Here is a 56,689-nt window from a genome sequence, read left to right on the forward strand (position 1 = left end):
CTCCAGCTGGTGGAAGTCTTTTCTCCAGCTTGATTTGTTGCGCTTTTTTGATCTCGCAAACTTTGCGGGATTTTTTTCATTTTAGGACTTGACTTTTATTTGCAGGACTCCTCATTTCATCTTTGCAGCTTCTTAACAAAGATAATTATACTCTTAATGCAAGTATAATGCAATGCTTCTCGCTATTCTTCGTCACATTGACTAATTTTTTGTCTAGCGAATTAATATTTTAAAGTAAAAAATTATTATTCTATTTCCTGGCAATTTAAATAAAAAAGATGGAAAAACCGCATTAAATTACGATTTTCCCATCTTTATTGTCAGGCACTTATATCTTTTTTCTTGCCTCTTCGTCAATTTTTTTGACAGTTCAGTCTTCTTTGTCTTTCATCAGCAGGTACATAACCGCCTTTTGGGCATGGAGACGGTTCTCTGCCTCGTCAAAAATTTCCTGGGCATGAGCTTCAAACACCTCGGCAGTGATCTCCTCCCCCCGGTGGGCGGGCAGACAGTGCTGTACCATGCAGCCCTCGTTGGTCAAAGCCATGAGCTCGTCATTGATCTGGTAACCAGCAAAGGCCTTGGCCCGGACGGCACGTTCCTCCTCCTGGCCCATGGAGGCCCACACATCCGTGATGACCACATCAGCTCCCACCGCCGCCTCCTTCGGCGTGCGGTAGAGGGAGAACTTGTGGCCAGGGTCGCTCTTGGCAAAGTCCAGCACCTTCTGGTCGGGATCATAGCCCTCGGGGCAGGCGATAGACACCTCCATTCCCATCTTCAGGCCGCCTACAATAAGAGAGTTGGCCATGTTGTTGCCGTCGCCGATGTAGCACAGCTTCAGCCCCTCCAGCACCGCCTTATACTCCCGGATGGTGAGCAGGTCGGCCAGCACCTGACAGGGGTGGCAGAAGTCGGTCAGGCCGTTGATGACGGGGATCTTGGTGTTTCGGGCCAGGTTCTCTACTTCCTCCTGGGCAAAGGTACGGATCATAATGCCATCGCAGTACCGGTCCAGAACCCGCGCAGTGTCCTCCACCGGCTCCCCCCGGCCAATCTGGCTCTCCTTGCCGGAGAGGAACAGGGCGTGGCCCCCCAGCTGAAACATTCCGGTCTCAAAGGACACCCGCGTGCGGGTGGAGTTTTTCTCAAAAATCATGGCCAGGGTCTTTCCCCGGAGGTAGTCGTGAGGAATGCGGTGCTTTTGGTCATATTTCAGCTGGTCGGCAGTATTCAGAATCTGGACAATGTCCTCCTTGGACAGGTCCAGCAGCTTCAAAAGATCTTTTGTCATTGGGTATTACACTCCTTTGAACGGACTGAGAGTACGCTGGAAGATGGCCAGAGCCTCATCCATCTCTTCTCTGGTGATCACCAGGGGGGGCAGGAACCGCAGCCCCGCTCCGGCAGTGAGGCACAAAAGGCCGTTGTCAATGAGAGCGGCAGCCAGCTCACGGTTGGTTTTTTCGCCCTTGACCTCCACGCCGATCATCAGGCCCAGCCCCAGGGTCTTGCCCAGGCAGGGCAGGTTCATTTCCTCCACCTTTTGACGGATGTAGGCCCCTTTCTCCTTCACCTGCTCCAGCAAATTGTCGTCGATCCGGTCCAGCACATAGCAGGCAGCGGCGGCAGAGACGGGGTTGCCGCCGAAGGTGGTGCCGTGGGTGCCGGGGCTAAAGACATTGCGGCACGTTTCATTGGCCATTACGCCGCCGAAAGGCAAACCACCGGCGATGCCCTTGGCAAAGGACACCACATCCGGGGAAATGTCATACTGCTGGAAGGCAAACAAGGTGCCTGTGCGGCCCACGCCGGTCTGCACCTCGTCAATGAGCAGCAGCCAGTCCCGCTTTTGGCACAGGTCAGCTACCCCTTGGACAAACTTTTTGTCCAGAGGCAGTACGCCTCCCTCTCCCTGGACCAGCTCCATCATCACAGCGCAGACATCGTGGCCCGCCACTTCCTCTACGCTGTCCAGATCGTTGGCATTGGCGTAGCGGAACCCCTCGGTAAAGGGGAAGAAATAGTCATGGAACTTGTCCTGGCCCGTAGCGGCCAGGGTGGTGATGGTGCGGCCGTGGAAGGAATTACGCAGGGTAATGACGGTCCCGCGCCCCTTGCCGTATTTGTCATAAGAATACTTCCGGGCCAGTTTGATCATGGCCTCGTTGCTCTCCGCGCCGGAGTTGGCAAACATCACATTGCTCATCCCGGTGCGGGTGCACAGCTTCTGGGCCACTTTTGCATAGGGTTCGGTGTAAAAAAGGTTGGAGATGTGGCCCAGCTTAGCCGTCTGGGCGGCAATGGCCTGCTGCCAGCCTTCATCCGCGTAACCCAGCGAGCACACGCCGATGCCGGAAGTAAAATCGATGTACTTCTTGCCATTCACATCCCATACGGTGGCCCCCTTGCCGTGGTCCATAGCCACCTGGAACCGCCCGTAGGCGTGCATCACATACTGTTCATCCAGGGCTTTGATTTCTTCAAAGGTCATGTTGCGGACCCCTTTCTATGTATTCAGGCAAGCCTGCTTCAAAAGGCAGGCTCTCTTACTGGATCAGCATAGTGCCGATGCCCGCATCGGAGAGCAGCTCGATGAGGATGGAGTGCTCCACCCGGCCGTCCAGAATGACGGCGGACTTTACGCCCGAGCGCACCGCCTCCACACAGCAGTCCACCTTGGGGATCATGCCCCCGGTGATGACTCCCTCCCGCACCAGAGCGGGGACGGAGGAGAGCTGGAGCTCGGAAATGAGGGTATTCTCGTCCTTGGGGTCCCGGAGCAGCCCCCGCACATCGGTGAGGAGCACGAGCTTTTCCGCCCCCAGGGCCACAGCCAGTTTGGCCGCGGCGGTGTCGGCATTCACGTTGTAAGACACCTCTGCATCCATTCCCTGGGCCACCGTGGACACCACGGGGATGTAGCCGTTGGAGAGGGCATCGGTCACCGGGCGGGGGTCCACATGGCGGATCTCCCCCACCAAGCCGTACTTCTCATCCAGCTTCTTGGCCTGGAACAGCCCGCCGTCCATGCCGCACAGGCCCAGAGCCCGGCCGCCGGTGCGGTTCAGAGTGGCCACCAGGTCCTTGTTCACCTGTCCGCACAGCACCTGCTGGACGATCTCCATGGTCTCCTCGTCGGTGTAGCGCAGGCCGTCCACAAATTTGGACTCCTTACCCACCTTTTTCAGCATACCACTGATCTCAGGGCCGCCTCCATGTACCACCACTACCCGGATGCCCACCAGGGACAGCAGGACGATGTCGGAAATGACGGCGTGGCGCAGCTCCTGGGAGATCATGGCGTTGCCGCCATACTTCACTACGATGGTTTTGCCGTAGAATTTTTGGATATAGGGCAGCGCCTCGGCCAGTACCTGAGCGCGATCCACTTCGTTAAAAGACATTGATCTTCTCTCCCTCATATTGGTGCTTTTCTAATTCGCCGCAGGCGAATTTTTAAATCAGTTCAAAGGCGAATGCATTTCGCCGCAGACCCCCCCGACCCGTGGCAGGGCGGCCACGACCGCCTTTGCGGGCAAAGGCGAGGGGGCATCAAAAACGGTTTAGGCAAAACCGTTTTTATATTCAGGGGAACGGGTCCCCCCTGGACTTTAAGTGCGGTAATCCCCGTTGATCTTCACGTAATCATAGGTGAGGTCACAGCCCCAGCACTCGGCGCTCTCCTCTCCCTCATGGAGGACCACTGCGATGATGACCTCCTTCTGGGACAGGATCTCCTTAGCCTTATCCTCATCAAAGGTAAGTCCGTCCCCCTGCTTGCAAACCAGGATCTCCCCGGCGCAGGACTGGAAGGACACGTCCACATGCTCGGGCCGGAAGGGCGCCTTGGAATAACCCATGGCACACAGCACCCGTCCCCAGTTGGCGTCGGCGCCGAACATAGCTGCTTTCACCAGGGAAGAGCCCACCACCGCCTTAGCAAGGCGCTCGGCGCTCTCCTCGCTGCGGGCGCCAATCATCTTGCAGGTGACCAGCTTGCTGGCTCCCTCGCCGTCTCCGGCGATGGCACGGGACAGGTAGCGGCACACATATTCCAGCGCCTGCTGGAAGGTCCCATAGTTTTCGTCCTTCCACTCGATAAGGGCATTGCCCGCCATGCCATTGGCCAGCACCACACAGGTGTCGTTGGTGGAAGTGTCCCCATCCACGGTGACCCGGTTGAAGGTCCGACCCACCACATCGTGGAGGGCTTCAGAGAGCATCTCGTGAGTGATGGCGCAGTCAGTAGTGATAAAGGCCAGCATAGTGCCCATGTTGGGGTGGATCATGCCGGAGCCCTTGGCGATGGCGCCGATTTTGACCTCCTTGTCCCCCAGAGTAAAGGAGACGGCGATCTCCTTTTTCACCGTGTCGGTGGTCATGATGGCGTTGGCCGCGGCGTCGGAGCCGTCAGCACTGAGGGCAGCGGCAGCCTTGGGCATGCCAGCCTGAATGGCGGAGATGTTGATGGTCTGGCCAATGACGCCGGTAGAGGCCACTACAAAGTCCTCAGGCTCATGGCCGGTGGCCTGGGCGGCAGAAACACACATAGCCTCAGCATTCTCGTGGCTCATGGGGCAGCAGGCGTTGGCGTTGCCGCTGTTGGCCACCACGCCCCAGGCCACGCCGTTTTCCAGGTGGTCCATGGTCACATAGATGGGGGCGGCCTTCACCCGGTTGAGGGTGTAGGTGGCAGCGGCGGTACACTCTTTCTCCGAAAGAATGAGGGCCAGATCGTTTTTATCCGGGCTGCTGCTGGCCTTGACGCCGCAGTGGACGCCGCCGGCCCGGAAGCCCTGGGCGGCACACACGCCGCCGGAAATCTCTTTCAACATGATACTCACCTTTTCATTCCAAATTATTGGGCACGGCCCACGTTAGTCCACGTTCAGTCCCGCAGTCTCCTCAAAGCCCAGCATCAGGTTCATGTTTTGAACGGCGGCTCCGCTGGCTCCCTTGCCCAGGTTGTCAAACTGGGCGCTGAGCAGGGTCTGGTCCCCATGACCGGAGACGGTGATCTCCAAATAGTCCTTCCCTGCCAGCTCGTTGGTATAGAGCCGGGGACCGTTACCGCCAAACTCCGCCACCCGCACCAGCTTTTGATCCTGGTAGTAATTGCACAGCAGGTCCCGGATATCCAAGGCGCTGGGGTTTCCCTTCAAAAGGCTGTTCTGGAGCATAACACAGGTGGTCATTCCCTTGTAGATATCTCCCAGCACCGGCAGGAAATTCGGCGGGAAAGCCAGGCCAGCCACTGTCTGCATTTCCGGCAGGTGCTTATGCTGAAGGCCCAGTGCGTAAGGGGCCGGGGAAGCCAGCCGGGGGTCCCGGTCAGGGGCCTCATACTCGGCAATAAGCTTCTTTCCTCCTCCGGAATATCCCGTCAGGGAATAGCAGGCCAGGGGGTAGTCTTTGGGCAGGATATCCAGATTCACTAGGGGGGCCACAGTGGACAAAAATCCTGTGGCATGGCAGCCGGGATTGGCCACCCGCCCGGCAAATTTGATCCGCTGGCGCTGTCCGGGCAGCAGCTCGGCAAAACCGTAGACCCAGCCTGGGGCGGTACGGTGGGCGGTAGAAGCGTCAATGACCTTGGTTTTGGGGTTCTCAATGAGGGACACCGCCTCCACAGCGGCAGCATCGGGCAGACACAGGAACACCAGGTCGGCGGCATTGAGGAACTTCTTCCGCTCCTGGGTGTCCTTCCGCTTGTCCTCGTCAATGAGCAGCAGCTCAATATCCTCCCGGCCTCCCAGCCGCTCATAGATCTGCAGGCCGGTGGTGCCCTCCTTACCGTCGATATATACCTTGGGTTTATTCATGCGTTCCACTCTTTTCTTTGAGATTGCGTTCGGGGTTTGGAACTATTTTATCATCAAGCTCTGGAATTGACAAACTCCTCTATGAGAGCAATCTGTTTTTCCACAGACTCCTTGCTGGGACCACCATAGACCTTGCGCTCATTGACGCAGGTTTTCAGGGCCAGGGCCTCGTACACATCCTCATCAAAGAGGGAGGAAATGGCCCGGAAGTCCTTCAGAGCCAGGGTGTCCAGGGTATCCCCGGTCTTAATGCACATATTGACCAGCCGGCCTACGATCATATAGGCCTCCCGGAAGGGCAGCCCCTTCTTGGTCAGGTAATCGGCGCAGTCGGTGGCGTTGATAAATCCGCCGGAAGCAGCCTTGGCCATATTCTTGGGCCGGACCGTGAGGGTGTCCAGCATAGCCCCGAACACAGGCAGGCACAGCTCCACCGTGTCGATGGCATCAAAGAGGGCCTCCTTATCCTCCTGCATGTCCTTGTTATAGGCCAGGGGCAGGGACTTCATCACCGTCAGCAGGGTGACCAGGGAGCCGTACACCCGGCCAGTCTTGCCCCGGACCAGCTCGGCCACATCGGGATTCTTCTTCTGGGGCATGATGGAGGAGCCGGTGGAGTAGGCATCGTCCAGGTCCACATACTTAAATTCCCAGGAGCACCACAGCACGATCTCCTCAGAGAACCGGGACAAGTGCATCATGAGAATGGACAGGCAGCTGAGCAGCTCGATGGCATAGTCCCGGTCAGAGACGGAGTCCATGGAGTTGTCGGTGGGCTTTTTGAAGCCCAGAGCCTGGGCGGTGGCAAACCGGTCCAGAGGATAGGTAGAGGCGGCCAGGGCGCCGGCACCCAGAGGGCACTCGTCCAGCCGCTCCAGGCAGTCCTCCAGCCGGGTCACATCCCGCTTGAACATATTGGCGTAAGCCATCATGTAGTGGGCAAAGGTAGTGGGCTGGGCCCGCTGGAGGTGGGTGTAGCCGGGCATGACGGTGTCCAGGTTGGCCTTGGCCTTCTTGATGAGCACCTGCTCCAGATCCAGCACCTGCTTGATGATGACAGGGATCTCCTCCTTCACATAGAGGCGGGTATCCACAGCCACCTGGTCATTCCGGCTACGGCCGGTGTGCAGACGCTTGCCCGCATCCCCAATGCGCTGGGTGAGCAGGGCCTCAATATTCATGTGGATGTCCTCGTTATCCAGGGAGAACTCCACCTTGTCGTCCTCAATGTCAGCCAGGATGGCTTTCAGGCCCTCGATGATCTTTTCGGCCTCGTGCTCCTCAATGATGCCCTGCTTGCCCAGCATGGCGGCGTGGGCAATGGAACCGGCAATGTCCTGCTTATAAAGCCGGGCGTCAAAGCCGATGGAGGAGTTAAAGTCATTTACCAGGGTATCGGTCTCCTTTTGAAACCGTCCAGCCCAGAGTTTCATATTGCATTACCTCACTATAACAAAAGATAGAAGTGATGAGATAGGAGATAGGAGATGTTGCGGCATAACGCACAACTCCTATCTCCTATCTTCTATCTCCTATCTGATGACTTCCTGATTTCTTACAGTTTCCCCTGCTCTCTCAAGGCCTGAACCTTGTCGGGCAGGCCCCAGAGGTTAATGAAGCCCTGGGAATCCTTCTGGTCATAGTCGCTCTCCTCAAAGGTCACCAGGTTCTCAGAGTACAGGGTGCAGGGAGAGGTGACGGAGGAGGTGATGATGTTGCCCTTGTAGAGCTTGAGCTTCACGGTGCCGGTGACATACTTCTGGGTATCCACGGCGAAGGCCTGGAGGGCCTCCCGCAGGGGGGTAAACCACTTGCCGTTGTAAACCAGATCGGCAAAATCCACAGCCAGCTTCTGCTTCATGTGCTTGGTGTCCTTGTCGATGGTGATCATCTCCAGCACCTCGTGGGCCCGGTAGAGGATGGTGCCGCCGGGAGTCTCATAGACGCCCCGGTCCTTCATGCCAACCAGCCGGTTCTCCACGATGTCCAGCAGGCCAATGCCGTTCTGACCACCCAGCTCGTTGAGCTTACGGATGATGTCGCTGGCCTTCATCTTCTCGCCGTCGATGGCCACGGGCCAGCCCTTCTCAAAGTCCAGGGTCACATAGGTGGCCTTGTCAGGGGCCATGGCGGGGGACACGCCCATCTCCAGGAAGCCGGGCTTGTCATACTGGGGCTCGTTGGCGGGGTCCTCCAGATCCAGACCCTCGTGGCTCAGGTGCCACAGGTTCTTATCCTTGGAGTAGTTGGTCTCACGGGAGATCTTCAAAGGCACGTTGTGAGCCTCAGCGTAGTCGATCTCCTCGTCCCGGCCCTTGATATCCCACTCACGCCAGGGGGCAATGATCTTCATCTCAGGGGCAAAGCGCTTGATGGCCAGCTCGAACCGGACCTGGTCGTTGCCCTTGCCAGTGCAGCCGTGGCAGATGGCGTCGGCACCCTCGGCCTTGGCGATCTCCACCAGGCGCTTGGCAATGATGGGCCGGGCAAAGGCAGTGCCCAGCAGGTAGTCCTCATACTTGGCACCCATCATCATCGAGGGGATGATGACCTCGTCCACCATCTCATCGGTGAGGTCCTCCACATAGAGCTTGGAAGCGCCGGTCTTGATGGCCTTTTCTTCCAGGCCATCCAGCTCGGTGCCCTGGCCCACATCGCCGGAGACGGCGATGATCTCGGGATCGTCATAGTTTTCCTTCAGCCAGGGGATGATGATGGAAGTATCCAAACCGCCGGAATAGGCCAGCACAACTTTTTTTACCTGAGACATAGTACATTCCCTCCAAAATTCAGCACAGCGGTTCTCTCTTCTCCCGCAGGTCCGTGTCCTGGGCGCCGTGCTTTGTTCGATGGGAACAGTCTACCACGCCCAGGTTGGAAATGCAAGAGGTTTATTTGCATGATTATTCAAATTACCCCAATTTATTTCCGTGTATATTCAACAAAAATGAATATTCTATGGTATATTCCGGTTGAATATTCATTTTTATGCATACAGGCAAAAGAAGCCGCCCCGGTATTATCCGGGGCGGCGAAGAACCTTTCCAGTATTTATAGCTGTGAGAAACCGTAGCTGTTGGCCAGGGCGTCAATTCTCTGGCCTTTTTGGCACATGGGGCACTGCTTTGGCTGGTAGCTGGCATAGCCGGGAATATCCGCAGGAGTGAAGAGACTGTACACCGGGATATCTCCCACCTGTTCCAGCATGGTAAAGATGGCGGCAATCCCCTGGACCTGGCCGCCGTAATATTGTACGCACTCCAGGCTGCGGGCCACCGTTTTGCCGGAATTGACCGTAGAGATGAGGATCAGTACGTTTTTCCCCGAGACCATTGGGGCCAGGTTGTCCCGGAAAATCAATTGGCCGTTGGAGTCATACTCCGGGGTAATCACGTTGATGTTCTTGTCCTGGTTAACGCTGAACCGGTCTCCCTTAGCCAGGTGGCGGGCCAAAAACGCCCCGATGACTTCACTTCCGTCCAAACAGACAATGGTATCCACACCCTTCTCATAGGCATACCGCTGGGACAGCCACATGGCCGCTTCCCGCGCCATGGTGTGCTCGTGCTTCATGCGGGTAATGTCAATGTAGTGGGTGTTGTGGGAATGACGGGTGGCGAAGTGCCCATCATAGACGGTCACCTCCATTTTGGGGTTATTGGGATGGCGGATGTGCAGTGCGTTCATGGTCAGACCTCCTGTCATTTAAAATATTGCTTTTGGATATTATAGCATACTTAGTAATAAATAACAATCATTGGTGAAAATTCTTTTCTTTCTTTGTTTATTTTTTCACATTCTTTCCAAAAAACACCCCGGCTTTCTCTCTGTGAGAAGCCGGGGTGTCTGTATCAGCGGTCTGTCTCAGTCAGCCAGGATGGCGGCAGAGATGGCGTCAAAGACCGTGTCCTGGTCCTCACACATAACCATCAGGATGGTGCCATCCTCTAAAGTCTCCAGCTTGGCACTGTTGGCCACCTCATACTGGTCAGCCAGGTACTGCTCGAAGCTGGCCTTCTGGGCATCAATATAGCTCTGGAGGGCATTGGTCACCGTCTCAGACTTCCCCTCGGCGGGCATAACTGCGGCAATGCCGTAGGCCTGCACGTTCATCACAGAGGAACTCACCGCAAAGGCCTTCATGTCCTCCACCAGCAGCCCCAGGTTATCCAGAATAATGGCGGACATATCATCCTCCTTTACCTCAGTAAATACAGGGTTATACTCCACCATCTCTCCGCCGTTGTCGGTGATAGCGGAGGAATAGAGCTCCGTGAGCTCCTCAGGGGTCTTGTCGGAATTGGCAGAACCGGACTTGCCGGAGCAGCCGGCCAGAGCGGTTACCGTGAGGGCCAGAGCAAGGGCAAGAGTCAAAATCTTTTTCATAGGTTAAATTCTCCTTTTCTCGTGGGGGAAACTCCCCCTGGTTTTTTGCTTCCGAGTGGTTGGACGGCAGTTTCTCAAAAAAGTTCCCACCGGATCAAAAATTTATGGTTCCCTCTTTTTCCACGGTTCAAACCGCCACCGCAGCAAAAGAGGCCGGTCACAGGACCGGCCTCATGGGTACAGGATCTTATTTCGGAAAGCGCAGGCGCACTGTGGTCCCCCGCCCTGGGGTACTGTCCAGCTCCACCTGGGCATTGTGCAGGGCAGCGGCATGTTTGACAATGGACAGTCCCAGCCCGGTACCGCCGATCTCTTTGGAGTGGCTCTTATCCACCCGGTAAAAGCGTTCAAACACCCGGTTCAGGTCTTCCTCAGGGATCCCGATCCCGGTGTCCTGTACACTCACCACAGCCCAGTCTTTCTCCCCGGATACAGTCACAGCAGCCTTTCCTCCGGGGTGGTTATATTTGATAGCGTTGTCCAGCAGATTGTAGAGCATCTCCTCCACCACAGAGGAAATCCCTAAAATTTTCTGCTCCTCTCCGGTGACCTCCACTGTGACCTTTCTCTGCTCGGCCATGGGACGCAGCCGCTCTCCCACGGTCCGGGACAGCTCCAGCAGGGCTACTTCTCCCTTCTGCAGGTTGTCTCCTCCCTCGTCCAGACGGGAAAGGTGGATAATGTCCTCTACCAGATGGATCAGCCGCTGGCTCTCCTTGTAGATGTCCGCAGCAAAGCCGGTGACGTCCTCCGGCCGTACCAGACCATCTTTCATAATCTCGGCCATGCCGGAAATGGAGGTAAGCGGAGTTTTCAGCTCGTGGGAGACATTGGCGGTAAACTCCCGGCGCATCTGTTCTCCCTGTTCTTTCTCCGTCACATCCAGCAGCACCAGCACCGCGCCGGCACAGTCCTCCTCCCGCAATACCGGGTCGGCCAGGAGCTGAAGGCTCCGTCCTCCCCGCTCCAGATGTCCCTGGCAGCGGTTGCCCTCCAACACCTGGTTGACCACTTGGCGGAAGGGCTCGGAGCGGTCCAGAGTAAAGACGTTGGCCTCCTCGGCCGGGGCCTGGGCCCCCAGAAGCTTCAAGGCTCCGGTGTTATAGGACAGCACCCGCCCCTTGTGGTCCAGCAGCAGGAAGCCCTCGGACATATTCTCGGTAAGGGCAGTAAACTCCTGGCGGCGCTGGCGCAGCAGCTCGATCTGGTTCTGAATGGTATCATTCTGTCGGCGGATGCGGGTGAGCAGCGGAGAGAGCTCGTCATAGACCGCATTGTGCTCCTCGGGGTGCTCCAGGTCCAGCTCCAGAACGGGCCGGATAATGCCCCGGCTCAGCCGGGCGGACAGCACCGCTGCCAAAGCCATGGTTACCACCAGGATAAGCAAAATGGGCTGCACCATGGACAGCAGCAGCCGGACTACTGTGTGCTGCTGCCCGGCCAGACGGATCACTGTGCCGTCCTCCAGGCGCTGGGCCACATAGATGGTGCGCTGGGAAAGGGTGGCCGATTCCCGCCGTGCGGTTCCCTGGCTTCCCAATATGGCCTCCCGGATTTCCTCCCGGTCAGCGTGATTCTCCATGGTGGAGGCATCGGCGGTGTTGTCATAAAGCACCGTTCCATCCTGATCCACCCAGGTAATGCGGTTGGATGCCCGCAGCCCTTCCAGGTAATCCATTCCCATGGTCTCCACTCCACGGGCCACCAAAATGACTTCATTCTCCAGCTCGGTGGTCAGCCGTCCGCTAAAATACTGATACAGCATCCCCATAAACAGGGCCACTGACAGCAGGAATACCCAAATTCCCACCGCAAGACAATTGCGGAAGATTTTTTTCGTCATATTCTTCTCCTCACAGTTCCGGCGCTGCCCCGTAGGGCAGGGGCGCCGGGGGCTCAGTCCCCGGAGATTTTGTACCCCACGCCCCGCACCGTCTCAATATAGCTGCCGCATTCTCCCAGCTTTTGGCGCAGGGTCCGGATATGCACGTCCACCGTGCGGCTGGCCCCATCAAATTCATAGCCCCAAATGGTATTGAGAAGCTGATCCCGTGTAAACACGGTCCCCTGGCGTTCCATAAGCAGGACCAAAAGCTGGAATTCCTTCAGGGTCAGGGTTACCTCCCGGTCCCCTACTTGGACAATGTGCCGCTTGGGGTCTACCGAAAGCTGTCCGATCCGACATATGCCCCGCTCCTCCTCCGGGGCACTGTGGCGCAGGGCGGCCCGGATGCGGGCCATCAGCTCCATCATACCAAAAGGCTTTGCAATGTAGTCGTCCGCTCCCTGGTCCAGGCCCAGCACCTTGTCATATTCGGTACTCTTGGCTGTGAGCATGAGAACGGGGAGCTTCCGGGTAGCAGAGTCATCCCGCAGGCGCTTCAGCACCTGCAGTCCATCCTCCTCCGGGAGCATAATGTCCAGCAAAAGCAGATCAGGCTTTCTCTCTCCAAGGGCGCGCCAAAACTGGGAGGGCCGTTCAAAGCCCTCCGCCTCCATTCCCTGGCTGTTCAGGGTGTATACCACCAGCTTACGGATGCTGGCGTCGTCCTCTAAGATATAAATCAATGGATTTCCCCGCTTTCTCTGCTTGTTCAGTCCTCTTCATATTCCCCGGTGATGGCATATTCCACCCACTGGGCAATGTTGCAGGCGTGGTCACCGATGCGTTCAAAATATTTGGCCACCATGAGCAGATCCAGGCAAAGCCCGCCATCCCGCCCTTGGGCGATCAGGTCCGTGAGCTTCTCCCGAACCGTTAAAAAGAGCCCATCCAGTTGGTCGTCCCGTGCAATGACCGCATGGGCCAGCTTCAGGTCGCTGCGTACAAAGGCGTCCACGCTGTCGGTGACCATGCCGATGGCCGCCCGTGCCATGTCACCCACAGGGACCTCCCCAATGACGCTGCTGCGCTTCATATCCCGTGCAATCTCTGCAATGTCGCTGGCCTGGTCGCCAATGCGCTCCATGTCAGAGATCATCCGCATGGCAGCGGAAACGGCGCGCAGGTCGCTGGCCACAGGCTGCTGGCGCAGAAGGAGCTTCATACACTGGCCTTCAATGTCCCGCTCTTTGTGGTCAATCTCCTGTTCCAGATAGGCTGCCCGTGCCCCCAGCTGCCGGTCTCCCTCCAGATAGGCCTTTGTGGCTGCGGAGATGGCCTCCTCGCACAGAGCTCCCATCTCAATCAGCTCCACATTGAGCCGCTCCAGCTGTTCGTGAAAATGGTTTCTCATATCAGCCAAACCTCCCGGTGATGTAATCCTCCGTGCGCTTGTCTTTGGGCATGGAGAAGATCTGTTCCGTCTCGCCAAACTCCACCAGTTCACCCAGCAGGAAGAAGGCGGTATTGTCGGAGATACGGGCGGCCTGCTGCATGTTATGGGTCACCATGATGATAGTATAATCTTTTTTCAGCTCGGCGGCAAGGTCCTCGATCTTTGCGGTAGAAATGGGGTCCAGGGCGGAGGTGGCCTCGTCCATCAGGAGCACGTCCGGCTTTACAGCCAGGGCCCGTGCGATGCAAAGGCGCTGCTGCTGTCCGCCGGACAGGCCCAGAGCGGACTTTTTCAGCCGGTCCTTTACCTCGTCCCAAATGGCCGCGCCCTGAAGGGACTGCTCCACGATCTCATCCAGCTTTACCTTGTTTCGGATGCCGTGGGTACGGGGGCCGTAGGCCACGTTGTCATAGATGGACATAGGGAAGGGATTGGGCTTTTGAAAGACCATCCCGATGCGCCGGCGCAGGTCCGTCACATCCCGTCCGGGGGCGTAGATGTCCTCATCCCGGTAGTAGAGGGAACCCTCAATACGCACACTGGGAATAAGGTCGTTCATACGGTTGATGGAACGCAGAAAGGTGGACTTGCCGCAGCCGGAGGGCCCGATGAGGGCGGTGATCTCATGCTCGGGAATGTCCATGTTGATGGATTTCAGGGCGTGGTTTTCCCCATAGTACAGGTTCAGATCCTGAGCCCTGAGGACAATCTGTTCACTCATCGATACAATACCTACCTTTAATTCTTTCTCAGTCCTCTGCCCACCAGCTTGGCGGCCAGATTGATCATCAGGGTGATGACCAGCAGCACCACCGCTACCGAGAAGGCCAGATCAAAGTCCGCCCGCTCTTTGGCGTAGACATAGAGGGCCACGGTCAGGGTGGAGCCGGAGCTCTGCAGCAGGCTGGACAGTCCGTCCCGGAAGTATTCCTGCATGGACATGCTCATGCCCACGGTATAAAGCAGTACCGCGGACTCGCCTACAATGCGCCCGATGGCCAGAATGCACCCGGTGACAATTCCATCCACCGAGGAGGGAAGCACCACCGTGCGGATCATGTGCCACTTGCCGGCTCCCAGGCCCAGAGATCCCTCCCGGTAGCTCTGGGGCACCGTCTTCAGCGATTCCTGCGTAGTGCGGATGATGGTGGGCAGCGTCATAATGACCAGGGTCATGGATCCAGCGATCAGTGTTTTGCCCAGGCCCAGGGTCTGGCAGAAGATCAGCGATCCCACCAGGGCGTAGAGGATGGAGGGGATACCGGCCAGGGTCTCGGTGGCGTACTCAATGGCCGTCACCAGACGGTGGTTGGAGGCGTACTCCGTCAGATAGATGGCCGCGCCCACCCCCAGGGGGAGCACTACCACCAGGGTGGCAACAATGACATAAATCGTGTTCTGGATGGCGGGCAGAATACCCTCCACACCTTTGAGCACACTCTCCGCGGAAGTCAGAAACTCCCAGGTCAAATTGGGGATTCCTTTGTAAAAAATATAGCTCAGCAGGAAGATCAGCAGCGCCACTACCAATCCGGCCGCCAGATAGATCAAGGTGCGCATGCCGATCTCATAGGCCCGGCGGCAGGGCGAAAGCCCGCTAGCCTTTGCCACCGAAACGGGCGGATTTCCCACCATGGTTTTTGTCATATCCTTAGTCCTCCTTGTCCCGCTTCAAAAAGACATTCAGCAGGACGTTAATACACATAATGAACAGGAACAGCACAAGGCCGATGGAAAACAGCGCCTGGCGCTGCAGGCCGCTGGAGTAGGACAGCTCGCTGGCAATGCCGGTGGTCAGGAACTTGACGCTGGAGAGCAGCGTAGGCATATTCGCCACATTACCGGCCACCATCAAAATGGCCATGGCCTCACCGATGGCCCGGCCCACACCCAGCACCACCGCGGCGGCAATGCCGCTCTTAGCTGCCGGGGCACTCACCCGGAAGTAGGTCTCCAGCTCCGTGGCACCCAGGGCCAGACTAGCCTCCTCATACTCCCGAGGCACTGCCTTCAATGCGGTCTCCGACACGGAGATGATGGAGGGCAGAATCATAATGGCCAGCACCACAATGGCTGCCAGCAGGCTTTCCCCGGCGGGGGTGTGGAAGGTCTCCCGAATCCAGGGGACCAGCACCATCATGCCCACCAAGCCGTACACCACCGAAGGGATACCGGCCAGCAGGTCTACCACCGGACGGATCACGCCCGCCACCTTGGGAGAGGCTACCTTTGCCAGGTAGACCGCCGTGAGAAACCCAATGGGAACGCCAATGAGAATCGCACCCGCTGTGCCGTAGATAGAGGTGAGAATCATGGGCAGAATCCCAAAGGCGGGATCCGTCTTGTTGGTGGACTCCCAGCGAGTGCCAAAGAGGAACTCCACCAGCCCGATCTCCCGGATCGCGGGCAATCCTGAGACGATAAGGTATATGGTTATGAGCAATACAAAGACGATGGCAATGAATCCGCACACAAAGAAAAGCCCCTGCATGCCCCGCTCCATCGCCTTTTTTCCCTTTACCGCCCCCTTTGGTGGGACAGTGAGCGTGTGATCTTTCATTGTTATCAACCTTTTCCTATAAAATCCAGCTCCTCAGCTGAAACAAGCCCCGGATTCTCTGCGGAGCTTGTTTCAACGGGGGAGGCACATTTCAAAGCAAGCCCCCCGCGGGGGGCTTGCTTTGAAGCCTTTGGGCATGTTAGGCCTGGGGAGACACCGCGCCGGCAGCGGCGATGTACTCAGCCACCTCAGCGCTCATGGCGTAATCCAGGAAAGCCTGGGCAGCCTCGGAGAGCTCGGTGCCCTCCTTGGTGAACATAACGAAGGGACGCTGGATCTCATAGGTGCCGTCCTTCACCGTGGCCTCAGAAGGAGCCACATTGTTGACCTTCACCGCAATCACACTCTCGTCCACAGCGGACAGGGAGGCATAGCCGATGGCATTGGGGTTGCCGGCCACGGCGCCCACCATATCACCGGTGGAAGAATACTCATTGGTGTAGGCACAGGCATCCACCACGCCTACGATCTCCTCAAAGGCACCGCGGGTGCCGGAGCCGGACTCACGGCCGAATACGGCGATCTCAGCATCAGCACCGCCCACCTCGGACCAGTTGGTGATCTCGCCGGAGAAGATCTTAGCGATCTGCTCCACAGTCAGGTCGGCCACGGTGTTCTCGGGGTTGACCACAACCGCCACGCCGTCCAGAGCCACAATGTGGCCCACAGCGCCCTGCTCCTCTTCCTCAGCCTTCAGGGCACGGGAAGAAAGGCCGATGTCCACAGTACCGCTCAGCACGTTGGTAATACCGGAGCCGGAACCGGAACCGGTGTAGTTTACATTGATGCCGGGCTGTACCTCTTTAAAGGTCTCCTGGAGAACGGCCATCACGTCGGCCATGGAGGTGGAACCATCGGTGTTCACAGTACCGGTGATTTCCTGGGTGGCGCCGTTGTTCTCAGCGCTCTGAGCGGCACTGCTGGTGGGGGTGCTGCCAGTCTCAGAGCCGGCAGTGGAAGTCTCGCCGCCGCCGCAAGCGGTGAGCAGGGACAGGGCCATAACAATGGACAGGCCCAGGCAAGTCAGTTTTTTCATTGTTAAGTACTCCTTTTTTGTTTTACATTTTGGTCTTGCTTGGCTTACGGTGCTCAGTATAAAAAAGGAATGTAAAATGCGAAACCGCAGTTATGTTAAATCCACGTAAAATCAAAACAGAGGCCTGGAGCAAACCGCTCCAAGCCTCTGTTTTCTCACTGGAGTTTTTCAATTCCAGGTCAGCTCCGGTCTTCCACCGGGTCCTTGTCCCGAAACAGCAGGGTCACACACCAGACGGCGGACAGACCCACCAGGGTGTAGATGACGCGGCTGATCATGCTTGCGGAGCCTCCGCAGGCAAAGGCAACCAGATCGAACCGGAACAGACCCACGCTGCCCCAGTTCAGGCCGCCGATGATCAGCAGCGTCAGGGCAATTTTGTCCATTACCATGTCAGACCACCTCCTTCAATGGGGTTGCGCAGGTAGTTTGACCAGGGGACAAATTTTTTATACAAACTTTGTACAATCAATTCAATGCCTGGGGCCCAAAGCCGTTGGGAAGCAGCTTGGAAAGCTCCATCTCCACAAACTTCCCGTCCCCCCTTGCGGCCAGAACCCGGAGGTTTGGAGCAAATTCATAGAGCATTTGACGGCAGGAGCCGCAGGGCCAGCAGTAATCGCTCCCCTTCCCTGCAATGGCGATCGCTGTCCATCCCGACCGGCACCCCTCGCTGACCGCCTTCAGCAGGGCGGTACGCTCGGCACAGATGGTGGAACCGTAAGCGGCATTTTCCACATTGCATCCGGTAAACACCCGCCCATCTTCACACAAAAGCGCCGCGCCCACAGGGAAATGAGAATAGGGCACATAGGAAAAACGTTGCATTTCAATTGCCTTTTGCACCAGTTCCTGGTCTGTCATAGTCTCTCCTCCTTTTTCTCTATCATACCCAAGGAAAAATCATCTTGCAATCCCATTTTTTTCGTACTATAATAATGCCCAAAGCCGTGGGACAATGGCTGGACAATAAGGGAGCTCGCAAACGGGCTGAGAGGAAGCTGTGCGCTTCGACCTGTGACCTGATTTGGGTAATGCCAACGTAGGGAGATCGTTTTTCCGGTAAATACCGTGGGACTGTCTTTCTAAGGAAGGATCATCCCACGGTTTATTTTTATTCTGGAGGAATAATCTATGCTCGGAACCTGTCTGGACCAGGTGCGCCAGGCCTCCCCTCTGGTGCACAACATTACAAATTACGTCACCGTCAACGATGTGGCCAACATTCTGTTGGCCTGCGGAGGCAGCCCTATCATGTCCGATGACATCCAGGACGTGGAGGACATCACATCCATCTGCGGGGGGCTGAACATCAACATCGGCACCCTGAATCAACATACCATCCCCTCCATGTTTGCCGCCGGAAAAAAGTCCAACGCTCTGGGCCACCCCGTCCTGTTGGACCCCGTGGGGGCCGGAGCCAGTGCCCTGCGCACCCAGACCGCGCTAAAGCTGATGGAGGAAGTCAAGTTTACCGTCATCCGGGGCAACATCTCAGAAATCAAGACCCTGGCCGCCGGCTCAGGCAGCACCCGTGGGGTGGACGCCGATGTGGCCGATGCGGTGACTGAGAAAAACCTGGACGCCTCTGTAGCCTTTGCCAAGGCCATGGCCGCCAAAACCGGGGCCATCATCGCCATTACCGGAGCCATCGACTTGGTGGCCGACGGGGATCGGTGTTATGTCATCCGAAATGGACGGCCGGAAATGGGGAAAATTACCGGAACTGGCTGCCAGTTGTCCGGCCTCACCACCGCCTACGTGCTGGCCAACCCCGGCAATGAGCTGGAAGCCGTGGCAGCCGCCGTGGCCTCCATGGGTCTTGCCGGAGAGATCGGGTGGGCCAACATGGCTCCCACCGATGGCAACTCCACCTACCGCAACCGGATCATCGACGCCATCTTCCACATGGACGCCGAAACTCTGGACAAGGGGGCCAAGTATGAAGTGCGATAAAAAGGACCTGCTTCTCTATGCCGTCACTGACCGGACCTGGCTGGGCGGCCGCACCTTAAAGGAGCAGGTGGAGGACTCCCTGAAGGGCGGAGCCACCATGATTCAGATTCGGGAAAAGCACCTGGACCGGGACGCTTTTCTGGCGGAAGCCCTGGAGTTGAAGGCGTTATGTAAACAATATAAAGTCCCTTTCCTGGTCAACGACGATGTAGACCTGGCCGTAGAAGTGGAGGCCGACGGAGTCCATGTGGGCCAGCACGACATGGAGGCAGGACAGGTCCGCTCCAAAATCGGCCCTGACATGATTCTGGGTGTCTCCGCCCAGACGGTAGAGCAGGCCCTTCGGGCTCAGGCGGCCGGGGCAGACTACCTGGGTGTGGGAGCTGTGTTCCCCACCGGCACGAAGGACGATGCCGATGCGGTGAGCTATGACACCCTCCGGGATATCTGCCAGGCGGTGGACATCCCAGTGGTGGCCATTGGTGGGATCACCAAACATAACGTAAATGCGCTCTCCGGCAGCGGCATCTGCGGCATCGCCGTGGTCTCTGCACTCTACGCCCAACCGGACATTGAAGTTGCTGCTCGGGAGCTTCGGACTCTCACCCAGGAGATGGTGTCCAAATGAAGCTCAAAGGGGCTATTTTTGATCTGGATGGCACGTTGTTGGACTCCATGTACATCTGGGACTGGGTTCCTGGGGCACTGATCCGCAAGCTGGGGGGCGACCCTCCGGAGGACCTCCCCCAGGCTCTGGCAAAGTTGAGCCGGGAGGAGGCGGCGGAGTATCTGATCAGCCGTTTTCACCTCACCCAGACCCCCGAGGAGATTTTGCAGGAGGTCAACAACCTGGTCAGCGGAGAATACCGGGATAACGTCCCTCCAAAGCCGGGGGCACAGACGCTGCTGGAACACCTGGCCCAGTGGGAAATTCCCTGCGGCATTGCCACCGCCAGCGAGGCCTTTCAAGCCCAGGAGGCCATGGAACGTCTGGGCCTGTGGCATTATTTTGACTTCGCCATCAGCTGCGGGGAATACGGCTCCAAAAGCCGCCCGGACATCTACCTGGAGGCCGCCCGCCGCTTGGGCGGTGAACCGGGGGAAATTCTGGTCTTTGAGGACGCCCTTCATGCCGCCCACACCGCCAAAGAGGCTGGCTTTTGGGTAGCCGGGGTCTACGACCCCTCCGCCCGTGAGGAGCAGGCGGAGCTGAAACGCCTCTGCCGCTGGTATCTGCCCCGGCTGGACGACCCTAGTTTCCTCCGGGAGCTGCAAGATGTTTAAATAAACATAAAAAGCTGGCGGCCATTGGCCGTCACCGGGGTCAGCCCAGCGAAAGCGGGTGCACCCCGGAGAGGAGGAGCAGTGAAATGAGCGAACTTTGTCCACCAGACAAAGAGAGCGATAGGGAACTTGCTCCGACAACGCGACACTTCTCCGTCCCCAAATCGCAGCCCAGCAAAAGCGGGTGCGATTTGGAAAGACGGAGCAGCGAAATGAGTGCGTTTTCCCGCTTATATAAAATATCAACAGCCGCAGGCTGTTACCGGCCCGTAGCCCAACGTCAGTGGGTACGGGCCGGAGAGGAGGAGCAGTGAAATGAGCGAACTTTGTCCACCAGACAAAGAGAGCGATATGGAACTTGCTCCGACGACGCGACGGCTTGGGGGCACCACCTGCCGCCGCGCTATAAAACTTCAATGCGACCAAAGGGAAAGGAGTTTTTGTATGAAAACCGCATTGACGATCGCTGGAAGTGACTCCAGCGGAGGCGCCGGAATCCAGGCCGACATCAAGACTATGACCGCCAACGGCGTATATGCCATGAGCGCGATCACCGCCCTGACGGCCCAGAACACCACCGGCGTCTATGGTATTTTGGAATCCACCCCGGACTTTCTGGCCCAGCAGCTGGACTGCGTCTTTACCGACATTTTCCCCGATGCGGTCAAGATCGGTATGGTCTCCTCCACCCCTCTCATTGAGGTAATTGGAGCGAAACTCCGGGCCTATCAGGCCAAACATATCGTTGTGGACCCGGTGATGGTGGCCACCAGCGGTTCCCGGCTCATCTCCCAGGAAGCTGTGGCAGCTCTGAAGGAGCTTTTGCTCCCTCTGGCCGAAGTTCTCACCCCCAACATTCCGGAGGCTGAAGTCCTGTCCGGCCTTCGCATCTCCTCTCCAGAGGACATGGAACGTGCCGCTCAGACCATTGGGGAGAGCTACGGCTGTGCGGTTCTCTGTAAGGGAGGCCACAACCTTAACGACGCCAACGACCTGCTGTGGCACCAGGGCCGCTCTGTCTGGTTTCAGGGCCGCCGGATTCAGAATTCCAACACTCATGGCACCGGCTGTACACTCTCTTCCGCCATCGCCTCCAACCTGGCCAAGGGCTATCCTCTGGAACAGGCAGTGGAACGGGCCAAAGACTATATCTCCGGTGCGCTGGAGGCTATGCTGGACCTGGGCCATGGCAGCGGACCGCTCAACCACGCCTTCTGTATCCCCGATTTCCGCACCAAACCCTAGTCCTCACAGGAGGTACCACCCATGACTTTTCTGGAAGAATGCATTACCCAAAGCCTTCCCATCTGGAAACGCTGCCTGGACACGCCCTTTGTTCAGGGCATCGGAGACGGCTCCCTGGATGAGGCCTGTTTCAAAAGCTACCTTGTGGATGACAGCCTTTATCTCCGGGAATATTCCAAGGTGTTTGCCTGGGGGATTCTCCATTCCCACGACATGGATGAGATCCGCAGCTATTATTCCCTGCTCTCTTTTATCCGGGAGAGCGAGGACCGCACCCGTCAATACTACCTGCAACGCTACCAGCTCACCGACCGGGACATCCAGTCCCTCCCTCTCCGGCCGGAGAACCGGGCCTATGTAGACTACATGATCACTGCCGCCCGTGAGGGGCAGGGGGCCGCTGAGTGCATGATGGCCTGCCTCCCCTGCATGCTCAGCTACGGCTGGATTTTTGGAGAACTCATCCGCCGCTGTCCTGAGGTAACGGAAACTCCCTACTGGCCCTTTGTCCGGGACTACGCCGGAAACCAGTATGAAACGGTATCCGCCCAGTGGGCGGATTTTACCAATACGGTATGCCGGGACCTGGAGCCTCAGCGCAGGGACCGCTGCCGAGAGATTTTTTACCAGTGTTCTCTTCACGAGCTCCGGTTCTGGGAAATGAGTGCCCGGCCCAGAGACGATTTGTAAAAACGCTTTATAGGAAGCAAGGCGCGGCCAAAATTGGCCGCGCCTTGCTTCTTTATTCTCCTGCCAATCTGGCACGCAGGCCGGAATAGCGCCGGGTCTGCCGGTTGTTGGCCACCATTTGGGCTGCTACCTGCTCATCCCCCACCAAAATAAACAGCTCCTTGGCTCGGGTGACCGCAGTGTACAAAACTCCCCGTGTCATCAGCATAGGTGCCCCATCCAAAGCAGCCAGGATGACCGCCCGGTACTCACTGCCCTGGGCCTTATGTACCGTAACGGCAAAGGCGGGCTCCAGTTCCCCCAGCATATCCGGAGAATACTCCACGATCTTTCCCTCAAAATCCACGGTGATGACCTCCCGCTCAATGGAGCGGATGATGCCAATATCCCCGTTGAACATTCCCATGCCCGAGTCTGTTCCGTGCTCCTCCCGCCAGAGGACATCGTAGTTGTTGCGCACCTGCATCACCCGGTCTCCCTCCCGGTAGACCCAGTCGCCGAAGCGGCGCTCCTCTTTCCCCTCCAGAGGGGGATTCAGGGCCTGCTGAAGGGCCTGATTGAGCGCCCGCGTTCCGGTGCTCCGCCGCCGGGTGGGAGAGAGCACCTGAATCTGATCGGGAGGAATCCCCATGCGTTCGGGGAGCCGGCGCCGGCACAGGTCCACAATGGTGTCCAGGGCAGACTGGCCCTCCCGGCGGCTGAGGAAGAAAAAGTCCCCTTCATTTCTCCGCAGGTCGGGTAGTTGTCCGTGATTGATCATATGGGCGTTGCGGACAATGGCACTCTGGGCCGCCTGACGAAATATTTCGGTCAGGCAGACAGTGGGCACCACACCGCTGCGGATCAGGTCGGCAAACAAATTTCCAGGTCCCACCGAGGGCAGCTGATCCGGGTCGCCCACCAGCACCAGACGGCAGTCATCCTCCAGCGCATCCAGCAGGGCAGCCATAAGGGGCAGGTCCACCATGGAGGTCTCATCCACAATAACTGCCCGTGCTTTCAGGGGATCGTAGGAATTTTTGGTAAATACCAGCCGCCCCGTGTGGGGATCAAACCCCGTCTCCAGAAGCCGGTGAATGGTGGAAGCCTCCGTCCCGCAAAGCTCTCCCAGACGTTTGGCCGCCCGGCCCGTGGGGGCCGCCAGGGAGGTCTCCAGCCCCATGTGTTCAAACAGGGCCAGCACCCCCCGCAGGCAGGTGGTTTTGCCGGTACCCGGACCTCCGGTGAGAAGCATGACCTGACGGCCGGCCGCCAAACGCACCGCCTGGCGCTGCTGGGGGGCATAGGTCAGGTGCTGCCGGCGCTGAATCTGGTCCATCAGCTCCTCGAAATGCTCCGGGGGCAGCAGCTCCCGCGTGCTCATCTCCCCAATGCGCTGTGCCACAAAGGTCTCCGCTTCATAGAGGGCAGGCAGATACACCGCATCCTGTCCGGCAATATGCTCCTGCTCCACGTCTCCTCGGGTCAGCAGGCTCTCCAGCCGCTCCTCCACCAAGCTGCCAGGCACGTCCAGCAAAACTCCTGTTGCCTCCACCAGCTTACGTCGGGGCAAAAAGATATGTCCGTTATTGAGGCTATTATGGGTAAGTTCAAAAATAAGCCCTGCCTCCAGGCGCAGGGCGTCCTCCGCCCCTACCCCCAGCTCCAGGGCCAGGGCGTCCGCCTGGGAAAACTCCACCTCAAACTCTCCCCCCACCAGCAGGTAAGGGTTGTCCCGCACCACCTCCAAAGCCAGGTCTCCATAGCTGCGGTGGAGGGGAGCGGCCAGCTCCAGAGGGAGCTGATGCTCGGTGAGAAATTCCATCAGCCTCCGCATTCCCATCTGCCGGCGGAAGGTCTCTCCAATCTGCCGGGCCCGCTTCAGCGTAATGCCTTTAATGCGAGTAAGCTGTTCGGGGTCGTCCTCCAGAATGGAGAGGGCCTCCTCCCCAAATTCCTCCATGATCCGGCGGGCGGTAGCCTTTCCCACACCCTTCACCGCCCCGGAGGACAGATAATGAAAGATCTCCTTCAGCCCCTGAGGCAAGCGGCGCTCCACCGTCTCCGCCCGTACTTGGGGCCCGTAAGTGGGGTGGCGAGTCCAACTGCCCCGGACAGACAGATATTCCCCTGGTGCCACTCCGGGCATGGTGCCCACCACGGTGATCTCCTCCCCATGGAGGTCCATGCGCAAAATGGTATAGCCGTTTTCTTCATTTTGAAAAATAATGGAGGAGACGGCTCCCTCCAACACTTCCTGTTCTTCCACGGGTTCCGCCTCCTCCCTGTTTGATCGGTTTTAGGTTCGGCTTATGTAATCAGGCAGGTCATCCACCGGCCACAAAATGACCCCAGGCCACCGGGCGGCCAGGCGCAGGGCCAACTGCCTGCCCTCCGGGGTAAGGTCGATGTCCGCAATGACCACCGGGCAGCGCACCAGCCCCAGGCCCCGCAGCCAGAGGAAAGAGCGCACCTGCTGTTCCAGCTCCTCCCCCGTTCCCCGTCCAGGCAGAATGATTTTTGTCTCCCAGCCGGGCAGCGGCCGAAGCAGAAGTCCAAAGCTCCACCAGAGCACGAAGGCCAGCCCCACCGCGCAGGCGGCAGCCAGCAGCCCATCCCATATGACACCCACAGGGCAACACCTCCGGGCCATTCTATGTACCGGAGATGGGAGAAGTGCCTGCTCCGCTCGCCTTCGCGCCCCTCACAGTCATGGCTGGGCAGCTTGATAGTTCTTATCAGACCGCTCCGGAAAACAGGTTAATGCCCACATGGGTCAAGGTTAACATAATGCACCCTGCTGTCAGCACGCCCATAAGGACCGCCGGGAAGGCCTTTTTTAACCGCATACCCAAAAAGGCCGCCGCCAGGGAACCCGTCCAGGCCCCGGTACCGGGCAGAGGAATGGCCACAAAAATCCACAGGCCCAGATACTGATACTTCTGCACCTTCTGCCCCTTTAAATGGGCCTTCTGCTCCATCTTGTCCACCAGGCCATTGAGCCGGGGCATATACTTGCGCATAAGCTCAAAAATCCGGCGGATATAGACGATGATGAACGGGGCAGGGATCAGGTTGCCCACCACCGCCGCAGGGAAGGCCAGGTAGTAGGGCAGGCCCAGGGCCACCCCGAAGGGCAGCCCTCCCCGCAGCTCGATGATGGGAATCATGGACACCAGCATGGTAAACAGCATTTTACCAGGTACAGTGTCGGTCAAAAAGTCAAATATTTCCATAAACTCTCCCTAACTTAACGGCTTGCATCGGCGGTATTTACTGCTCCAGCAGCTTCTTTAGATACTGCCCCGTGTAGCTCTGGGGACAGGCGGCCACCTCTTCCGGGGTACCCGCACAGACGATGGTACCGCCGCCATCGCCGCCCTCGGGCCCCAGGTCGATCACATGGTCGGCGGTTTTGATCACATCCAGGTTGTGCTCGATGACCACCACGGTGTTGCCCGCATCCACCAGCTTCTGGAGCACTTCAATGAGCCGGTGCACATCGTAGCTGTGAAGGCCGGTGGTGGGTTCGTCCAGAATATAGATGGTCTTGCCCGTGGAGCGCTTGCTAAGCTCCGTGGCCAGCTTCACCCGCTGGGCCTCGCCTCCAGACAGCTCGGTGGAGGGCTGCCCCAGTTTCACATAGCCCAGGCCCACCTCTTCCAGGGTTTTCAGCCGGTTGTAGATGCGGGGCAGGTTTTCAAAGAAGGGCATGGCCTCGTCCACGGTCATTTCCAGGACTTCGTAGATATTCTTTCCCTTGTAGCGCACCTCCAGGGTCTCCCGGTTGTAGCGCTTGCCCTTACACACCTCACAGGGGACGTAGATATCCGGCAGGAAGTGCATTTCGATTTTCAAAAGGCCGTCGCCGGTACAGGCCTCACAGCGGCCGCCTCTGGTGTTAAAAGAGAAGCGGCCCGGTCCATAGCCCCGGCTCTTGGCGTCAGGGGTGGATGCAAACAGCTCCCGGATGTCGTTAAACAGTCCGGTGTAGGTGGCGGGGTTCGATCTGGGGGTGCGGCCAATGGGGCTCTGGTCGATGTTGATGACCTTGTCCAAATATTCCTCGCCCTCAATGCGGTCGTGCTTGCCCGCCCGTGTTTTGGTCCGGTTCAAGTCAGCCCCCAGCTTTTTAAAGAGGATCTCATTGACCAGGGAGGACTTGCCGCTCCCGGACACACCGGTGACACAGGTAAAGGTACCCAAAGGGAAGGTCACGTCAATGTGGCGCAGGTTGTGCTCCGCGGCCCCTACTACCTTTAAATACTTCCCATTGCCCGTTCGCCGCTCTTTGGGAACGGGGATTTTCTTTCGTCCGGTGAGATAGTCGGCGGTGAGGGAGTGTTCACAGGCCATGACCTCCTCCGGAGTGCCGCAGGCCACCACCTCGCCTCCGTGGACCCCGGCTCCAGGGCCGATATCCACGATATAGTCCGCCGCGCGCATGGTGTCCTCATCATGCTCCACCACCAGCAGAGTATTGCCCAGATCCCGCAGGTCCTTCATGGTCTTCAGGAGCATATCGTTGTCCCGCTGGTGAAGGCCGATGGAGGGCTCGTCCAGAATATAGAGCACTCCCATCAGGGAGGAACCGATTTGGGTCGCCAGTCGGATACGCTGGCTCTCTCCGCCGGACAGAGACCCCGCCTCCCGGCTGAGGGTCAGGTACTGAAGGCCCACCGAGCGCAGGAAACCCAGGCGGTTTTTGATCTCCTTCAAAATCCGCTGGGCAATCATGGTCTGCGTGGGGTTGAGCTCCAGGTGGTCTACAAACTCCAGTGCCTCGTCCACGCTCTTCCGGCAGTACGTGTCAATGTCCAGTCCGCCCACCGTGACGGCCAAAGACTCCTTCTTCAGCCGCTTGCCCTGGCAGGTAGGGCAAGGACACTGGGACATGCACTCCTCCAGCTCCCGCTTCATGGCGTCGGACTGGGTCTCCCGGTAGCGCCGCTCCAGGTTGTTGACAATGCCCTCAAAGGGCTGGTACAGGGTGCCCTGGCCCCGAGGCTGATCATAGTGAAGGGTGAGCTTCTCCCCATTGGTGCCGTACAAAATGATATCCAGCACTTCTTTGGGCAGGTCCTTAATGGGGGTATTCAGCTTGAATTTATACTTCTTGGCCAGGGCATCAAAGTACATCCGGGAGATCCCGTCAGACTTGATGTTGTTCCAGCCCGAGGCGGTGATGGCACCCTCTACAATGGAAAGATCCTTGTTGGGGATGATCATATCCGGGTCAATTTTCATCTGGGAACCCAGGCCCATACAGGTGGGGCAGGCCCCGAAGGGGTTGTTGAAGGAGAACATCCGGGGAGACAGCTCCTCGATGGACACCCCACAGTCCTCACAGGCATAATTCTGGGAGAAGAGGATATCCCGGTCCTCCCCCACGATATTGATGACCACCAGGCCCCCGGCCAGGTTGGAGGCCACCTCCACGCTGTCGGTGAGGCGGCGGTTGATGTCCTCCCGGATGACCAGACGGTCCACCACGATCTCGATGTCGTGCTTTTTGTTCTTTTCCAGCTTGATCTCCTCACTGAGATCATAGGCGATGCCGTCCACCCGGCAGCGGACATAGCCCGACTTCCGGGCGTCCTCAAAAATCTTGGCGTGCTCGCCCTTCTTCCCCCGGATCACCGGGGCCATCACCTGGATACGGGTAGCCTCCGGCAGGGCCAGAACCTGGTCGATGATCTGGTCGATGGTCTGCTGCTTGATCTCCTTGCCGCAGATAGGACAGTGAGGGGTACCAACTCTGGCCCATAACAGACGCAGGTAGTCGTAGATCTCCGTCACCGTGCCCACGGTGGAGCGTGGGTTTTTGCTGGTGGTCTTCTGGTCGATGGAGATGGCGGGGCTGAGACCGTCAATATAGTCCACATCAGGCTTCTCCATCTGGCCCAAAAACATCCGGGCATAGGAGCTGAGGGACTCCACATAACGGCGCTGACCCTCGGCGTAGATGGTGTCAAAAGCCAGGGAAGATTTTCCGCTGCCCGACAAGCCGGTCAGCACCACCAGCTTATCCCGTGGGATGGCCACGTCGATGTTTTTCAGGTTGTTCACCCGGGCGCCTTTTACATAAATGTGACTGTGCATTGGGTTTCTCCTTCTCAGACGGTCAAATCCGCGGTGGACGCTCCCACCAGGGCGATGAGGTCCGCGGGGGCCAGCTCCACCTGGTAGCCGATTTTTCCCGCGGAAACGGTGATAGTGTCGATGATCTCCGCCGTCTCATGGAAGACGGTGGGATATTGTTTTTTCATGCCTACCGGAGAACAGCCCCCGTGGACATAGCCAGTAAGGGGAAGCAGCTCCTTCTGGTGGAGCATAGCGATGGACTTTTCCCCCACCGCCTTTGCCGCCTTCTTCAGGTCCAGACTCTCCCCCACAGGGATATCAAAGACATAGAGGGCGCCCGACGCCCCACGGGCCACCAGAGTTTTGAACACACACTCCGGGTCCTGGCCCAGGGACCGGGCTACGGTCACTCCGTCTACTGCCACACCCTCCTCATGGGGATAGGTATGGGGGGTGTAGGGGATTCCCTTCTGCTCCAGAACGCGCATAACGTTGGTTTTTTCTTCTTTTTGCTTGGCCATGATTACTTGCCTCTCAGCTCGATGATCTGATCTCTTAGCGCAGCTGCCAGCTCGAATTCCAACATTTTGGCAGCCTCTTTCATTTCTTTCTCCAGCTTTGCGATACGCTCGGCCTTCTGCTGCTTGGTGAGGCTCTTCACCTCTCCCTTGCGTTCGGTCTCACTGCTCTCGGACACGCCGATCTCCAGCAGATCCCGCACCGACTTGATAACCGTTTTCGGCACGATACCGTGGGCCTTGTTGAAGGCGTCCTGCTTTTCCCGGCGGCGCTCGGTCTCATCCATGGCCCGGCGCATGGAGGGAGTAATGGTATCGGCATACATGATAACCATACCCTCAGCGTTTCGGGCCGCCCGGCCGATGGTCTGGATGAGGGAGGTCTCGCTGCGCAGGAAGCCCTCCTTATCTGCGTCCAGAATGGCCACCAGGGATACCTCCGGCAGGTCCAGGCCCTCCCGGAGAAGGTTAATACCCACCAGCACATGGAAGGTCCCCAGGCGTAGGTCCCGGATGATCTCCATACGCTCCATGGTGTCCACATCGTGGTGCATATACCGCACTTTGATTCCCGCCCCCTGGAGGTAGGTGGTAAGATCCTCCGCCATGCGCTTGGTGAGGGTGGTGACCAGCACCCGCTCGTTTCGGGCGGTGCGGGCGTTGATTTCGCCGATGAGGTCGTCGATCTGGCCCTCCACCGGCCGCACCTCGATTTTGGGGTCCAGCAGACCCGTGGGCCGGATGACCTGCTCTACGATCTGCCCCGAGCGGCTGCGCTCATACTCTCCCGGTGTGGCCGAAACATAGACCACCTGGTTGAGCCGCTTTTCAAACTCTTCAAATTTCAGCGGCCGGTTATCATAGGCGCAGGGCAGGCGGAAACCATAGTCCACCAGGGTGGTCTTTCGGGCCCGGTCTCCGTTGTACATGGCCCGCACCTGGGGCAGGGTCACATGGCTCTCATCAATAAAGAGGACAAAATCTTTTGGGAAATAGTCCAGCAGAGTATGGGGCGGGGAACCCACCGGCCGTCCCTCGATGACCCTGGAATAGTTCTCAATGCCCGAACAGTAACCCAGCTCCTGCATCATCTCCACATCGTACATGGTACGCTGCTTGATGCGTTGGGCCTCGATAAGCTTATTTTCTTGTTCAAAGAAGGCTACCCGCTCCTCCAGCTCCTTATAAATCTCCTGGATGGCGGCATCCATCTTTTCCTTGGGCGTCACATAGTGGGTAGCAGGCCAGATGGGGATGTTGTTCAGCCGGCGGATGGGCGAACCGGTGACCACATTGATCTCCGAGATGCGGTCAATCTCGTCCCCAAAGAACTCCACCCGGATGGCGGTATCCTTCCAGTAGGCAGGCCAGATCTCCACCGTGTCCCCCCGCACCCGGAACATGTTGCGCTCAAAGGCGATGTCGTTTCGTTCATAGCGGATGGCCACCAGCCGCTTCAAAAGCTCATCCCGCTCCAGCTGGGCTCCCACCCGGAGGGAGACCATCATTTTCTCAAAATCCTCCGGCTCACCCAGGCCGTAGATGCAGGATACGGAAGAGACCACGATCACGTCCCGCCGCTCCAGCAGAGATGCGGTCGCGGCAAGGCGCAGACGGTCGATCTCCTCGTTGATGGAGGAGTCCTTTTCGATAAACGTATCCGTGTGGGGAATATAGGCCTCCGGCTGGTAGTAGTCATAGTAAGACACAAAATATTCCACCGCGTTGTTGGGGAAAAACTCCTTGAACTCCGCACACAGCTGCGCAGCCAGGGTCTTGTTGTGGGCCAGCACCAAAGTGGGCCGCTGGACCTTCTCAATGATTTTAGCCATGGTAAAGGTCTTGCCCGAGCCGGTGACACCCAGCAGGGTCTGCTCGTCAAGACCCATCTCAATCCCCTGGGACAAGGCGGCAATGGCCTCTGGCTGATCGCCGGACGGGGTATATTCCGATACAACTTCAAATTTTGGCACAGTGCCGCCTCCTCCCTTTGGTGCTCCTCATTATATCAGAACTAATGTTCCATAGCAAGGGCTATTTTCTCTACCAGGGCTCTGGCCCCACCAGCTGGAGCAGCTTTCGCCCTCCGCTGCGCTCTGACTCCCGCAGGGACACCACATCTCCTTCTACAAAAATCAGGTGGTCCACCAGGGACACTCCCAGAGGTGCCAGGGCACACTTTATGACATCGGTACACTGCCAGTCCTCCGCGGAAGGAAAGGCCAGCTGACTGGTATGGTTGTGCGCCAAGTAGAAGTAGACGGCACCCAGCGCCATGCAGATCTCCGCTACCCGGCGGATATTGACATCGGAGTTCAGAATGTTTCCCTCCGATACTTTACGGATGCCCAGCAGCTTTCCTTTCGCGTCCAAACACAGGACATAGACCATTTCATTGGCCGCTCCATAGAAATATGGGCTCAGGAGCTTTGCGGCATCATTGGCCGTGTGGACCAGCTCCCCCGGTCCGCTGCGCTGGGCCACATACCGCCCGCTCACCGCTGGAATCATCTTGATGAGGGCCACTGAGTGCTCTCCCAATCCGGTCACTTTGCTCAGCTCGTCCGGGGAGGCATCCAGCACCTTAGCTAAGGACCCAAACCGATCAATGAGTTCGTGGGCCAGTGGGTTCACATCTCCCTGTGGAATGGCATAGAACAACAAAAGCTCCAGCACCCGGTGGTCGGGCCAGCCCTCCAACCCTCGGGTCAAAAATTCTGTTTTCACCCTCCCGCGGTGGCCGATGTGGCTGGCCATGGGGACCGCCCCTTTCTCTCTCTGAAAATCCTTACTGTTTGGCGCCGTACTGCTCCAGATAGGCCTCCATCTTGGCCTTCATCTCGTCGTCAATATAGACCTTGCCGTCCACGGGGTTGTTGTGAAGGAAGGAGATGACCTCCCGCACAGTGACAATGGGGAACACCTGGATGCCGTAGTCCTGGCGCAGCTCATCCAGGGTGGAGCACTCCCGTGTCCCCCGCTCCATCCGGTCCACAGAGACAAACAGGGCCTTCATGTTTACAGCGGCCACGTGTTTAAAGAGCTCAATGGATTCCCGCACGGCGGTACCGGCGGTGACCACGTCCTCAATGATGGCCACATTGTCCCCATCCTGAGGCTTATAGCCCACCATGGAACCACCCTCACCGTGGTCCTTGGCCTCCTTGCGGTTAAAACAATAGGGCAGGTCCCGGTCGTAATTGCGGTACAGGGAGGCCGCAGCGGACACCGCCAGGGGAATTCCCTTATAAGCCGGGCCAAACAGGCAGGTGATGCCCTCGGGCATATGTTCCTGGATGCAAGCGGCGTAGTAGTCCCCCAGCTTGGCGGCCTGGGCGCCGGTCTTGTAGTTTCCGGTGTTCACAAAGTAGGGGGTCTTCCGCCCGGACTTCGTAGTAAAGTCCCCAAAGGTCAGCACGCCGGAACGTACCATAAAGGTGATAAATTCTTCTTTATATGTCATATTGTTCAGCCTCTTTCCTCTTTTTTCGGCTCAGGCCGGAAATCGTTCTATTATACCACTATTCCCCATGGGATACAAGTATGAGGTCTGGTAAGAAAACTGTAAAAATTTGTCCCTCCCTTTACGTACAACCGCTTTTTTGATATAATTGCGGGAAAGGAGGCGCGGACCATGGCATTCTTTCGGAAAATCAAGGCTCGATTTTCCCCCATTTATCACGATTTGGAGACCCAGTTCCGCCGGATTCCGCCCATCCCGCGAAATCTGATGGTAACCGCCCTGTTTTTGTGCGCAGCTTACTGGGCCAGCAGTATCCTCATCGGCCACACCGGAGGAGAAAACAATTCGGCTCTGGTTTTTGTACTGGCGGTGGTGCTTATCTCCCTGCTCACCAGCGGATATTTTTACGGCATTGCCGCCTCTATTATCGGTGCGCTTTGCATTAACATCTATTTTATGGCCCCCTACGCTCAGTTTTCCCTGACACGGGCCGGTTATCCCGTGGCCATGCTGTCCATGGTAGCCATCTCCTGTGTGGTGTGCGCCCTGACCGCACGGGTAAAAAAACAGGCTATCGAGGCCGCCCGGCGGGAAAAGAACACCAAAGCCCTGTATGAGATGAACGAAAAGCTCAACGCAGAAAAAGCCGCCATCCAGCTCCAGTCGGAGCGCGAGGCCATCCGAGGCAACATTTTGAGAGCTGTCTCCCACGACCTGCGCACCCCCCTCACCGCCATCTCCGGGGCGGTGTCCGTCCTGCTCAGCAGCCCGGAGGTTTCCCCCAAAAACCTGAGTATGCTCACCGACATCAAACGGGACGCAGACTCCCTCATCGTCATGGTGGAAAACCTTCTCTCCGTCACCCGCCTTCAGGATGGGACTTTTCCTCTGAAAAAACAAGAGGAAATGCTGGAGGAGGTGGCCGGAGATGCGCTTCTGGCCACCCGGCGGCATTTTCCTGACTGCCACATCGCCATGGACCTGTCCGAGGACATTCTGTATCTGCCCATGGACCCTCTGCTCATCAAACAAGTTATTGTGAACCTACTGGAAAACGCCATTCGCCACTCCGGTGATTTGGAACACATCCGCCTGAGCTTGTTCCGCCAGGAGGACTATGCCGTGGTGGAAGTACGGGACAAAGGCCGGGGGCTGCTGCCGGAAGTTTGTCAGGCGATTCAAGCGGGCAAACCGCTGCCCCAGTCTCTGTCCGGGGATACGACCCGCGGGATGGGCATAGGCTTGTCCGTCTGTCAGCGCATTATCAAGGCCCACGGAGGTTTCTTCGCCGCGGGCAACGATCCTGAGGGCGGCGCGGTTTTCCGCTTCGGCCTTCCCATGGAGGGACAAAACAATGAGTGAAAAACAGACCATTCTGGTCATCGAGGACGAACGGTCCATCAGCAACTTCATCTGCCGGGCTCTCGCCGCCAACGACTATAAAGCTATTCCCGCCTACCGCGGCAAGGAGGGCATGTCCCTTTTCTTTTCCCACAGTCCCGACCTGGTGCTGCTGGATCTGGGACTGCCGGACACCGATGGGCTGGACATTCTGGCCCAGCTCCGGGGACTGCCTCGGGAGGTGCCCATCATTATCATCTCCGCACGGGACCGGGAGTCGGAAAAAGTCAAGGCCCTGGACATGGGGGCAGACGACTATGTGGTCAAGCCCTTTGGCGTGTCCGAACTGCTGGCCCGGATTCGTTCCGCCCTGCGCCGCTCCGACCGCTTGAAGCTCAGCCAGGGCATCCAGCGGGACGTCTATCAGATCAAGGACCTGACCGTGGATCTGGCCCGGCATCAGGTCTTGCTGGGGGAGGAAGAGATCCACTTTACCCAGAATGAGTTTAAAATCATTGAGCTCTTGGCCATCCATGCGGGCAAGGTGCTCACCTATGATTTCATTTTGGAGCATGTGTGGGGCCCCTACAGCGGCAGCGGCAGTAACCAGATTCTTCGTGTGAACATGGCCAACATTCGCCGCAAGCTGAAGGAAAATCCCTCGGACCCCAAGTATATCCATACCGAACTGGGCATTGGCTACCGCATGCTGGACGATTGACAAAACCGCTTCCGGACCTTTCCGGAAGCGGTTTTAACAGCTTCTTTATAGGGGTTCCCTCTTCATTTATACCTATTTTATCTGCCGAACAGTATAATGAGGGATGAAAAGGGATCCTCTCTCCACGAACCCTTTCCAATTTTATTGCTTCGGCAGTCTCTCTCACTTCCTCCGAAGCAAAGTGTGCGGCATTGGTTGGTCAGCTCTTTCTCTCTCCTGGGCTCTCCTTCTCTCCCCTCTGCCGTATCATCAAAGCCCCCCTTCCGCCAAAGGGGGGCTTTTTCATGCACATTTATACTTTAGGCCAACTCCCTGCGCAGCCGTTCCAGAGCCCGGCGCTCCAGCCGAGATACCTGAACTTGGGAGACGCCCAGCACTCGTGCGGCATTCATCTGGGTCATCCCCCGGTAATAGCGCAGCAGCAGCACCTGCTGCTCCCGCTCAGGAAGGCGGGATATGGCCGCGCGCAGAGTCAGGCGCTCTACCAATCCCTCCTCTTCCTGGCCCACGGAAAGCATTCCTTCCAGAGTAAGTCCGCCATCACCCGTCTCTGTTTGAAGGGAGATGACCGGCTCGGTAGCCGTCTCGGCAGCGGCAATTTCCTCAACAGTCAGTCCGGTGTCGTCGGCCAGTTCAGACAAGGTAGGCTCCCGGCCCAGCTGGGCAGCAAGGCGGCCCCGCGCCCCCCGGATGCTGGCACCCCGCTCCTTTACGCCCCGGCTCACCTTCACCGGGCCATCATCCCGGAGGAATCTTCGGATCTCCCCGGCGATTTTCGGCACTGCGTAGGTGGAAAACTGGGTCCCGTACTCCGGGTCGAAGCCCCGCACCGCCTTCAGAAAGCCCAGACACCCCAGTTGGTAGAGGTCATCCGGCTCCACTCCCCGGCCATAGTACCGGCGCACCACGCTCCAAATCAGGCCGTTATTCTCCAGCAACACCTGTTCACAGGCCTGCTCGTCCCCCTCCCGGGCCGCTTGGAGCAGAGCGGAGCCGGACAAGGTACCGCTCACCGGCCCGCCCGGCGGGCAATTTTCCGCGACATGGTGACGGTGGTGCCCTTGCCGGGAGTGGAGCGAACCTTCAGAGTATCCATAAAACTCTCCATAATGGTAAAGCCCATGCCGGAGCGCTCCTCACTGCCGGTGGTGAAGAGGGGGGTTCTGGCCTGGTCCACATCCTCAATGCCCACTCCCCAGTCCTTGACTACGATCTCCAGGGCGTGGTCCTCCTTGATGCGCAGCTTGAGCACTACCTTCCCCAGCTTGTCCGGATAGGCGTGGACAATGGCGTTGGTCACCGCCTCACTGACGGCGGTTTTTACGTCGTTGACCTCCTCCAGGGTGGGATCCAGCTGGGCGGCAAAGCAAGCCGCAGCGGCACGGGCAAACCCCTCATTGGCCGACCGGCTGGGAAATTCCAGGATCACTTGGTTTTCTACTTTCATATGTATCGGTTCCTTTCCCGCAGTATGGCGGCATGGACTCAGAATTCCTGTCCCAGTTTCATTCAAACCGGATCAGCCGCTCCAATCCCGCCGCTTGAAATACCTTTTTTGCCTGAGATGGGGCATTGACCACCCGCATCGCCCCCCGGACCTGCCCCATTCTCCGGTGGGCCCGGATGAGCACTGCGATCCCCGAGCTGTCGGTAAAGGTGAGCCCGCTCAAGTCCACCGTCAGTTCTCGGGGCTGGGCCACATCGATTCTCCGGTCCAGCTCCTCCATGACCTCCCGTGCCCGGTGATGGTCCAGCTCCCCCTCCACCCAGGCAGTCAGCCGGCGCTGTTCCTCCCTGCATTTCACAGGCATATGATCTCCTCCTTGTCGGAGCCCCGCTCCGTGTTCGCTTTTCCTCCCCATTATAGGACAGCCCCCCTGTCAAATCCGGTCACTTCCCGGCTCCATAGTATGCTTTCCCCAGTTTTTTGATTCTGGGAAAAGGTTTTACAAACCGCTCCATTTCCCTTATACTTATAGGTATAGGCAAGAACATACTGCCACTGTGACAGGAGGCTTTTCCGTGTCCCGACCACTTCATCTCACCACCGGCCCCATCATGTCTCAGCTTATGGGCCTGGCCCTGCCTCTGCTGCTGGCCAATGTGCTCCAGCAGCTTTACAACATCGCAAATTCCCTGGTGGTCACCTGGTATCTGGGGGAGCAGGCACTGGCTGCCCTGGGTATTGCCGAAAGCGTCATGAATCTTTATATCTATGTCATCACCGGTGCCTGTATGGGAGCCGGAGTGCTGGTGGCCCAATTTTATGGGGAGCAGAATTTTTCCCGGCTGCGCCGGCAGCTGTATGTCTCCGCCGTCCTGGTGGGGGGCAGCGTACTGACGGCCATCGCACTGGGCCAGCTGTTTCTTCCCCAAATTCTGACGCTGATCCAAACCCCTCCAGAGGTATGGAGCGATGTATCCGCCTATTTGCGCATCATCCTGGTGGGCATGATCTTCACCTTTGCCTATAACTACCTGGCCGCCTCCCTGCGTTCCATCGGCGATACCCGTGCCGCGCTCTATTTTCTCTTCCTTTCCCTGGGCTATAACCTGGGGGCCGCATGGCTGCTGGTGGCGGTATGGAAGCTGGGCATTGTAGGCACCGCCTTGGCCACCGCCTCGGCACAGCTTCTCTCCTGTGCCTTGTGTTTCTTCTATATTCGAAAAAAACGGGCCGTCCTCCTCTTTGGCAAAGAGGATATGGTGCTGGAACCCTCCCTCATCCGTTTGACCATCAGCTATTGTGCGGTGGCCGCTCTCCAGCAATCCAGTCTCTACCTGGGCAAGCTGATGATTCAGGGGGCGGTCAATGGCATCAGCGCAGTAAGTACCGCCGCCATCTCCGCCTTTACCGCCGCGGGACGGGTGGAGAACTTCACCCAGGCTTTTGGCCTCAGCGGCTGTGAGGCCATGGCCATCTTCATTGCCCAAAACCACGGAGCCGGAGAGGACCGGCGGGCTCTGCGGGGCTTTCTGATGGGCAGTGCCGTCACCGTGGGAGTGGGCATTTTCTTTTCGGCCGCCATGGGGATCTTTGCCCAGCCCCTGTCCCACCTTTTCCTGGGAGGCGGAGAGGGGATGACTCCCTGCATCTCCTATCTTCAGCTCATCAGTTGGTTCTATCTGCTCTCCTTCTTCGGTAATTCCTTTGTGGGTTGGTTCCGGGGGACAGGGCGGATGAACGTCACCTTCTTCGGCACCACCCTCCAGATCGCCATCCGGGTCATTGGGACCTATCTGCTGGTGGATGCCATGGGACTGGATGCGGTAGCTCTGGCCACGGGGCTGGGCTGGGTAGCCATCGTCCTGTTTCAGACTACCCTCTTCCTGCTTCAGATCAGGTCCCATCGTCCGCGGCCCTCCCGGTCCTAGCTCAACTGCTCCCCGATTCCAACGGCAGGCCATAAAAAAGCAGACACGCCTTCTTGCGTGTCTGCTTTTCGTTTTCCAGACAGGAACAGCGCCTGCCTTACCGAATTAAATTCCTTTGTATTTTTTCCGGGTGGCAATGCCTCCACGGATATGCCGTTCCGCCTTGTTTTCCTCCAGGACCTGTTTGACCTGGAGGGACAGCGCCCGGTTGAACATGGGCAGACGTTCGGAAATGTCCTTATGTACGGTGCTCTTGCTGATTCCAAATTTCTGCGCGGCGGCCCGGACCGTGGTCCGATTCTCCAGTATGTAAAGAGCCAGACGCTCGGCCCGTTCCTCCATGTTTCCTTTCAAGCCCAACACTCCCCGCCTCTTACTGCTCTATCCTATGCAGAACGGGGCGGCGATATGTAATGTTTACAAGTTCCTTCCCGCCAAACCAATGTTTCTTCGTTTGCGCCACTGGGGGGAAGGAACTTCCCCTCCCGCACCGATGGTTTACCGAACTAAAATCTTGACACAGGTCCCACATTTCGATAGAATCTTAGCTATGCAATCAGAGGAGGAGATTATATGGGATACATTATAGCCATCAGTATCTATCTGCTGGCGCTGGTCGTTTACGGCCTGATCATCGCACATAAAAAGGTGAAAACCGCAGACGACATGGTAACCGGCGGACACCGGATTCCGTTTATCATCCTGGTAGGCAGTCTTCTGGCCACCTGGTGCGGCGGCGGCGGTATCACCGGTACCGCGGGTATTGTATATACCGGCGGCCCCTGGGTAGGCGCCATCACCTTTGCCGCGCCCCCCATCGGCATTATTCTGCTCTACTTCATCGCCGGCAAGGTCCGCAAGTCCAACAAAGTAACTGTGCCGGAGATCATGGAGTCCCGCTATGGCAAGGCGGCCAGCATTCTTTCCGCCCTGTGCGTCATGCTGGCCTATGTGGGCGTGCTGGCCACCCAGCTTAAGGCCGCTGCGGACATTTTGGTGCTGCTGTGCAATTCCAGCGGCATCGAGCTCTCACGGGGCGTAGCCCTGACCATCTGCACAGCGGTCATCGTGGTGATCACGGTGGGCGGCGGGCTGGTCTCTGTGGCCTATTCTGACGCCATCAGCGCACTGATCATGATCGGAGGCTTCTTCCTGGCCATTCCCTTCCTGGTCCAGATCGCCAACAGCCAGGGGCTGACTCTGCCCGAGGCCAAGGCCACCTTCACCGGCGGCTTGTCCGGTGTGGAGATTTTGGGCTACTTCCTGCCCTCTCTGGCTCTCATGCTGGGGGATCAGAACATGCTCCAGCGGTTTGCCTCCGCGAAAAACAGCGACGAGGCGAAAAAGTCCAACATTGGCATGTTCATTGGCGAGATCCTTGTGATCGTCAGCATCATCGCCCTGGTCACCCAGGCAGCCAAGCTCTATCCCACTCTGGAGACTCCCTCCAATGTCATCTTCCAGGTGGCGGCGGACTATCTGCCCCTGGCCTTCGGCGCTCTTTTGATGTGCGCCTGCATGGCCTTTATTGTGACGACCGCGGACAGCTATCTGCTTTCCTCCGCCACCAACCTCACCAATGACATTTATGGAAAGTACATCAATCGGAATGCCACCGACAAGCAGAAAATGGCTGTGCTGCGGCTGACGATCCTTGTCTTCAGTGTTCTGGCCGTTCTGCTGACGCTGTATTTCCCCACCGTTCTGGCCCTTCAGATGACCGCCTACACCATGTACGGCGCCGCCATCACGCCGGCCATTCTCTTCGCTTTGTTCTCCCAGCGGGTGACCCCTGCGGGCGGACTGGCTGGTATTGTGGTAGGCGGGCTTGCAACCATTGTGTGGACGCTCATGGGCACGCCTGGCGGCGTACAGTGCGCCATCGTCGCGGTCCCCGCATCTGTCATTGCCATTCTGGCAGTAAGCGCGCTGACCAAAAGCAGCGATCCTGGGCGGTCTCTGGATGCCCTTTATTCTGACAAATGACCATCGTAAGGGGCAGAAGAGATTTCTTCTGCCCCTTGCTTATTCCTGCGCTTTTGATTAATATGAGAAAGGAAGATACTATGGAAGATCCACGCATTCGAAAGTTGGCCCGTTTCCTTATCCGCGGAGCGGTGGAGCTGAAGGCGGGAGAAAAAATCCTCATCGAGCTTCACGGCAGTGAGACCGGGCTGATGAAGGCCCTGGTGCAGGAGGCCTATGCCGTTGGCGGCAAGCCTTTTCTCCACATTTTTGATTATGCCGTGGAGGGCGCGCTGGTCCAGGGGGCGGACGCCGAACATATGGAAGAGATCGCCTCCTATGAGCTGGAGCGCATGAAGGACATGGATGCCTACATCGACATCCGGGCCACTGCCAACATCAGCATGTGGCACAATGTCTCGGACGAAGCCCAGCGGCGTTACCGCCAGTACTACTGGGGTCCCATCCACCTGGCCCAGCGGTGCAACCACACCAAGTGGTCTGTCCTGCGCTATCCCAACGACGCTATGGCCCAGCTGGCAGGGATGTCCACGGAGGAATATGAAGACTTCTACTTCAAGGCCTGTCTGGTGGACTATGAAAAAATGGGCCGGGCCATGGAGCATTTGGAAGCTCTGATGGACCGCACCGACCGGGTGCACATCGTGGCTCCGGGGACTGACCTCACCTTTTCCATCAAAGGCATCCCCTGCTATGGTATGCATGGGAACCGCAACATCCCCGACGGCGAGATCTATACTGCCCCGGTGAAGGACTCTGTCAACGGCCACATCACCTATAACTGCCCCTCCCCCTTTGACGGTTTTCTCTTCCGGGACATGTACCTGGAATTCAAAGACGGCAAGATCGTAAGCGCCACCAGCAACAATACCCCATATATGAACGAGATTCTGGACATTGACGAGGGGGCACGCTACATCGGCGAATTTGCTTTGGGAGTCAACCCCGTCATCACCCACCCCATCGGCGACATCCTCTTTGACGAAAAAATTGCCGGCAGCTTCCATCTGACCCCAGGCAACAGTTATGACAACACCTCCAACGGCAACCACTCCGCGGTCCACTGGGATCTCATCCAGATTCAGACCCCGGAGTACGGCGGCGGCGAAATTTGGTTTGACGATGTACTCATCCGAAAGGACGGCCGGTTCCTGCCCCAGGAATTGCAGTGTCTCAATCCAGAACATCTTATGGACGAAGAAAGGGAGGCAACATGATGGATACCGTTGTAAACCGCCTGGTGCGGTATGCCAAAGTATACAGTGAGAGCGATTACTACGGCCAAAGCGGCACACCCAGCGCTCAGCGGGAATTTGACATGGCTCATCTGGTTGTGGAAGAACTTCACGCGTTGGGAATTGATAACGCCTTTGCGGACGAGAAGTGCTATGTCTATGGCTGGCTCCCTGCCACCCCCGGCTATGAGCATCTGCCCGCTATCGGCCTCATCGCCCACATGGATACCAGCCCGGATATGACCGGCAAGGATGTCAAGCCCCAGATTCTCCATTATGAGGGGGGCGACATCGTGCTCAACCGGGAGCTCAACATCGTCATGGAGGCCAAACAGTTCCCGGAGCTTGCCAAGTATGTGGGACAGGACCTGGTGTGCACCGACGGCACCACCCTTCTGGGGGCGGATGACAAGGCCGGTATCGCCATTATTCTCCAGGCGGTGGAGGAGCTGTTGGCCCAGCAGACCCCTCACGGTAAAATCTGTCTGGGCTTTACACCCGACGAGGAGATTGGCCGGGGGGCCAGCAATTTTGACGTTGCCGGCTTTGGCGCCGATTTTGCCTACACAGTAGACGGCGGAGAAATTACCGACTATGAGTATGAGACCTTCAATGCCGCCATGGCAGAAGTCATCGTCCATGGGTTCAGCATCCACCCCGGTTCCGCCAAGGACAAGATGAAAAACGCCCTGCTCATGGCCATGGAATTTAACGCTCTGCTGCCCGCCCTGGAAACACCCGGCCACACGGAGGGCTATGAAGGATTCTTCCATCTCCAGGAGATGGAGGGGAAGGTAGAGCAGGCCCGGATGGTCTATATCATTCGGGACCACAGCATGGAGCGCTTTCAACAGCGCAAAGCCGCCTTCGAAAAGGCCGTGGCAGAAATGAACCGCCGCTATGGCACCGGTACGGTGGAAGCCAAGGTGGAGGATCAGTACTATAACATGTATGAGCGCCTGAAAGACCACCCGGAAATCCTCGCACTGGCCGAAGCGGCCATGCGGGCCGGCGGAATCGATTCTCCCACCCATTCTCCCATCCGGGGCGGCACGGACGGCAGTGTGCTTACTTTCAAAGGGCTTTTGTGTCCCAATCTGCCCACCGGAGGCCATAACGCCCACGGCCGCTTTGAATATGTGCCAGTCCAGTCTCTGGAGATCGGCGTAAAGACCATAAAAGCTCTGGTAGGAGCAGAACTGGTAGAAGAGATTATGATTGGAAAGGAGTCCACCCACCATGTATGAAGCACGGATCCGCCGGGTACTGGAAGCCCTGGAGCAGATGGGGCTCGAGCAGATGATCGTCTGCGATCCCGACAGCATTTGGTATTTGACGGGGTACTATGTAGAGCCTTATGAGCGGCTGTTGGCACTGTACCTGCAAAAAAACGGAAATCACAAGTTGTTTTTAAACCGGCTGTTCCCGGTCCCCCAGTGCCCCTATGAGCAGGTCTGGTTCTCGGATACCGATCGCTACCTGGAAATTTTGGCCCAGCATGTGGACGGCACCCGCCCCATCGGCATTGACAAGGACTGGCCCGCCCGGTTTTTGCTGCCCCTGATGGAGTATCATCCCCAGTGCCGGTGTCTTCTGGCCTCGGACTGTGTGGACAATGCCCGTGCCTGTAAGGATGAGACAGAGCGGGACCTCATGCGCCGGGCCTCTGCCATCAACGACATGGTGATGGAGCGGACAGCCGCGTTTATTCGTGAGGGGATGACTGAGCGGGAGATTGCCGACTACATTGTCGCCCAGTATGCCGCCGAGGGTTGTGATGATGTGGCGTTTCATCCCATTGTGTCCTTTGGCGCCCATGGAGCCGACCCGCACCACCAGCCAGACCAGACCTGCCTGAAGCAGGGGGACTGCATCGTGATCGATACCGGCTGCCGTAAGGACCGCTATTGCTCCGACATGACCCGAACCTTCTTCTGCGGACAGCCTGATCCCAAGCACGCAGCGATTCACGATCTGGTCCGGGAAGCTAACGAAATTGCCGAGCAGCTGGTCCGCCCCGGCATTCCCCTGTGTGAGCTGGACAAAGCCGCTCGGGACCACATTGCCGCAGCGGGCTATGGGGAATACTTTACCCACCGGCTGGGCCACTTTATTGGTCAGAAGGAGCACGAAAAGGGAGATGTCAGCCTGTCTGCCCTGGACACGGCAAAGCCTGGAATGATCTTCTCCATTGAGCCGGGCGTCTATCTCCCCGGAGCGTTCGGCGTCCGGGTGGAGGATTTGGTCCTGGTGACTGAGGAAGGCTGTGAAATTCTCAATCACGTGGACAAGCACTGGAAAAGCATAGGCTGAGAAGACGCTTTTTGCAGCAACAGGCAGGGGGTGAGAACCGGTTCTCGCCCCCTGCCTCTCTTAACCGGGCCGATCCGCAGCGTGTTCTTTCCTGTATTTTCTTCCGTACGCTTCTTTTTTCCCAGACGCTATGATATAATTTCTCAACCGCTGCAACCGGGAGGTCAGATCTATGAACCACAAAGAGCGTATGCTGGCAGGGCTGCCCTACCAGGCCTGGAAGGACGGCCTGGCCGAGGCCCGCCTGGAGAACAAGAAAAAAATCTATGCCTTTAACCACATGCCCCCCCAGGGCCCGGAGCCCATTGCCGCCGCCCTTAAGGGAATTTTGGGCAAGGCCGGGGAAGATGTGTACATCGAGGCCCCCTTCCACTGTGACTATGGCTTTAACATTGAGGTGGGAGAGCACTTTTACGCCAATTATAATCTGGTCATTTTGGACATATGCAAGGTAACCATTGGAGAATACGCGATGATTGGCCCTAACGTAGCCATCTACGCCGCCGGCCATCCCATCCACCCCCAGGCCAGAAATTCCGGTTATGAGTACGGCGCCCCCATCACCATTGGAAACAATGTGTGGATTGGCGGCAACACCGTCATTCTCCCTGGGGTAACCATTGGCAACAATGTAGTCATCGGCGCCGGGAGTGTGGTCGGGCACGACCTGCCCGACAATGTGGTGGCGGTTGGGAATCCCTGCCGGGTCGTCCGGGAGATCGATGAGGAGGAGCGCCGCTGCTACCGCCGGGGCTGCCCCTTTGATGTGGATGACTACCTCACTCCCATGGGAGAGCGATAAGGAGGAAAAAGCTTGACCAATCTCTTTGACTACCTCACCTGGCGGGGCGATCTGACCATGGAGCAGGTCCCCCTGTGCCCAGTGGATGCGCTTATTTTGTCCGCTTTATCCTACGTCCACTTTGGGGATCTCATTCCCGCCGGGTCCTCCATCCCCATTGGTCAGGCAGCCCGGACTTACCTGGCAGCCCCGGTGGAAAAGCGCGGGCGCTGCCGGTGTGAGGACGATTTGAAGCTGCTTCAAGCCCTGATGGAAGCGCCCCGTTTTTCTTCTCTGTCTCTCAGTCACTATGAGGACCGGTTCATCCCGGAGGAGGAGACCCAGTTTGGGGCTCTGGCCGTCTCGCTGCCGGACGGCTCCGCCTTTCTGGCCTTTCGGGGAACCGATGCCACCTTGGTGGGCTGGAAAGAGGATTTTAACATGAGTTTTCTGGATACCGTCCCCGCCCAGCGGGCAGCGGCAGACTATGCCCGGCGCTTTGCCTCCTCCTTCCCCGGCCCTCTGCGCCTGGGCGGACACTCCAAAGGAGGCAATTTGTCCATCTTTGCTGCCGTCTCTCTCCCCACCCGGCTTCGGGACCGGGTCCGGGAGGTATATAGTTTTGACGGTCCGGGGTTTACCTCCTACCTTCTCTCTAAGCCCGGCTATCAGGAGCTGCTCACCCGGATCTTCACCTTCGTCCCCCAATCCTCAGTGGTGGGGATGCTGTTGGAGCGAAAAGAACCCTACACCGTGGTGCGCAGCAGCCGGGTGGGCATTTTCCAGCACGACCCCTACGCCTGGGAGGTGTTGGGAGGCGGCTTTGTAGAGGTGGAGGCAGTTACCCCCGGCAGCCGTCTCACCGACCGGACGGTATCCACCTGGTTGACGGAACTTACCCCCAGTCAGCGGGAACAGGTGGTGGATACGGTATACGGCCTGCTCTCCTCCGGGGACGCAAGCCTGCTGGAAGAGACCTTTCAGCCTCAAAACCTGGGTGCCATCCTTCGGGCCGTGAAGGATACCCCAGGCAAGGACCTTTTGGCGGTCACCGACTCTCTCAGCCGCCTGGTGCGCGCAGCGGCCCAGGCGATCCGGGAGGAGACCACATAAAAAATCCGGCTGTCCTCAGGGGCAGCCGGATTTTTACGGTCTTTGCGTGATTTTCGCGGTGTGCTTCACTTTGCCCAGGTCCCGGTTTCGCTGGTTGTGCCGGGCCACCAGTTTGGAAATCTCTCCCTGGACCTGCTCCACCTCCGCCTGGAAGGCTCTGGCGGACAGGCGCAGGGCCCCGTGACCCAGAATGATCATCTGCTCCAGGGCATCGGAGGTAGCCACCCGGACCCGGTGCTCCTTCCCCAGGTCGTAGGTTGCCTTTTCGATGTAGGCGTCCGCTGTCTCCGCCTCCTTGGTGTAGACCACATAGATGTTTTCTTTCTTTTCCACCGAGCCGGGATTTCCCTTCACCTTGTAGGCATCAAAGACCAGAATGACCACACACTTGCGAAACCCCTGGTAGTTGGACAAAATCTCCTCCAACGCCCCACGTGCGGCAGAGACATCCTGGGCAGCCAGCTTTTTCAGCTCCTCCCAGGCAAAGATGATGTTGTAACCGTCCACCAGCAGGTACTCCGGCCCGGTCTTCTGGTTCCGGATGGTATATTTTCCCTCGTCCAAGCTGGTGCGGGCAGGCTTCTTCTGGGGCTGAAAGGCCTTGGTTTCCACCTTGCCGTAGGTGCGCTCAAAGATGGCCTGGAGCTCCTTGTCCTGCTCCAGGCTGCCCCCCCGGTACTCCCGCTGTCCTCCGGCGGGGGCGGTGGGCTGGGGAATTTCCTTCTCCCCTCCCAAACGCAGGCCACTGTCCACATGCATATAGTCCCGGACCTGGTCCCACTTTACATTGAACCCCCCTCCGTGGGCACAGAACACCGAATCTGGAGTGTTTTCCACATCCCGCTCCGGATCATAGCCTACCTGGGCGACCACCTCTTCCTGGTTTGGGCAGGGCTCGTACCCCCGCAGGGAACAGCTCAGCCGCCCCCTCCCACGGGTGTAGGCGGTGACCTCACGCCAATAGTCCCGCAGCCCCGCCACCGGGGCATGGCCGGTCAGCAGAACGTTCTCTCCCTCCTGCTCCGGGGGTTCCACCGTCCCTCCCATTCCCTGGATGTCCGTCATGGCCCGGCCCACACAGTCCACCGGAAGCTCTAGCTGGAAATTATAGTGGGGTTCCAGCAAAAGGCTCTCGGCCTGCATAAGGCCCTGCCGCACCGCCCGGTAGGTAGCCTGGCGAAAGTCGCCCCCCTCCGTATGCTTCACATGGGCACGCCCCGCTACCAGGGTGATCTTCAGATCGGTAATCGGGGAACCGGTGAGCACCCCACGATGGCGCTTTTCCATCAGATGGGTGAGAATGAGCCGCTGCCAGTTAAGATCCAGCTGGTCGGTGGGACAGCTTGTCCCAATGTGAAGGCCGCTCCCCCGCTCCCCAGGCTCCAACAGCAGATGGACCTCGGCATAGTGCCGCAGGGGCTCAAAATGGCCCACTCCCTCCACAGCGTTGGTGATGGTCTCCCGGTAGACGATATTTCCTACGCCAAAGGTCACCTCCACCCCGAACCGCTCCCGAATGAGCCGGGTCATGACCTCCACCTGCACCTCTCCCATAAGCTGAAGGTGGATCTCTTCCAGTGCCTCATTCCATATAACCCGCAGCTGGGGATCCTCCTCCTCCAGTTGGCGGAGGTTTCGAAGCATGGTGTGGCGGTCGCAGCCCTGGGGCAGGATCACCTGGTAGGTCAGTACCGGCTCCAGCTCCGGCTCCCCCGCAGGGGGCTCAGCCCCCAGTGGATCCCCCGGACGGGTCTGACTTAGTCCAGTCACCGCACAGACCGTTCCCGCCGGAGCCTCCTCCAGGGTCTGGTACTTGCTGCCGGAATAGATGCGGATCTGGTTGACCTTCTCCTGCCAGGTCCCATTCTCCCCCTCCAAAAGGGTGCGCACCTTCAAGCTGCCTCCCGTCACCTTCAGATAGGTGAGCCGGTCACTGCCATCCCGTGCAATTTTAAAGACCCGTGCGGCAAATTCGCTGGGGTACTCTTTCCGGGGCCCATAGGCGGCCAAACCGCCCAGCAGCGCCTCTACCCCCTCCAGCTTCAAAGCGGAACCAAAATAGCAGGGAAACATGAGCCGCCGGGCCACAAGGTCCGCGGCGTCTTCTGCCGTCACCTCTCCTCCGGAGAGGTAGCGCTCCATAAGCTCCTCGTCACAGGCGGCCAGGTCCTCCTGGATGGGAGAGAGCCCACCTCCAAAGTCCGTACAGCTTCCATCCAGCTTGCTGCGCAGCTCCCCCAGAACCGCTTCCCGGTCCGCCCCCGCCAGATCCATCTTGTTGACAAAGAGGAAGGTAGGAATCTTGTGCTTTTCCAGCAGCCGCCACATGGTACGGGTATGGCCCTGCACCCCGTCTGTGCCGCTGACCACTAAAATAGCACAGTCCAATACCTGGAGCGTGCGCTCCATCTCAGCAGCAAAATCCACATGACCAGGGGTATCCAGAAGGGTGATGGCCCGCTCTGCCCAGGTAAGCTCTGCCTGTTTGGAAAAGATGGTGATCCCACGCTCCCGCTCCTGGACATCGGTATCCAGAAAGGCGTCCTTGTGGTCCACCCGCCCCAGCCTGCGCACCGCACCGCTGTGGTAGAGCAAGGCCTCGGACAGTGTGGTCTTTCCCGCATCCACATGGGCCAAAATTCCGACGATCAGCTTGTTCATGTCATCCCCCGCTGCACTTTCATTGTTGTTAACTATCAGGATACCCTTTTTCTCGCCCTTCTGTCAAGCGGACCTTCTCAAGGATTGGCGAACGCTCCCTCTCCTCACTCCATCTGCCTCCCGTTCGGCTGAGCCGCATAGCTGTCTCTTGGGAGCTCCCACAAGTTGGTTTCTTAATTTTTCTTATTTTTTCCTCCCTGCTCCATCTCCAGGGTAGACATTTTCCTGTATTTCGCTTATCATTAAGTGTCGAGTCCTCTGAGAAAGGAGTCATCCTATGCTTTATCACGCTCTTTGGGTCTTTTTTGTGTACGCTTTTTTGGGCTGGTGTACCGAGGTGAGTTATGCCGCCACCAAAAGCGGAAAATTTGTCAACCGTGGCTTTCTCAACGGCCCCTGGTGCCCCATTTATGGCTTTGGGGTGGTTATTGTACTGGCCTTTCTGGAACCTTTAAAGGACAATCTGTTTCTTCTGTTTTTAGGCTCTGTGATCCTCACCTCCGCTTTGGAGTGGCTGACCGGCTTTCTGCTGGAAAAGCTCTTTGCCCAGCGGTGGTGGGACTATTCTGACGAGCCGTTTAACCTCAGCGGCTATATCTGCCTGCGGTTTTCCCTGGCCTGGGGCTTTGCCTGTCTCTTTGTAGTCAAGCTCCTTCACCCCACGGTTCTGCTCTTGATCCGCCTGATTCCTCATCTGGTGGGACTTGTTCTGCTGGGCATCCTGGTGGTGGTCATGGCCATCGACCTGGCGGCCACCGTCTCTGCCATTGCCAAACTCAATCGCCGTCTGGCGCTTATTGATGAGCTGGCCGGGCACATTCGGGAAGCCTCCAACGACTTTGGCGAGGACCTGGCCGAGCGGGTACTGGATGCGGCGGAAAAGGGAGCTGATTGGCGGGAAGATCTGGAGGAACTCTCCGACCGGCTCTCCCAGCGCCGGGAGGAATTCTCTGACGATCTGGATGAGCTGAAAGACGACTTCCAGGCCCGCCTGGAGGCCCGCAAAGCTCAGAACCGCCAGCAGCTGCAGGAGTGGAAGGACGCTATCCAGGCGCTCATGGACAAGGAGAGCTTTGGGCAAAAGCGCCTGCTGAAGGCTTTCCCCTCTCTGCGCTCTCTCCAGCACCGGGCTGCTATGGACCGCCTGCGCCGCCATCAAAACCACTCCTGAAGGGCTTCCTTCCCCGTTGATATTTCAAAAACCCCGTGATATAATATTGAAGATAACATCATAAGAAAGGGATCATTGCCCATGGAAGAAATTCAGGATCTTCGCAGACGCATGGAGGAGGAGCGCCCCACCCGTTGGGAGGAGCTGCCTGACATTGCCCTCTATATGGACCAGCTCATCTCCTATATGCCCCGGCAGCTCATCCGGTTTGACCAAAATACTTCTCTCACCTCTGCCATGGTCAATAACTATATCAAAGATGGCCTTGTCCCCCGTGCAGAGGGAAAGCGGTATGGGCCGGAACACCTGGGTTATCTCACCGCTGTGGTAGCACTCAAGCAAATCTTGTCTGTACGGGACATTGGCGCCCTACTCAACGCCGGCCGTGAGACGGGGAAGAGTTCCCCTGAGCTCTACGACTACTTCTGCCAGGCCTTGGACCGGGCCATGCATGAAACGGCCCAGGCCATCGACCCGGAAGCGAAGGAACAGGACTTGGCACGAATGGCCCTGGACTTTGCCCTGCGCAGCTACGCAAACCAGCTGGCCTGCGCCCGGATCCTGGACGTTCTCCAGCCTCGGGACGAAAAGGGCAAGCGGAAATAAACGGGTTCCCCGTTTGATTTTAGACGCAAGGAGAGATTGCAATGTCTGATTTTATCATCTTAACCGACTCCTCTGCCGACCTTGGGGCCGACATGGTCCAGCAGTTGGACGTTCAGGTACTTCCCCTCAGCTTTTCCATGGACCAGCAGATCTATCACAACTACCCGGACAACCGGGAGATCGACCCCCACGCCTTTTACCAGCTGCTTCGCCAGGGACAGGTTGCCACCACTTCCGCCATCAACGTGGCCCAGTATACCGACGCTTTAGAGCCCCTGCTCCAGGCCGGGAAAGATGTGCTGGTTCTGGCCTTCTCCTCTGGGTTGTCTACCACCTATAATTCCTCCCGGATCGCTGTGGAAGAACTGTCGGAGAAGTACCCTGAGCGGAAAATCTACACCGTGGATACCCTGTGTGCCTCCCTGGGCCAGGGCCTGCTGGTCTATCTGGCCGTCAAGGAGCAGAAAAAGGGCCGTTCCATTGAAGAGGTTCGGGACTGGGTGGAGGAGAACAAACTCCACCTGTGCCACCAGTTTACCGTGGATGACCTGCACTTTTTAAAGCGGGGCGGGCGAATCTCCGCTACTACCGCCGTCGTGGGCTCCATGCTTCAAATCAAGCCGGTCCTCCACGTGGACAATGAGGGCCACCTGATCAACATTGCCAAAGCCCGCGGCCGTCAGGCCTCCCTGAAAGCCCTGGTGGACAAGATGGAAAAAACCGCCATTGACCCCGCAAACCAGGTGGTCTTCATCAGCCACGGAGATTGTCCGGAAGATGCTCAGACAGTGGAACAGATGGTAAAGGAACGCTTCGGAGTGAAGGAAGTCTACATCAACTATGTAGGACCTGTCATTGGCGCCCATTCCGGCCCAGGCACTCTGGCCCTGTTCTATGTGGGCACGGAGCGCTGAGCACGTTTACCAATTGAGAAGGAGGTTCTCGCTTTGGAGGAAACAAAATGGCTGGAGGTAGCCGTCAACACCGCCCCTGACAAGCTGGACGAGGTGTGCGCCAAATTGACCGCCGCCGGGATGGACGGCCTGGTGATCGAGGATGAGGGAGAGTTTCTCCGCTTCCTGGAGCAGAACAAGCAGTACTGGGACTATGTGGACCAGGAGCTGCTGGACAAGATGAAGGGCGTTACCCGTGTAAAGTTCTACGTCACCGACGACGAGGATGGAGAAAAGCAGCTCGCCCAGTATACCCATGGCCTGGGCTGGGAATATACCGTCACCCCCCTCAGTGACAATGACTGGGCCTATAGCTGGCAGAAGTACTATAAGCCCCTGGAAATCGGCACACGGCTCTATGTGGTGCCTCAGTGGATGCGGGATGACCCCGTTCCCGATGGGCGGGTCCCGTTTTATCTGAACCCCGGCCTCACCTTTGGAACCGGCTCTCACGCCTCTACCCAGCTTTGTCTGGAGGGCGTGGAGGAGCATACCAAAGCCGGCCGGGCCGTGCTGGACCTGGGCTGTGGCAGCGGCATCTTATCCATCGCCGCCCTGTGCCTGGGAGCCGGGGATGCGGTAGCAGTAGACATCGACCCCAAGGCGGTGGACGTAGCCTATGAAAATGCCGCCCTCAACGGCATTGGAAGAGACCGCTACACCGTCCGGGCCGGAAATGTTCTTTCCGACGCCGCTCTGGCTCGGGAACTGTCTCAGCGGCAGTACCACTTGGTACTGGCCAATATTGTGGCCGATGTGATCATCCCCCTGGCCCCCCATGTCCCCTCTCTGCTGGAGGAGGACGGCGTGTTCCTCTGCTCGGGAATCATCGACACCCGTGCCCACGAGGTGGAGGATGCCCTGCGCAAAGTGGGGCTGAAGCTGACCCGCAAGCGGGAGAAAAACGGCTGGGTGGCCCTGGAAGCAACCAAATAAAAAAGGCTGGAACGGAAAATCCGTTCCAGCCTTTTATTTTTATGCCAGAGCCTTCTTCAGCTCTTCCACCCGGTTGAGCTTCTCCCAGGGCAGATCCAGGTCGCTGCGGCCAAAATGGCCGTAGGCGGCCGTCTGCCGGTAGATGGGCCGGCGCAGGTCCAGGTCCCGGATAATGGCAGCGGGGCGCAGGTCAAAGACCTTCTCCACCGCCTCTTCCAGCTTGCTGTCGGAAACCACACCGGTACCGAAGGTGTCCACCCGCACAGAAACGGGCCGGGCGACGCCAATGGCATAGGCCAACTGCACCTGGCAGCGCTTGGCCAGACCGGCGGCCACCACGTTCTTGGCCACCCACCGGGCCGCGTAGGCCGCGGAGCGGTCCACCTTGGTAGGGTCCTTCCCGGAGAAAGCGCCGCCGCCGTGGGGAGCACTGCCGCCGTAGGTGTCCACAATGATCTTCCGCCCGGTGAGGCCGGAATCCCCCTGGGGACCACCCACCACAAAACGGCCGGTGGGGTTCACATAGATCTTGGTCTCATCATCCAGCAGTTCCTTGGGGAGAATGGGCTTGATGACCAGCTCGATCATGTCCTTGCGGATCTGTTCCAGCTCCACTTCGGGGCCGTGCTGGGTAGAAACCACCACCGCGTCAATACGCTTGGGGGTGTCGTCCTCGTTATACTCCACGGTAACCTGGGTCTTGCCGTCGGGCCGCAGGTAGTTCACCTGGCCCTCCTTGCGCACCTTTGTCAGCTGGATGGCCAGCTTGTGGGCCAGAGAGATGGGCAGGGGCATCAGCTCCTCTGTCTCATCACAGGCGTAGCCGAACATCATGCCCTGGTCACCGGCGCCGTTGTCCAGCCCGTCGTCCTGCTCGCCCTCCTTGGCCTCCAGGCACTTGTCCACACCCATGGCAATGTCGGGAGACTGCTCATCGATGGAGGTAAGTACCGCACAGGTGTCACAGTCAAAGCCAAACTTTGCCCGGTCATAGCCGATGTCCCGCACCACTTCCCGTGCGATCTTGGGGATGTCCACATAACAATTGGTGGTGATCTCACCCATCACATGCACCAGGCCGGTGGTCACCGTCGTCTCACAGGCCACACGGGACATGGGGTCCTTCTCCAGCATAGCGTCCAGCACTGCATCGGAAATCTGGTCACAGATCTTGTCGGGATGCCCTTCGGTGACGGATTCAGAAGTAAAAAGTCTCTTTGCCATAATTCCATTCCTTTCTTTTTGTCGGGAGGATGAAAAACGCCCCGCCAGGCGGCGGAGCGTTGCGTTTTTATGCACCCTCATCTTGCGATACACTACCGCCGGATTTGGCACCTTGCCAAAGGCAGGTTGCCGTGGTTTCATAGGGCCGGTCCCTCAACCACTCTTGATAAGGCTATTGAGTTGTACTGGACGATTATAGCAGGTTTTTTCCGTTTGTCAACCGCTTTCTCCATTTCTCTTCAAAACTTGTTGCTCCAGCTCCAACAGACGCCGTTTCATATCGATCCCCCCGGCATAGCCGGTAAGCGTCCCGTTCGCTCCCACCACCCGGTGGCAGGGCACCACGATCCACATAGGGTTTTTCCCATTGGCCGCTCCCACCGCCCGGACCGCCTTCGGGTTCCCTACGGCTTGGGCAATCTCCCGATAGCTGCGGGTCTGGCCATAGGGGATCGTCTCCAGCGCAGCCCAGACCTTTTTTTGAAACTCCGTCCCCCGCAGCTCATAAGGAAAGTCAAACGTCTTCCGCTGGCCAGAAAAATATTCCTGCAGCTGGGAAAACACCTTCTTCGTCAGCTCTGTAGGCTCTCCCCGCTCTTTTGTGGGTTCCACTGTGCGCAGACGCAGGAGAACATCCCCCTCATAGTCCATACGGACGGGACCAAAAGGGCTCTCATAAATGGCAAATCCGGCCACAGCGCTCACTCCTCTTGTTTTTTCTGAGTATATCACATTCCGCCCCCACTGAACAAGTCTTAAAAAGCCGGGCTGCTCCCATTGGAACAGCCCGGCTTGATGAAACAAAAACTTACAGCTTGTGGCCCTGGGTAAGCACAGGGTTGACCCCCAGCTTCTTGCCGTTTTCATAGAGATAGAAGCCAGCGCCGCTCTTGCGGCCCAGGAAACCGGCGGTGACCATCTTCCGCAGCAGCAGGGAGGGGTGATACTTCTCACCATACTCCTTGGACAGCACGTTCATAACGTTGAGCAGGATGTCCAGACCGATCATGTCGGCCAGCTCCAGGGGACCCATGGGGTGGTTGCAGCCCAGCTTCATGCCGTTGTCCACATCCTCCACACTGCCGATGAAGGAACCAACGATGACACAAGCCTCGTTGAGCATGGGCAGCAGGGCACGGTTGACGATAAAACCGGGCTTATCATCAGCCAGGATCAGGGTCTTGCCCATCCGCTCGCCCACTTCTTTGATGCTGTCCAGCACGTCCTGGGCAGTGAGCAGGCCAAAGATGACCTCGCACAGGCGCATCTTGGGCACGGGAGAGAAGAAGTGCATACCTACCACGCGGGAGGGCCGCTTCGTGGCGGCGGCCAGGGCGGTGAGGGAGATGGAGGAAGTGTTGGAGGCAAAGATCGTCTCGGGGGGGCAGATCTCCTCCAGCTGGCTGAACACAGCCTGCTTGGCCTCCAGATTCTCAAAGACAGCCTCGATCACCAGATCGGCATCCTTGGCGCCCTGGATGGTATCGTCCAGAGCCAGACGGGGCAGGGCAGCCTCCACGGCCTCTTGCGTCATGCGGCCCTTCTCCACTTCCCGCTCCAGAGCCTTCTGGATGCCCATCTGAGCACGCTCCAGAGCCTCGCGGCGCTGGTCATTCAGTACTACATCATATCCGTTAACAATAGCGGTCTGGGCAATGCCGCTGCCCATCAGGCCGGCGCCCACTACAAAGATTTTCTGGATTGCCATGGCAATTATCCCCTTTTCTTTCCATTTAATTTTGTTTTGGTTCGTCTTCCGCCCTTCCAAAACAGAAGGCGCAACCAGCTTTCGCCGCTATCTTAGCACATCAATTGCCGCACGTCTCCGCATAAATGGGCTTAAAGTATGCAGATATTATGATTTCAAAATTTTCTCCAATTTTCCTCTGGGTTACGCTATATTTTCTGGACGTTTTCCCTCAATAACGGTTCAGAGCGGCAGTTCCATCGTCTGTTCCCTTCTCAATCTGGCGGACGACAGCCCAATAACCATAGTCCTTGTTCACCTGAACAAAGAACCGCTCCCCCACCTTCTTTCCCAGCAGGGCGGAACCCATGGGGGACTCCTTGCTGATGAGGCCATGGAGCACATCCTGGCGCACCGTGGTCACTACCTGCCAGGTCTCCTCCTCGTCATCCTCTTCCAGATAGATGGTGACCTTATCATAGAGGCCCACTGCATCGGCGGCGGAGTGGTCTTCATAGACCCGTGCCGTCTTGATCATGTTCTCTAGATAGCGGATTCGGCTCTCATTTTTGTTCTTCTCCTGCTTCGCAGCCTTATACTCAAAGTTTTCGCTCAAATCTCCAAAGGACCGGGCTACTTTTACCTCTTCCAGAAGCTGGGGGCGCAAGGTAATGCGCCGGTAGTCCAGCTCCTCCTTCATCTTTTGGATGTCAATTTTGGTCAGTTCGTTATGCATACCATGTTCACTTCAATCTTATGGTTTCTTACGCCTTCCACCCGGCCAGATAGTCTTTCTGCTCCTGGGTGAGGGTGTCGATGGACAGCCCCATGGCGGCCAGCTTCACCCGGCCGATCTGGTCGTCGATCTCATCGGGAACAAGATAGACCTTCTTCTCCAGTTCCTGACGGTGCTTGGCCAGCCACTCCAGGCTCAGGGCCTGCACGGCAAAGGACATGTCCATGATCTCAGCAGGGTGGCCGTTGCCTGCGGCCAGATTCACCAGCCGGCCCTCGCCCAGCACGTTGAGGGTGCGGCCGTCCTCCAGGCGGAAGCCCTCGATGTTCTCCCGGCGCGGGAAGCGCTCCACAGCCATCTCCCCCAGGGCGGCTACATCCACCTCGCAGTCGAAGTGGCCGGAGTTGCAGAGAATGACGTTGTCCTTCATCATCTCAAAATGCCGCCGGACAATGACATCCTTGCAGCCGGTGGCAGTCACAAAGATATCGCCGATCTTAGCCGCCTCGTCCATGGGCATGACCCGGAAGTTTTCCATGGTAGCCTCCAGAGCCTTGAAGGGGTCCACCTCGCAGACAACAACATTGGCTCCCATGCCCTTCGCCCGCATGGCAATTCCTTTGCCGCACCAGCCATAGCCGGCCACCACCACGGTCTTACCCGCCACAATGAGGTTGGTGGTGTTCATGATGGCGTTCCAGGTGGACTGACCGGTGCCGTATTTGTTGTCATAGTAGTGCTTTGCCTTGGCATCGTTGACGGCCATCATGGGGCAGGGCAGAATCCCCTCCCGCTCCCGTGCATAGAGCCTGTGGATGCCGGTGGTGGTCTCCTCACAGCCGCCAAACAGCCGGTCGCCGTACTGGGCGCACTTGCCCCCCAGCAGATTCACCAGATCTCCCCCATCGTCCACAATAAGGTGGGGGCGGCACTTCAGGGTCTCCACCAGCAGATCCTCATACTGCTGGGGCGTCACCCCGTGCATGCCGTAGGTGTCCACTCCCATCTCCGCCACAGCGGCGGCTACATCGTCCTGGGTGGACAGGGGATTGCAGCCGGTAAGATGGACGTCGGCACCGCCTTCCCGGAGCACCAGCCCCAAATTGGCTGTCTTAGCCTCCAGGTGGACGGAGACCGCGATGGTCAGCCCTTCAAAGGGCTTTTCCCGGCGAAAACGCTCCTCGATCTTCCCCAGCGTAGGCATAAAATCCCTCACCCACTGGATCTTCTGCCGCCCCGAAGGGGCCAGGGACATATCTCTCACAATGCTCATGGCAAACGCCTCCCAATGATTTTGTTCGGGTTTTTCTGCTTTCTATTTTATCATACTTTCCACTGTAAAAAAAGCGGTTTTTCTTCTCCCGGAAATGTTTACACTTTGGATATAGACATTTTACAGAAAAATGGATACAATATCTTTTACTTGAATAATTTTGAAACGAGGAGGCTTTTCCATGAAAGCCATTTCCCGCGGTCTGAGCAAATTCTGCTACAATCACCCAAAGCTTGGAATCCCCGAACTGATGAAATATATCGCTCTGGGCAA

The 56,689-nt window shown here is 57.8% G+C and carries 55 protein-coding genes and 2 riboswitches (1 of these 57 cut by a window edge); of the genes, 19 read left to right on the forward strand and 36 right to left on the reverse strand.

Annotated features, from left to right (window positions below; all coding sequences use genetic code 11):
• Positions 1-370: 370 nt before the first annotated feature.
• The 18 genes from argF to cdd form a co-directional block, all read right to left on the reverse strand.
• Positions 371-1,294, reverse strand: coding sequence for an ornithine carbamoyltransferase (argF, locus tag ACTQ3R_RS11815; protein ID WP_441780067.1), 924 nt, complete (start codon positions 1,292-1,294; stop codon positions 371-373).
• A 6-nt stretch (positions 1,295-1,300) separates the two neighbouring features.
• On the reverse strand, positions 1,301-2,494 hold the full coding sequence (locus tag ACTQ3R_RS11820) for an aspartate aminotransferase family protein (RefSeq protein WP_441780068.1): 1,194 nt from the start codon (positions 2,492-2,494) through the stop codon (positions 1,301-1,303).
• A 55-nt stretch (positions 2,495-2,549) separates the two neighbouring features.
• On the reverse strand, positions 2,550-3,407 hold the full coding sequence (gene argB, locus ACTQ3R_RS11825; protein ID WP_441780069.1) for an acetylglutamate kinase: 858 nt from the start codon (positions 3,405-3,407) through the stop codon (positions 2,550-2,552).
• A 207-nt stretch (positions 3,408-3,614) separates the two neighbouring features.
• Entirely contained in the window at positions 3,615-4,838 is a 1,224-nt protein-coding gene (gene argJ, locus ACTQ3R_RS11830; RefSeq protein WP_441780070.1) for a bifunctional glutamate N-acetyltransferase/amino-acid acetyltransferase ArgJ, read from the reverse strand.
• Positions 4,839-4,880: 42 nt separating this feature from the next.
• Complete coding sequence (gene argC, locus ACTQ3R_RS11835) at positions 4,881-5,825, reverse strand: N-acetyl-gamma-glutamyl-phosphate reductase (RefSeq protein WP_441780071.1); 945 nt, start codon at positions 5,823-5,825, stop codon at positions 4,881-4,883.
• A 53-nt stretch (positions 5,826-5,878) separates the two neighbouring features.
• Positions 5,879-7,258, reverse strand: a complete 1,380-nt coding sequence (gene argH / locus ACTQ3R_RS11840) for an argininosuccinate lyase (RefSeq protein ID WP_441780072.1) — start codon at positions 7,256-7,258, stop codon at positions 5,879-5,881.
• 122 nt (positions 7,259-7,380) lie between these two features.
• Entirely contained in the window at positions 7,381-8,595 is a 1,215-nt protein-coding gene (locus ACTQ3R_RS11845; RefSeq protein ID WP_441780073.1) for an argininosuccinate synthase, read from the reverse strand.
• Between the two features lie 281 nt (positions 8,596-8,876).
• Positions 8,877-9,512 (reverse strand): orotate phosphoribosyltransferase, encoded by a 636-nt coding sequence (locus ACTQ3R_RS11850; RefSeq protein ID WP_441780074.1) that lies wholly within the window; start codon positions 9,510-9,512, stop codon positions 8,877-8,879.
• A 177-nt stretch (positions 9,513-9,689) separates the two neighbouring features.
• The gene (locus tag ACTQ3R_RS11855) at positions 9,690-10,211 is read right to left on the reverse strand and encodes a DUF4358 domain-containing protein (protein WP_441780075.1); all 522 of its coding nucleotides are present in this window, start codon (positions 10,209-10,211) and stop codon (positions 9,690-9,692) included.
• Positions 10,212-10,398: 187 nt separating this feature from the next.
• Positions 10,399-12,054 carry an ATP-binding protein gene (locus ACTQ3R_RS11860; RefSeq protein ID WP_441780076.1) on the reverse strand — a complete coding sequence of 552 codons (1,656 nt, stop codon included), beginning with the start codon at positions 12,052-12,054 and terminating at the stop codon, positions 10,399-10,401.
• Between the two features lie 53 nt (positions 12,055-12,107).
• Positions 12,108-12,779 carry a winged helix-turn-helix domain-containing protein gene (locus ACTQ3R_RS11865; protein ID WP_441780077.1) on the reverse strand — a complete coding sequence of 224 codons (672 nt, stop codon included), beginning with the start codon at positions 12,777-12,779 and terminating at the stop codon, positions 12,108-12,110.
• Between the two features lie 26 nt (positions 12,780-12,805).
• Positions 12,806-13,447, reverse strand: a complete 642-nt coding sequence (gene phoU, locus ACTQ3R_RS11870; protein ID WP_441780078.1) for a phosphate signaling complex protein PhoU — start codon at positions 13,445-13,447, stop codon at positions 12,806-12,808.
• 1 nt (position 13,448) lies between these two features.
• A complete protein-coding gene (gene pstB, locus ACTQ3R_RS11875) occupies positions 13,449-14,210 on the reverse strand; it encodes a phosphate ABC transporter ATP-binding protein PstB (protein WP_441780079.1) in 762 nt (253 codons plus the stop codon).
• Between the two features lie 17 nt (positions 14,211-14,227).
• A complete protein-coding gene (gene pstA, locus ACTQ3R_RS11880) occupies positions 14,228-15,136 on the reverse strand; it encodes a phosphate ABC transporter permease PstA (protein WP_441780080.1) in 909 nt (302 codons plus the stop codon).
• A gap of 4 nt (positions 15,137-15,140) precedes the next feature.
• Entirely contained in the window at positions 15,141-16,049 is a 909-nt protein-coding gene (gene pstC, locus ACTQ3R_RS11885) for a phosphate ABC transporter permease subunit PstC (RefSeq protein ID WP_441780081.1), read from the reverse strand.
• A gap of 139 nt (positions 16,050-16,188) precedes the next feature.
• Positions 16,189-17,085 (reverse strand): phosphate ABC transporter substrate-binding protein, encoded by an 897-nt coding sequence (locus tag ACTQ3R_RS11890; protein WP_441780082.1) that lies wholly within the window; start codon positions 17,083-17,085, stop codon positions 16,189-16,191.
• Positions 17,086-17,264: 179 nt separating this feature from the next.
• Complete coding sequence (locus tag ACTQ3R_RS11895) at positions 17,265-17,477, reverse strand: DUF378 domain-containing protein (protein ID WP_441780083.1); 213 nt, start codon at positions 17,475-17,477, stop codon at positions 17,265-17,267.
• Positions 17,478-17,553: 76 nt separating this feature from the next.
• Positions 17,554-17,949, reverse strand: a complete 396-nt coding sequence (gene cdd, locus ACTQ3R_RS11900; RefSeq protein WP_441780084.1) for a cytidine deaminase — start codon at positions 17,947-17,949, stop codon at positions 17,554-17,556.
• 97 nt (positions 17,950-18,046) lie between these two features.
• A riboswitch (TPP riboswitch) is annotated at positions 18,047-18,152 on the forward strand.
• A gap of 67 nt (positions 18,153-18,219) precedes the next feature.
• On the opposite strand from cdd, the gene thiM reads away from it, so the two are divergent.
• From thiM to ACTQ3R_RS11925, 5 genes are all read left to right on the forward strand, one after another.
• Positions 18,220-19,041 (forward strand): hydroxyethylthiazole kinase, encoded by an 822-nt coding sequence (thiM, locus tag ACTQ3R_RS11905; RefSeq protein ID WP_441780085.1) that lies wholly within the window; start codon positions 18,220-18,222, stop codon positions 19,039-19,041.
• Entirely contained in the window at positions 19,028-19,669 is a 642-nt protein-coding gene (thiE, locus tag ACTQ3R_RS11910) for a thiamine phosphate synthase (RefSeq protein ID WP_441780086.1), read from the forward strand. The genes thiM and thiE overlap by 14 nt, the downstream gene beginning before the upstream one ends.
• A complete protein-coding gene (locus ACTQ3R_RS11915) occupies positions 19,666-20,325 on the forward strand; it encodes an HAD family hydrolase (protein ID WP_441780087.1) in 660 nt (219 codons plus the stop codon). The genes thiE and ACTQ3R_RS11915 overlap by 4 nt, the downstream gene beginning before the upstream one ends.
• Positions 20,326-20,769: 444 nt before the next feature.
• Entirely contained in the window at positions 20,770-21,570 is an 801-nt protein-coding gene (thiD, locus tag ACTQ3R_RS11920) for a bifunctional hydroxymethylpyrimidine kinase/phosphomethylpyrimidine kinase (RefSeq protein ID WP_441779791.1), read from the forward strand.
• Between the two features lie 21 nt (positions 21,571-21,591).
• Entirely contained in the window at positions 21,592-22,260 is a 669-nt protein-coding gene (locus ACTQ3R_RS11925) for a TENA/THI-4 family protein (RefSeq protein WP_441779792.1), read from the forward strand.
• A gap of 52 nt (positions 22,261-22,312) precedes the next feature.
• Here the strand turns inward: ACTQ3R_RS11925 and recD2 are convergent, their stop codons facing one another.
• The 8 genes from recD2 to pyrE all read right to left on the reverse strand — a co-directional run bounded on the left by recD2 (position 22,313) and on the right by pyrE (position 32,304).
• A complete protein-coding gene (recD2, locus tag ACTQ3R_RS11930; protein ID WP_441779793.1) occupies positions 22,313-24,508 on the reverse strand; it encodes an SF1B family DNA helicase RecD2 in 2,196 nt (731 codons plus the stop codon).
• A gap of 30 nt (positions 24,509-24,538) precedes the next feature.
• Entirely contained in the window at positions 24,539-24,871 is a 333-nt protein-coding gene (locus tag ACTQ3R_RS11935; protein ID WP_441779794.1) for a hypothetical protein, read from the reverse strand.
• A 106-nt stretch (positions 24,872-24,977) separates the two neighbouring features.
• The gene (locus ACTQ3R_RS11940) at positions 24,978-25,475 is read right to left on the reverse strand and encodes a COG2426 family protein (protein WP_441779795.1); all 498 of its coding nucleotides are present in this window, start codon (positions 25,473-25,475) and stop codon (positions 24,978-24,980) included.
• A 37-nt stretch (positions 25,476-25,512) separates the two neighbouring features.
• On the reverse strand, positions 25,513-28,341 hold the full coding sequence (gene uvrA / locus ACTQ3R_RS11945; protein ID WP_441779796.1) for an excinuclease ABC subunit UvrA: 2,829 nt from the start codon (positions 28,339-28,341) through the stop codon (positions 25,513-25,515).
• A gap of 14 nt (positions 28,342-28,355) precedes the next feature.
• On the reverse strand, positions 28,356-28,844 hold the full coding sequence (ybaK, locus tag ACTQ3R_RS11950; protein WP_441779797.1) for a Cys-tRNA(Pro) deacylase: 489 nt from the start codon (positions 28,842-28,844) through the stop codon (positions 28,356-28,358).
• Between the two features lie 2 nt (positions 28,845-28,846).
• Positions 28,847-30,814 (reverse strand): excinuclease ABC subunit UvrB, encoded by a 1,968-nt coding sequence (gene uvrB / locus ACTQ3R_RS11955; RefSeq protein ID WP_441779798.1) that lies wholly within the window; start codon positions 30,812-30,814, stop codon positions 28,847-28,849.
• A gap of 70 nt (positions 30,815-30,884) precedes the next feature.
• Positions 30,885-31,598 carry a JAB domain-containing protein gene (locus ACTQ3R_RS11960; RefSeq protein ID WP_441779799.1) on the reverse strand — a complete coding sequence of 238 codons (714 nt, stop codon included), beginning with the start codon at positions 31,596-31,598 and terminating at the stop codon, positions 30,885-30,887.
• Positions 31,599-31,629: 31 nt separating this feature from the next.
• Positions 31,630-32,304, reverse strand: a complete 675-nt coding sequence (pyrE, locus tag ACTQ3R_RS11965) for an orotate phosphoribosyltransferase (RefSeq protein ID WP_441779800.1) — start codon at positions 32,302-32,304, stop codon at positions 31,630-31,632.
• 171 nt (positions 32,305-32,475) lie between these two features.
• Here pyrE and ACTQ3R_RS11970 point away from each other — a divergent pair, with 171 nt between their 5' ends.
• Entirely contained in the window at positions 32,476-33,666 is a 1,191-nt protein-coding gene (locus ACTQ3R_RS11970) for a sensor histidine kinase (RefSeq protein ID WP_441779801.1), read from the forward strand.
• Positions 33,659-34,366: a response regulator transcription factor gene (locus tag ACTQ3R_RS11975; RefSeq protein ID WP_441779802.1), complete on the forward strand. Its 708-nt coding sequence runs from the start codon at positions 33,659-33,661 to the stop codon at positions 34,364-34,366. Before ACTQ3R_RS11970 ends, ACTQ3R_RS11975 begins: the two co-directional genes overlap by 8 nt.
• Positions 34,367-34,665: 299 nt before the next feature.
• Here the strand turns inward: ACTQ3R_RS11975 and ACTQ3R_RS11980 are convergent, their stop codons facing one another.
• The 3 genes from ACTQ3R_RS11980 to ACTQ3R_RS11990 are packed head-to-tail and all read right to left on the reverse strand — an operon-like array spanning position 34,666 to position 36,177.
• A complete protein-coding gene (locus ACTQ3R_RS11980; RefSeq protein WP_441779803.1) occupies positions 34,666-35,379 on the reverse strand; it encodes a sigma-70 family RNA polymerase sigma factor in 714 nt (237 codons plus the stop codon).
• The gene (spoIIAB, locus tag ACTQ3R_RS11985; RefSeq protein WP_441779804.1) at positions 35,376-35,813 is read right to left on the reverse strand and encodes an anti-sigma F factor; all 438 of its coding nucleotides are present in this window, start codon (positions 35,811-35,813) and stop codon (positions 35,376-35,378) included. Before spoIIAB ends, ACTQ3R_RS11980 begins: the two co-directional genes overlap by 4 nt.
• A 58-nt stretch (positions 35,814-35,871) precedes the next feature.
• Entirely contained in the window at positions 35,872-36,177 is a 306-nt protein-coding gene (locus ACTQ3R_RS11990; RefSeq protein ID WP_441779805.1) for an anti-sigma factor antagonist, read from the reverse strand.
• Between the two features lie 211 nt (positions 36,178-36,388).
• Between ACTQ3R_RS11990 and ACTQ3R_RS11995 the strand changes: the two genes are divergently transcribed.
• Positions 36,389-37,741, forward strand: a complete 1,353-nt coding sequence (locus ACTQ3R_RS11995; protein WP_441779806.1) for an MATE family efflux transporter — start codon at positions 36,389-36,391, stop codon at positions 37,739-37,741.
• A 105-nt stretch (positions 37,742-37,846) separates the two neighbouring features.
• Here ACTQ3R_RS11995 and ACTQ3R_RS12000 read toward each other — a convergent pair whose 3' ends face one another.
• Complete coding sequence (locus ACTQ3R_RS12000; protein WP_441779807.1) at positions 37,847-38,095, reverse strand: sporulation transcriptional regulator SpoIIID; 249 nt, start codon at positions 38,093-38,095, stop codon at positions 37,847-37,849.
• Between the two features lie 219 nt (positions 38,096-38,314).
• Here ACTQ3R_RS12000 and ACTQ3R_RS12005 point away from each other — a divergent pair, with 219 nt between their 5' ends.
• The 6 genes from ACTQ3R_RS12005 (at position 38,315) to ACTQ3R_RS12030 (ending at position 45,169) form a co-directional block, all read left to right on the forward strand.
• Complete coding sequence (locus ACTQ3R_RS12005; RefSeq protein WP_441779808.1) at positions 38,315-39,727, forward strand: sodium:solute symporter family protein; 1,413 nt, start codon at positions 38,315-38,317, stop codon at positions 39,725-39,727.
• 80 nt (positions 39,728-39,807) lie between these two features.
• Positions 39,808-40,944, forward strand: coding sequence for an aminopeptidase (locus tag ACTQ3R_RS12010; RefSeq protein WP_441779809.1), 1,137 nt, complete (start codon positions 39,808-39,810; stop codon positions 40,942-40,944).
• Complete coding sequence (gene pepT / locus ACTQ3R_RS12015; protein ID WP_441779810.1) at positions 40,941-42,209, forward strand: peptidase T; 1,269 nt, start codon at positions 40,941-40,943, stop codon at positions 42,207-42,209. The genes ACTQ3R_RS12010 and pepT overlap by 4 nt, the downstream gene beginning before the upstream one ends.
• Complete coding sequence (locus ACTQ3R_RS12020) at positions 42,202-43,275, forward strand: M24 family metallopeptidase (RefSeq protein WP_441779811.1); 1,074 nt, start codon at positions 42,202-42,204, stop codon at positions 43,273-43,275. The genes pepT and ACTQ3R_RS12020 overlap by 8 nt, the downstream gene beginning before the upstream one ends.
• Before the next feature lie 172 nt (positions 43,276-43,447).
• A complete protein-coding gene (locus ACTQ3R_RS12025; protein WP_441779812.1) occupies positions 43,448-44,077 on the forward strand; it encodes a sugar O-acetyltransferase in 630 nt (209 codons plus the stop codon).
• A 12-nt stretch (positions 44,078-44,089) separates the two neighbouring features.
• Positions 44,090-45,169 carry a DUF2974 domain-containing protein gene (locus tag ACTQ3R_RS12030; protein ID WP_441779813.1) on the forward strand — a complete coding sequence of 360 codons (1,080 nt, stop codon included), beginning with the start codon at positions 44,090-44,092 and terminating at the stop codon, positions 45,167-45,169.
• A gap of 33 nt (positions 45,170-45,202) precedes the next feature.
• On the opposite strand, the gene ACTQ3R_RS12035 is transcribed toward ACTQ3R_RS12030, so the two are convergent.
• Positions 45,203-47,830, reverse strand: coding sequence for an NYN domain-containing protein (locus ACTQ3R_RS12035; protein WP_441779814.1), 2,628 nt, complete (start codon positions 47,828-47,830; stop codon positions 45,203-45,205).
• Positions 47,831-48,107: 277 nt separating this feature from the next.
• On the opposite strand from ACTQ3R_RS12035, the gene ACTQ3R_RS12040 reads away from it, so the two are divergent.
• The 4 genes from ACTQ3R_RS12040 to prmA all read left to right on the forward strand — a co-directional run bounded on the left by ACTQ3R_RS12040 (position 48,108) and on the right by prmA (position 51,496).
• Positions 48,108-49,001: a putative ABC transporter permease gene (locus tag ACTQ3R_RS12040; protein WP_441779815.1), complete on the forward strand. Its 894-nt coding sequence runs from the start codon at positions 48,108-48,110 to the stop codon at positions 48,999-49,001.
• 81 nt (positions 49,002-49,082) lie between these two features.
• The gene (locus ACTQ3R_RS12045; RefSeq protein ID WP_441779816.1) at positions 49,083-49,607 is read left to right on the forward strand and encodes a DUF1836 domain-containing protein; all 525 of its coding nucleotides are present in this window, start codon (positions 49,083-49,085) and stop codon (positions 49,605-49,607) included.
• Positions 49,608-49,648: 41 nt separating this feature from the next.
• Positions 49,649-50,521: a DegV family protein gene (locus ACTQ3R_RS12050; protein WP_441779817.1), complete on the forward strand. Its 873-nt coding sequence runs from the start codon at positions 49,649-49,651 to the stop codon at positions 50,519-50,521.
• A gap of 33 nt (positions 50,522-50,554) precedes the next feature.
• Positions 50,555-51,496: a 50S ribosomal protein L11 methyltransferase gene (gene prmA / locus ACTQ3R_RS12055; protein WP_441779818.1), complete on the forward strand. Its 942-nt coding sequence runs from the start codon at positions 50,555-50,557 to the stop codon at positions 51,494-51,496.
• A 39-nt stretch (positions 51,497-51,535) separates the two neighbouring features.
• On the opposite strand, the gene metK is transcribed toward prmA, so the two are convergent.
• The 5 genes from metK to ACTQ3R_RS12080 all read right to left on the reverse strand — a co-directional run bounded on the left by metK (position 51,536) and on the right by ACTQ3R_RS12080 (position 56,416).
• Complete coding sequence (metK, locus tag ACTQ3R_RS12060; protein ID WP_441779819.1) at positions 51,536-52,720, reverse strand: methionine adenosyltransferase; 1,185 nt, start codon at positions 52,718-52,720, stop codon at positions 51,536-51,538.
• A gap of 74 nt (positions 52,721-52,794) precedes the next feature.
• Positions 52,795-52,893: riboswitch (SAM riboswitch) on the reverse strand.
• 43 nt (positions 52,894-52,936) lie between these two features.
• Positions 52,937-53,416: a methylated-DNA--[protein]-cysteine S-methyltransferase gene (locus ACTQ3R_RS12065; protein WP_441779820.1), complete on the reverse strand. Its 480-nt coding sequence runs from the start codon at positions 53,414-53,416 to the stop codon at positions 52,937-52,939.
• 112 nt (positions 53,417-53,528) lie between these two features.
• Positions 53,529-54,428 carry a 3-hydroxyacyl-CoA dehydrogenase family protein gene (locus ACTQ3R_RS12070; protein ID WP_441779821.1) on the reverse strand — a complete coding sequence of 300 codons (900 nt, stop codon included), beginning with the start codon at positions 54,426-54,428 and terminating at the stop codon, positions 53,529-53,531.
• A 211-nt stretch (positions 54,429-54,639) separates the two neighbouring features.
• Entirely contained in the window at positions 54,640-55,143 is a 504-nt protein-coding gene (locus tag ACTQ3R_RS12075) for a GreA/GreB family elongation factor (protein WP_441779822.1), read from the reverse strand.
• Positions 55,144-55,171: 28 nt separating this feature from the next.
• Entirely contained in the window at positions 55,172-56,416 is a 1,245-nt protein-coding gene (locus ACTQ3R_RS12080) for an adenosylhomocysteinase (protein ID WP_441779823.1), read from the reverse strand.
• Positions 56,417-56,597: 181 nt separating this feature from the next.
• Here ACTQ3R_RS12080 and ACTQ3R_RS12085 point away from each other — a divergent pair, with 181 nt between their 5' ends.
• Positions 56,598-56,689: the 5' end (the start) of a hypothetical protein gene (locus tag ACTQ3R_RS12085; protein WP_441779824.1), read on the forward strand. 844 nt of this gene lie beyond the right edge of the window; 92 of the gene's 936 nt are visible here — the first part of the coding sequence; its start codon is at positions 56,598-56,600; the stop codon falls past the right edge of the window.

It is taken from the genome of Lawsonibacter sp. LCP25S3_E2 (assembly GCF_052117285.1).
Classification (GTDB): Bacteria; Bacillota; Clostridia; order Oscillospirales; family Oscillospiraceae; genus Lawsonibacter.

Excerpts from the sequence above, each read along its gene's own strand:
- argF (WP_441780067.1), bottom strand. The coding sequence starts at position 1,294 with ATGACAAAAGATCTTTTGAAGCTGCTGGACCTGTCCAAGGAGGACATT.
- ACTQ3R_RS11820 (WP_441780068.1), bottom strand. The coding sequence starts at position 2,494 with ATGACCTTTGAAGAAATCAAAGCCCTGGATGAACAGTATGTGATGCAC.
- argB (WP_441780069.1), bottom strand. The coding sequence starts at position 3,407 with ATGTCTTTTAACGAAGTGGATCGCGCTCAGGTACTGGCCGAGGCGCTG.
- argJ (WP_441780070.1), bottom strand. The coding sequence starts at position 4,838 with ATGTTGAAAGAGATTTCCGGCGGCGTGTGTGCCGCCCAGGGCTTCCGG.
- argC (WP_441780071.1), bottom strand. The coding sequence starts at position 5,825 with ATGAATAAACCCAAGGTATATATCGACGGTAAGGAGGGCACCACCGGC.
- argH (WP_441780072.1), bottom strand. The coding sequence starts at position 7,258 with ATGAAACTCTGGGCTGGACGGTTTCAAAAGGAGACCGATACCCTGGTA.
- ACTQ3R_RS11845 (WP_441780073.1), bottom strand. The coding sequence starts at position 8,595 with ATGTCTCAGGTAAAAAAAGTTGTGCTGGCCTATTCCGGCGGTTTGGAT.
- ACTQ3R_RS11850 (WP_441780074.1), bottom strand. The coding sequence starts at position 9,512 with ATGAACGCACTGCACATCCGCCATCCCAATAACCCCAAAATGGAGGTG.
- ACTQ3R_RS11855 (WP_441780075.1), bottom strand. The coding sequence starts at position 10,211 with ATGAAAAAGATTTTGACTCTTGCCCTTGCTCTGGCCCTCACGGTAACC.
- ACTQ3R_RS11860 (WP_441780076.1), bottom strand. The coding sequence starts at position 12,054 with ATGACGAAAAAAATCTTCCGCAATTGTCTTGCGGTGGGAATTTGGGTA.
- phoU (WP_441780078.1), bottom strand. The coding sequence starts at position 13,447 with ATGAGAAACCATTTTCACGAACAGCTGGAGCGGCTCAATGTGGAGCTG.
- pstB (WP_441780079.1), bottom strand. The coding sequence starts at position 14,210 with ATGAGTGAACAGATTGTCCTCAGGGCTCAGGATCTGAACCTGTACTAT.
- pstA (WP_441780080.1), bottom strand. The coding sequence starts at position 15,136 with ATGACAAAAACCATGGTGGGAAATCCGCCCGTTTCGGTGGCAAAGGCT.
- pstC (WP_441780081.1), bottom strand. The coding sequence starts at position 16,049 with ATGAAAGATCACACGCTCACTGTCCCACCAAAGGGGGCGGTAAAGGGA.
- ACTQ3R_RS11890 (WP_441780082.1), bottom strand. The coding sequence starts at position 17,085 with ATGAAAAAACTGACTTGCCTGGGCCTGTCCATTGTTATGGCCCTGTCC.
- ACTQ3R_RS11895 (WP_441780083.1), bottom strand. The coding sequence starts at position 17,477 with ATGGTAATGGACAAAATTGCCCTGACGCTGCTGATCATCGGCGGCCTG.
- cdd (WP_441780084.1), bottom strand. The coding sequence starts at position 17,949 with ATGACAGACCAGGAACTGGTGCAAAAGGCAATTGAAATGCAACGTTTT.
- thiM (WP_441780085.1), top strand. The coding sequence starts at position 18,220 with ATGCTCGGAACCTGTCTGGACCAGGTGCGCCAGGCCTCCCCTCTGGTG.
- thiE (WP_441780086.1), top strand. The coding sequence starts at position 19,028 with ATGAAGTGCGATAAAAAGGACCTGCTTCTCTATGCCGTCACTGACCGG.
- ACTQ3R_RS11915 (WP_441780087.1), top strand. The coding sequence starts at position 19,666 with ATGAAGCTCAAAGGGGCTATTTTTGATCTGGATGGCACGTTGTTGGAC.
- thiD (WP_441779791.1), top strand. The coding sequence starts at position 20,770 with ATGAAAACCGCATTGACGATCGCTGGAAGTGACTCCAGCGGAGGCGCC.
- ACTQ3R_RS11925 (WP_441779792.1), top strand. The coding sequence starts at position 21,592 with ATGACTTTTCTGGAAGAATGCATTACCCAAAGCCTTCCCATCTGGAAA.
- ACTQ3R_RS11940 (WP_441779795.1), bottom strand. The coding sequence starts at position 25,475 with ATGGAAATATTTGACTTTTTGACCGACACTGTACCTGGTAAAATGCTG.
- uvrA (WP_441779796.1), bottom strand. The coding sequence starts at position 28,341 with ATGCACAGTCACATTTATGTAAAAGGCGCCCGGGTGAACAACCTGAAA.
- ybaK (WP_441779797.1), bottom strand. The coding sequence starts at position 28,844 with ATGGCCAAGCAAAAAGAAGAAAAAACCAACGTTATGCGCGTTCTGGAG.
- ACTQ3R_RS11960 (WP_441779799.1), bottom strand. The coding sequence starts at position 31,598 with ATGGCCAGCCACATCGGCCACCGCGGGAGGGTGAAAACAGAATTTTTG.
- pyrE (WP_441779800.1), bottom strand. The coding sequence starts at position 32,304 with ATGACATATAAAGAAGAATTTATCACCTTTATGGTACGTTCCGGCGTG.
- ACTQ3R_RS11970 (WP_441779801.1), top strand. The coding sequence starts at position 32,476 with ATGGCATTCTTTCGGAAAATCAAGGCTCGATTTTCCCCCATTTATCAC.
- ACTQ3R_RS11975 (WP_441779802.1), top strand. The coding sequence starts at position 33,659 with ATGAGTGAAAAACAGACCATTCTGGTCATCGAGGACGAACGGTCCATC.
- spoIIAB (WP_441779804.1), bottom strand. The coding sequence starts at position 35,813 with ATGAAAGTAGAAAACCAAGTGATCCTGGAATTTCCCAGCCGGTCGGCC.
- ACTQ3R_RS11990 (WP_441779805.1), bottom strand. The coding sequence starts at position 36,177 with ATGCCTGTGAAATGCAGGGAGGAACAGCGCCGGCTGACTGCCTGGGTG.
- ACTQ3R_RS12005 (WP_441779808.1), top strand. The coding sequence starts at position 38,315 with ATGGGATACATTATAGCCATCAGTATCTATCTGCTGGCGCTGGTCGTT.
- ACTQ3R_RS12010 (WP_441779809.1), top strand. The coding sequence starts at position 39,808 with ATGGAAGATCCACGCATTCGAAAGTTGGCCCGTTTCCTTATCCGCGGA.
- pepT (WP_441779810.1), top strand. The coding sequence starts at position 40,941 with ATGATGGATACCGTTGTAAACCGCCTGGTGCGGTATGCCAAAGTATAC.
- ACTQ3R_RS12020 (WP_441779811.1), top strand. The coding sequence starts at position 42,202 with ATGTATGAAGCACGGATCCGCCGGGTACTGGAAGCCCTGGAGCAGATG.
- ACTQ3R_RS12025 (WP_441779812.1), top strand. The coding sequence starts at position 43,448 with ATGAACCACAAAGAGCGTATGCTGGCAGGGCTGCCCTACCAGGCCTGG.
- ACTQ3R_RS12035 (WP_441779814.1), bottom strand. The coding sequence starts at position 47,830 with ATGAACAAGCTGATCGTCGGAATTTTGGCCCATGTGGATGCGGGAAAG.
- ACTQ3R_RS12040 (WP_441779815.1), top strand. The coding sequence starts at position 48,108 with ATGCTTTATCACGCTCTTTGGGTCTTTTTTGTGTACGCTTTTTTGGGC.
- ACTQ3R_RS12045 (WP_441779816.1), top strand. The coding sequence starts at position 49,083 with ATGGAAGAAATTCAGGATCTTCGCAGACGCATGGAGGAGGAGCGCCCC.
- ACTQ3R_RS12050 (WP_441779817.1), top strand. The coding sequence starts at position 49,649 with ATGTCTGATTTTATCATCTTAACCGACTCCTCTGCCGACCTTGGGGCC.
- metK (WP_441779819.1), bottom strand. The coding sequence starts at position 52,720 with ATGGCAAAGAGACTTTTTACTTCTGAATCCGTCACCGAAGGGCATCCC.
- ACTQ3R_RS12070 (WP_441779821.1), bottom strand. The coding sequence starts at position 54,428 with ATGGCAATCCAGAAAATCTTTGTAGTGGGCGCCGGCCTGATGGGCAGC.
- ACTQ3R_RS12075 (WP_441779822.1), bottom strand. The coding sequence starts at position 55,143 with ATGCATAACGAACTGACCAAAATTGACATCCAAAAGATGAAGGAGGAG.
- ACTQ3R_RS12080 (WP_441779823.1), bottom strand. The coding sequence starts at position 56,416 with ATGAGCATTGTGAGAGATATGTCCCTGGCCCCTTCGGGGCGGCAGAAG.